This is a genomic window from Paenibacillus sp. BJ-4 (assembly GCF_020404765.1).
Classification (GTDB): domain Bacteria; phylum Bacillota; class Bacilli; order Paenibacillales; family Paenibacillaceae; genus Paenibacillus.
In genome coordinates this window covers 1-57,671 of record NZ_JAIVEM010000170.1, presented here as the reverse complement: position 1 = coordinate 57,671, position 57,671 = coordinate 1, and the positions used below count along the sequence as shown (strand labels likewise).

The 57,671-nt window shown below is 44.8% G+C and carries 48 protein-coding genes, 1 rRNA gene, 1 pseudogene and 1 riboswitch (1 of these 51 running past the window's edge); of the genes and pseudogenes, 12 read left to right on the top strand and 38 right to left on the bottom strand.

Annotation, left to right across the window (positions count from 1 at the left end; all coding sequences use genetic code 11):
- The 4 genes from LCF57_RS28400 to LCF57_RS25930 all read right to left on the bottom strand — a co-directional run.
- Window positions 1-5, bottom strand: partial view of an IS3 family transposase gene (locus tag LCF57_RS28400; protein ID WP_413232232.1) — the 5' end (the start) only. The gene continues 142 nt to the left of window position 1, outside the view; 5 of the gene's 147 nt are visible here — the first part of the coding sequence; the start codon lies at window positions 3-5; its stop codon lies beyond the left edge, outside the window.
- 962 nt (window positions 6-967) lie between these two features.
- Window positions 968-1,234 carry a hypothetical protein gene (locus tag LCF57_RS25940; RefSeq protein ID WP_226003240.1) on the bottom strand — a complete coding sequence of 89 codons (267 nt, stop codon included), beginning with the start codon at window positions 1,232-1,234 and terminating at the stop codon, window positions 968-970.
- Window positions 1,235-1,586: 352 nt separating this feature from the next.
- Window positions 1,587-1,754, bottom strand: a complete 168-nt coding sequence (locus LCF57_RS25935) for a hypothetical protein (protein ID WP_226003239.1) — start codon at window positions 1,752-1,754, stop codon at window positions 1,587-1,589.
- Window positions 1,755-2,107: 353 nt separating this feature from the next.
- Window positions 2,108-2,239, bottom strand: coding sequence for a transposase (locus LCF57_RS25930; protein ID WP_226003238.1), 132 nt, complete (start codon window positions 2,237-2,239; stop codon window positions 2,108-2,110).
- Between the two features lie 755 nt (window positions 2,240-2,994).
- On the opposite strand from LCF57_RS25930, the gene LCF57_RS25925 reads away from it, so the two are divergent.
- Complete coding sequence (locus LCF57_RS25925) at window positions 2,995-3,387, top strand: MerR family transcriptional regulator (RefSeq protein ID WP_226003237.1); 393 nt, start codon at window positions 2,995-2,997, stop codon at window positions 3,385-3,387.
- Between the two features lie 59 nt (window positions 3,388-3,446).
- On the opposite strand, the gene LCF57_RS25920 is transcribed toward LCF57_RS25925, so the two are convergent.
- The 7 genes from LCF57_RS25920 to LCF57_RS25890 form a co-directional block, all read right to left on the bottom strand.
- Window positions 3,447-4,466, bottom strand: a complete 1,020-nt coding sequence (locus LCF57_RS25920) for an aldo/keto reductase (RefSeq protein ID WP_226003236.1) — start codon at window positions 4,464-4,466, stop codon at window positions 3,447-3,449.
- Between the two features lie 196 nt (window positions 4,467-4,662).
- Window positions 4,663-5,181 carry a hypothetical protein gene (locus LCF57_RS25915; RefSeq protein ID WP_226003235.1) on the bottom strand — a complete coding sequence of 173 codons (519 nt, stop codon included), beginning with the start codon at window positions 5,179-5,181 and terminating at the stop codon, window positions 4,663-4,665.
- A 60-nt stretch (window positions 5,182-5,241) separates the two neighbouring features.
- Complete coding sequence (locus LCF57_RS25910; protein ID WP_226003234.1) at window positions 5,242-5,820, bottom strand: hypothetical protein; 579 nt, start codon at window positions 5,818-5,820, stop codon at window positions 5,242-5,244.
- Between the two features lie 168 nt (window positions 5,821-5,988).
- Window positions 5,989-7,470 (bottom strand): glycoside hydrolase family 32 protein, encoded by a 1,482-nt coding sequence (locus tag LCF57_RS25905; RefSeq protein WP_226003233.1) that lies wholly within the window; start codon window positions 7,468-7,470, stop codon window positions 5,989-5,991.
- Window positions 7,471-7,481: 11 nt separating this feature from the next.
- Complete coding sequence (locus LCF57_RS25900) at window positions 7,482-8,717, bottom strand: MFS transporter (RefSeq protein WP_226003232.1); 1,236 nt, start codon at window positions 8,715-8,717, stop codon at window positions 7,482-7,484.
- Window positions 8,718-8,914: 197 nt separating this feature from the next.
- Window positions 8,915-9,898 (bottom strand): LacI family DNA-binding transcriptional regulator, encoded by a 984-nt coding sequence (locus LCF57_RS25895; protein ID WP_226003231.1) that lies wholly within the window; start codon window positions 9,896-9,898, stop codon window positions 8,915-8,917.
- A 212-nt stretch (window positions 9,899-10,110) separates the two neighbouring features.
- The gene (locus LCF57_RS25890) at window positions 10,111-10,332 is read right to left on the bottom strand and encodes a hypothetical protein (RefSeq protein WP_226003230.1); all 222 of its coding nucleotides are present in this window, start codon (window positions 10,330-10,332) and stop codon (window positions 10,111-10,113) included.
- A 372-nt stretch (window positions 10,333-10,704) separates the two neighbouring features.
- Between LCF57_RS25890 and LCF57_RS25885 the strand changes: the two genes are divergently transcribed.
- Window positions 10,705-11,163 (top strand): hypothetical protein, encoded by a 459-nt coding sequence (locus LCF57_RS25885; protein WP_226003229.1) that lies wholly within the window; start codon window positions 10,705-10,707, stop codon window positions 11,161-11,163.
- On the opposite strand, the gene LCF57_RS25880 is transcribed toward LCF57_RS25885, so the two are convergent.
- Both LCF57_RS25880 and LCF57_RS25875 read right to left on the bottom strand, forming a co-directional pair.
- Window positions 11,137-12,015 (bottom strand): carbohydrate ABC transporter permease, encoded by an 879-nt coding sequence (locus tag LCF57_RS25880; protein ID WP_226003228.1) that lies wholly within the window; start codon window positions 12,013-12,015, stop codon window positions 11,137-11,139. The genes LCF57_RS25885 and LCF57_RS25880 overlap by 27 nt on opposite strands.
- A 15-nt stretch (window positions 12,016-12,030) precedes the next feature.
- Window positions 12,031-12,963 carry an ABC transporter permease gene (locus tag LCF57_RS25875; protein WP_226003257.1) on the bottom strand — a complete coding sequence of 311 codons (933 nt, stop codon included), beginning with the start codon at window positions 12,961-12,963 and terminating at the stop codon, window positions 12,031-12,033.
- Window positions 12,964-13,133: 170 nt separating this feature from the next.
- Between LCF57_RS25875 and LCF57_RS25870 the strand changes: the two genes are divergently transcribed.
- Window positions 13,134-14,843, top strand: a complete 1,710-nt coding sequence (locus LCF57_RS25870; protein ID WP_226003227.1) for a histidine kinase — start codon at window positions 13,134-13,136, stop codon at window positions 14,841-14,843.
- Between the two features lie 10 nt (window positions 14,844-14,853).
- The gene (locus LCF57_RS25865) at window positions 14,854-16,494 is read left to right on the top strand and encodes a response regulator (RefSeq protein WP_226003226.1); all 1,641 of its coding nucleotides are present in this window, start codon (window positions 14,854-14,856) and stop codon (window positions 16,492-16,494) included.
- 6 nt (window positions 16,495-16,500) lie between these two features.
- Here the strand turns inward: LCF57_RS25865 and LCF57_RS27770 are convergent, their stop codons facing one another.
- The 8 genes from LCF57_RS27770 to LCF57_RS25830 form a co-directional block, all read right to left on the bottom strand.
- On the bottom strand, window positions 16,501-16,632 hold the full coding sequence (locus LCF57_RS27770; protein ID WP_264083822.1) for a hypothetical protein: 132 nt from the start codon (window positions 16,630-16,632) through the stop codon (window positions 16,501-16,503).
- Window positions 16,629-18,305 (bottom strand): extracellular solute-binding protein, encoded by a 1,677-nt coding sequence (locus LCF57_RS25860; protein WP_226003225.1) that lies wholly within the window; start codon window positions 18,303-18,305, stop codon window positions 16,629-16,631. The genes LCF57_RS27770 and LCF57_RS25860 overlap by 4 nt, the downstream gene beginning before the upstream one ends.
- A gap of 203 nt (window positions 18,306-18,508) precedes the next feature.
- The gene (gene bglS / locus LCF57_RS25855; protein ID WP_226003224.1) at window positions 18,509-19,222 is read right to left on the bottom strand and encodes a beta-glucanase; all 714 of its coding nucleotides are present in this window, start codon (window positions 19,220-19,222) and stop codon (window positions 18,509-18,511) included.
- 353 nt (window positions 19,223-19,575) lie between these two features.
- Entirely contained in the window at window positions 19,576-21,483 is a 1,908-nt protein-coding gene (locus LCF57_RS25850) for a carbohydrate-binding protein (protein ID WP_226003223.1), read from the bottom strand.
- Window positions 21,484-22,150: 667 nt separating this feature from the next.
- Complete coding sequence (locus tag LCF57_RS25845) at window positions 22,151-22,465, bottom strand: DMT family transporter (protein WP_226003222.1); 315 nt, start codon at window positions 22,463-22,465, stop codon at window positions 22,151-22,153.
- A 3-nt stretch (window positions 22,466-22,468) separates the two neighbouring features.
- Window positions 22,469-22,810, bottom strand: a complete 342-nt coding sequence (locus tag LCF57_RS25840; RefSeq protein WP_226003221.1) for a DMT family transporter — start codon at window positions 22,808-22,810, stop codon at window positions 22,469-22,471.
- A 96-nt stretch (window positions 22,811-22,906) separates the two neighbouring features.
- Window positions 22,907-23,005: riboswitch (guanidine-I (ykkC/yxkD leader) on the bottom strand.
- A gap of 135 nt (window positions 23,006-23,140) precedes the next feature.
- Entirely contained in the window at window positions 23,141-23,659 is a 519-nt protein-coding gene (locus tag LCF57_RS25835) for a GNAT family N-acetyltransferase (RefSeq protein ID WP_226003220.1), read from the bottom strand.
- A gap of 30 nt (window positions 23,660-23,689) precedes the next feature.
- Entirely contained in the window at window positions 23,690-24,142 is a 453-nt protein-coding gene (locus tag LCF57_RS25830; RefSeq protein WP_226003219.1) for a MarR family winged helix-turn-helix transcriptional regulator, read from the bottom strand.
- A 119-nt stretch (window positions 24,143-24,261) separates the two neighbouring features.
- On the opposite strand from LCF57_RS25830, the pseudogene LCF57_RS25825 reads away from it, so the two are divergent.
- Window positions 24,262-24,609: pseudogene (locus tag LCF57_RS25825) on the top strand (hypothetical protein); the annotation flags it as partial.
- Window positions 24,610-25,367: 758 nt separating this feature from the next.
- Here the strand turns inward: LCF57_RS25825 and LCF57_RS25820 are convergent.
- The 9 genes from LCF57_RS25820 to LCF57_RS25780 form a co-directional block, all read right to left on the bottom strand.
- On the bottom strand, window positions 25,368-25,862 hold the full coding sequence (locus LCF57_RS25820; RefSeq protein ID WP_226003218.1) for a DinB family protein: 495 nt from the start codon (window positions 25,860-25,862) through the stop codon (window positions 25,368-25,370).
- A gap of 1,009 nt (window positions 25,863-26,871) precedes the next feature.
- Complete coding sequence (locus tag LCF57_RS25815) at window positions 26,872-26,976, bottom strand: DUF6254 family protein (protein ID WP_015735743.1); 105 nt, start codon at window positions 26,974-26,976, stop codon at window positions 26,872-26,874.
- Window positions 26,977-27,262: 286 nt separating this feature from the next.
- On the bottom strand, window positions 27,263-31,264 hold the full coding sequence (locus tag LCF57_RS25810; RefSeq protein ID WP_226003217.1) for a GH32 C-terminal domain-containing protein: 4,002 nt from the start codon (window positions 31,262-31,264) through the stop codon (window positions 27,263-27,265).
- 190 nt (window positions 31,265-31,454) lie between these two features.
- A complete protein-coding gene (locus LCF57_RS25805) occupies window positions 31,455-33,728 on the bottom strand; it encodes a GH32 C-terminal domain-containing protein (RefSeq protein ID WP_226003216.1) in 2,274 nt (757 codons plus the stop codon).
- Complete coding sequence (locus LCF57_RS25800; RefSeq protein ID WP_226003215.1) at window positions 33,725-36,193, bottom strand: PfkB family carbohydrate kinase; 2,469 nt, start codon at window positions 36,191-36,193, stop codon at window positions 33,725-33,727. The genes LCF57_RS25805 and LCF57_RS25800 overlap by 4 nt, the downstream gene beginning before the upstream one ends.
- Before the next feature lie 28 nt (window positions 36,194-36,221).
- On the bottom strand, window positions 36,222-37,841 hold the full coding sequence (locus LCF57_RS25795) for an ABC transporter substrate-binding protein (RefSeq protein WP_226003214.1): 1,620 nt from the start codon (window positions 37,839-37,841) through the stop codon (window positions 36,222-36,224).
- Between the two features lie 124 nt (window positions 37,842-37,965).
- Window positions 37,966-38,862, bottom strand: coding sequence for a carbohydrate ABC transporter permease (locus LCF57_RS25790; protein ID WP_226003213.1), 897 nt, complete (start codon window positions 38,860-38,862; stop codon window positions 37,966-37,968).
- A 13-nt stretch (window positions 38,863-38,875) separates the two neighbouring features.
- Complete coding sequence (locus LCF57_RS25785) at window positions 38,876-39,829, bottom strand: ABC transporter permease (protein ID WP_226003212.1); 954 nt, start codon at window positions 39,827-39,829, stop codon at window positions 38,876-38,878.
- Window positions 39,830-40,139: 310 nt separating this feature from the next.
- Window positions 40,140-41,108, bottom strand: a complete 969-nt coding sequence (locus tag LCF57_RS25780) for a LacI family DNA-binding transcriptional regulator (protein WP_226003211.1) — start codon at window positions 41,106-41,108, stop codon at window positions 40,140-40,142.
- A 270-nt stretch (window positions 41,109-41,378) separates the two neighbouring features.
- Here LCF57_RS25780 and LCF57_RS25775 point away from each other — a divergent pair, with 270 nt between their 5' ends.
- The 5 genes from LCF57_RS25775 to LCF57_RS25755 are packed head-to-tail and all read left to right on the top strand — an operon-like array spanning window position 41,379 to window position 45,224.
- A complete protein-coding gene (locus LCF57_RS25775; RefSeq protein WP_226003210.1) occupies window positions 41,379-42,254 on the top strand; it encodes a carbohydrate ABC transporter permease in 876 nt (291 codons plus the stop codon).
- 1 nt (window position 42,255) lies between these two features.
- Window positions 42,256-43,089, top strand: coding sequence for a carbohydrate ABC transporter permease (locus LCF57_RS25770; RefSeq protein ID WP_226003209.1), 834 nt, complete (start codon window positions 42,256-42,258; stop codon window positions 43,087-43,089).
- A 13-nt stretch (window positions 43,090-43,102) separates the two neighbouring features.
- Window positions 43,103-44,191: a glycoside hydrolase family 172 protein gene (locus tag LCF57_RS25765; RefSeq protein WP_226003208.1), complete on the top strand. Its 1,089-nt coding sequence runs from the start codon at window positions 43,103-43,105 to the stop codon at window positions 44,189-44,191.
- Window positions 44,192-44,231: 40 nt separating this feature from the next.
- The gene (locus LCF57_RS25760) at window positions 44,232-44,948 is read left to right on the top strand and encodes a LacI family DNA-binding transcriptional regulator (protein ID WP_226003207.1); all 717 of its coding nucleotides are present in this window, start codon (window positions 44,232-44,234) and stop codon (window positions 44,946-44,948) included.
- 3 nt (window positions 44,949-44,951) lie between these two features.
- Window positions 44,952-45,224 carry a substrate-binding domain-containing protein gene (locus LCF57_RS25755; RefSeq protein ID WP_226003206.1) on the top strand — a complete coding sequence of 91 codons (273 nt, stop codon included), beginning with the start codon at window positions 44,952-44,954 and terminating at the stop codon, window positions 45,222-45,224.
- Window positions 45,225-45,512: 288 nt separating this feature from the next.
- Here LCF57_RS25755 and LCF57_RS25750 read toward each other — a convergent pair whose 3' ends face one another.
- The 3 genes from LCF57_RS25750 to LCF57_RS25740 form a co-directional block, all read right to left on the bottom strand.
- Entirely contained in the window at window positions 45,513-45,785 is a 273-nt protein-coding gene (locus LCF57_RS25750) for an HAD-IA family hydrolase (protein WP_226003205.1), read from the bottom strand.
- Window positions 45,764-46,117, bottom strand: coding sequence for a hypothetical protein (locus LCF57_RS25745; protein ID WP_226003204.1), 354 nt, complete (start codon window positions 46,115-46,117; stop codon window positions 45,764-45,766). The genes LCF57_RS25750 and LCF57_RS25745 overlap by 22 nt, the downstream gene beginning before the upstream one ends.
- A 586-nt stretch (window positions 46,118-46,703) precedes the next feature.
- Window positions 46,704-50,513, bottom strand: coding sequence for a GH32 C-terminal domain-containing protein (locus LCF57_RS25740; protein ID WP_226003203.1), 3,810 nt, complete (start codon window positions 50,511-50,513; stop codon window positions 46,704-46,706).
- A 477-nt stretch (window positions 50,514-50,990) separates the two neighbouring features.
- Between LCF57_RS25740 and LCF57_RS25735 the strand changes: the two genes are divergently transcribed.
- Window positions 50,991-52,001 (top strand): LacI family DNA-binding transcriptional regulator, encoded by a 1,011-nt coding sequence (locus LCF57_RS25735; RefSeq protein WP_226003202.1) that lies wholly within the window; start codon window positions 50,991-50,993, stop codon window positions 51,999-52,001.
- A 199-nt stretch (window positions 52,002-52,200) separates the two neighbouring features.
- Here the strand turns inward: LCF57_RS25735 and LCF57_RS25730 are convergent, their stop codons facing one another.
- Both LCF57_RS25730 and LCF57_RS25725 read right to left on the bottom strand, forming a co-directional pair.
- Window positions 52,201-52,629 carry a DUF1259 domain-containing protein gene (locus LCF57_RS25730; protein WP_226003201.1) on the bottom strand — a complete coding sequence of 143 codons (429 nt, stop codon included), beginning with the start codon at window positions 52,627-52,629 and terminating at the stop codon, window positions 52,201-52,203.
- 296 nt (window positions 52,630-52,925) lie between these two features.
- Window positions 52,926-53,813, bottom strand: coding sequence for a LysR family transcriptional regulator (locus LCF57_RS25725; protein ID WP_226003200.1), 888 nt, complete (start codon window positions 53,811-53,813; stop codon window positions 52,926-52,928).
- Between the two features lie 115 nt (window positions 53,814-53,928).
- Between LCF57_RS25725 and LCF57_RS25720 the strand changes: the two genes are divergently transcribed.
- Window positions 53,929-55,314 carry an MFS transporter gene (locus tag LCF57_RS25720; RefSeq protein WP_226003199.1) on the top strand — a complete coding sequence of 462 codons (1,386 nt, stop codon included), beginning with the start codon at window positions 53,929-53,931 and terminating at the stop codon, window positions 55,312-55,314.
- A gap of 422 nt (window positions 55,315-55,736) precedes the next feature.
- Here the strand turns inward: LCF57_RS25720 and LCF57_RS25715 are convergent, their stop codons facing one another.
- The 3 genes from LCF57_RS25715 to rrf form a co-directional block, all read right to left on the bottom strand.
- Window positions 55,737-56,471: an SDR family NAD(P)-dependent oxidoreductase gene (locus LCF57_RS25715; protein WP_226003198.1), complete on the bottom strand. Its 735-nt coding sequence runs from the start codon at window positions 56,469-56,471 to the stop codon at window positions 55,737-55,739.
- A 644-nt stretch (window positions 56,472-57,115) separates the two neighbouring features.
- Window positions 57,116-57,283: a hypothetical protein gene (locus LCF57_RS25710; RefSeq protein ID WP_318840808.1), complete on the bottom strand. Its 168-nt coding sequence runs from the start codon at window positions 57,281-57,283 to the stop codon at window positions 57,116-57,118.
- A gap of 285 nt (window positions 57,284-57,568) precedes the next feature.
- Window positions 57,569-57,671: ribosomal RNA gene (rrf, locus tag LCF57_RS25705) — 5S ribosomal RNA — on the bottom strand; the annotation flags it as partial.

Genomic DNA, 57,671 nt, shown 5'->3' with positions numbered 1-57,671 from the left:
TTCATCCGAGGATATCCAAAGTAAGGATGGGCGAGGTGAATCGCGACCATCTGCGCTTTGATTTCGTGATGTCGCGAGAGGCGCTCCTGATGGGTAGACAAGGCTCTTCTCCACTTGTAATAGTTTGCCTTACGGACTCCAGCAAAAGTGGGAAGCAGTGTTACGGGATATTGTTTCCGTAGTTCTTCGATGATCTTATAGTGCCCATGCAGGCTCAGCTTCCCTCCCGGACCAGATGGGTTACCGCTTTTTTAGGTAATTCACCTGTGCTTTCAAGTAATCCCGCTCTTCCTCCACGGAGGATAAATACGTGCGTGAGCGTCCCCAGTGTGGGCTTGAGGAGCCCTTACGAGTGTCGAAGATTTCTCCAGCTTTGTACTTCTTTACCCAGTACATGAGTTGGGTTTTACTTCGAATTCCAAACTGCTTTGAGAGCGTTTCATATCCGCCCCTTCCCCTCTAAATACGCCTGAACAGCCTCGGTTTTGAAGGCTTCGCTGTAAGACTGAAATGACTGCCCCTTTTTTGCCATACAAAAATCCCCTCCAAGTATTTTTCCTACCTCAGGATACCATGAGGTCTTTTTGGAGTGTCTACTTGAAGGGGATAATACCATTTAAGCTGGTCCAGATGGTAATACTCGAATAACGCACTGCTATGCCTTCTAAAAAATTAGAATCAGCCGATGATTCCAGCTAGAGAAATCGTTCCATGACTGAATATTCCCGGCGCTGGCTCGGCTTACTATGAGCAACCGTTCCGGGCTCAGTTTGCCTGAGGTCAATAGGGGTCCCGCCAACATTTTAACGAGAATATATGCTAAGCCTTCCATTGCAGCCGACTTGGCGTTTTTTATACTCTAAGCTGGTCTGGGTTGTCACCCGGACCAGCTTAGCAAGTCGCCTGTATTGAATAAATAAATCGAACTGGCAACCTTTTCAGGACAGAACAATCGCACAACACAGAATTACGGCTTGCGCACGACCCGCCAAACAATACCGATGCATATGAGCAAGCCTACAGTCGCCGGTACGATGATTGACTGCCCGGATTTCCCGCCGTAAGCGACACTCCATGCCATTTTCCCTATAGCAATCAGTACAAGAACAGTCAGTCCTATGCGAACGCTTCTCTTCCAGAAAGCCATCCCCAAAGAGGCGAATGAAAGTGGGATAAGCAAAGCCGCTGCCATTTTGGTGAAATCCCAATTGCCGCTCAGCCATTCTTTTTCCATTTCCAAAAATTCCACAACGCTTTGATTCGACTCTGCTGGCTTCGAAAACCAAAACATGCTGGTAAAAAGAAAAAAAATCGTTGCAGACATACCACTCCAGCTTTTTTTGAACGCAAAGTAGCAAAAAGGGATAAGAAACAACGGTCGAATATACCAGCTTAATTGATTGTGATGCCTTCCAAAAGCCCAGTTAAAAAAATCTTTATTGAAGATTGTCAGCACGAAAAAACCGGTTGTCAGCAGAGCAAATGCTATGCTCAGCGCTTTATCATATTTGCGAAAAAACAAGATCATACCGCTTCATCCCCACATTAGGTCAAACTTCAATTTATCTTGCTGTCCGCCAAGGCCATTACTCAATATATATACTTATGGATATGCTCTGATCAATACGTAATGTTCCCAAGCCGACATCCTTGTCCAGCAGCGTTTCCGAGAGTGTCAGACTCAATGCGGCAATAAAATAGTGCAATGCCTCCGCGTCGATTTTTTCATCAATTTCACCGGCTTGTTTCTCCATGCCTCATGTGGCATTAGCAATTCGACAGCGAGTGCCATAAGCCGTAAGCTTTTCGGTTTTTGTGGAAAATGTCCACGATGACCTCCGATACATGGTCTTCCTTCGTCTGTTCTTTGGCTTCGTCATAAAACATACTTCTTGCAATTTGCAAGACTTCGCACATTGCTGATACCGAGTATTTACACGGTTGTTCTGGATGATAGCTACTTTCATCCCGTGATCAGCGCGGCTTGCTTTAAAATATCTCCATTTTGAGACGCTGATTTTCTTTCCGTAAGGCGATCAGCTCATTCTCTTCTGGAGAGCGATTGCCCTTCTCCGAGAAGGAGCCTGTGGTTTATGCTTGTTTGATCTTAGCGATCCAGCGCCGAGGTTGTGAGGCTATATTTCTCCACAATATCTGCTCTGGATTTCCCGTTTTCATAGAGTTGAACCATTTGCTTCTTGAACTCTGCTGTGAAGGTACGTCGTTGTTGTTTTGGCATTGTAGATGATCAAGCTCCTTATGAAGATATGCTCATTCTACAAGCCCTCATTTTGGTTGTCTAAATGTAGACGATCCCACTTGTGGTGTTAAAGGTATGTAAGTGATTTTGTGTCATTCGACATTTGATTGGTATTTCAATCTCATAAACAATGAGGGAAGGGATTCTCATATCTTAATTTCTGAGATGTAGAAGAGCAAGGTACGGGCGAACCTTTTCTTGAAAGTCCAAATCGAGTTAGAGATAGAATAGTTTTACTCAGAAAGCTGTGCTGTTATACTAACTTTTGAGATCTCTGAGCATGAAGGATTGCTCCTGTGATAGTGGCCGCTCGCTCGTGAAATGATTCCCATAACCCGGATTGATTCGTCGGAAATGAGATAATGTTCTTATCACCCGACACTAATTAATTGTCGGATGAGATCGGTTTGTTCCATTTGACGAGCTGGATGTGAATTTTAACAACTTCACTTCATCATCAAGAGTGGCATTAGTATGTAGCCAGTAAGCATCCAGGATATACGTGCCAATCCGCTAACGCATATATTTCCATACAAACGCCCGAATTATGTTCACTTCCTTACGCGCTAATTCGATCTTTTTACTATGAACATAATATTCCATGGAACTTGATGTGTTGTTCTCTTCTATTTTGTACTTAAAAGCTATTAGTGGAAAACAGAGTTCTAGTTGAATTCCAAAACACCCTATGAAATAATATTACAAAGATAGCGTGTTGAGAGAGGACTAAACTAATGGCTAAAGAACTATTTACTATTGGTCATCTGGCTGAAAAATCGAATTTGTCCATCCATACAATAAGATTCTATGAAAAAGAAGGATTGATTCCGTTCATTGAGCGCAGCCCAACTGGGTTTAGGCTGTATGAAGACGAACACATTGAGTGGCTACGTTTCATTTGCTGTTTACGAGAGACAGGGATGTCCATTTCGAAGTTGAAAAATTTCGTAGAACTGACCGTACAAGGAGAAGAAACGACAGATCAACGGGTAAATATGTTGAAGGACCAGCGGATCTTTATCGAAAAACAAGTGGATACTCTGCTTCAATATATATCCATGATTAATCATAAGATTGATATGTACAGCCAAATGAAAAACATCTCGTTAGAGAGTGATAACCAATAAAAGCAAGAGGTGAAAAAGAGCCTGCTCTTCTCACCTCTTGCTTTTTCTTAAACCTCAAATCAAACAGGATAACGATCAGCCGTATACGCCATAGGATCCCATAATGGATATTCCGGCTGAAGCTTGCTGATCTCGTCTATTCGAAGCAATTGGTCATTCGTTAGTGTGAGCTCAGCTGCCCCAAGATTCTCACGAAGTTGTTCCTCTCTTTTTGCCCCTAATATAACACTGGTTACAGCAGGCTGATGCAGCAGCCAAGCCAGCGCGATTTGCGGTACAGTTGATTGATGGATATCTGCCACTTCTTGAAGAACCTCGAGAATCGCATAACCTTTCTCCAAATGGATAGGTGGGAACTGAAACTTCATACGCCGGCCGTCAGCTCCGCCTTCCGTCCCCTTCGCATATTTACCGGTCAGGAAACCTCCTGCTAACGGACTCCATATAAGCAACCCCATGTTCTGATCTTTGACTACAGGTATGATTTCTCTTTCCGCCTCACGCCCAACAAGTGAATAGTAAGACTGGAAAGACTTGAAGCGTTCTAGGCCAAGACGGCGGGACGTATCATTCGCCTTCATAATCTGCCATCCTTGAAGATTAGAGGCTCCCTTATAGCGTATTTTACCGCTAGTCACGAGATCGTCTAACGCTCGAAGCGTTTCTTCCCATTCTGTCAGCGAATCTGGTCTGTGAATCTGAAGCAGATCAATATAGTCTGTCTGAAGACGGCGCAGGCTTTCCTCAACCTCACGAATGATGTGCTTTCGCGACAATCCAACTTGATTGGGGCCCGAGCCCATACGAAACCCAACCTTTGTAGCGATAACGACATCGTGACGTTTTTGCTTGAGCGTCTCGCCAATTATTTCTTCGGATTCCCCAACCCCATATACATTCGCCGTATCGATAAAATTAATGCCCGCATCTAAAGCTTCCTCGATAATTTTTGACGCCTCTCTTTGATCCAAGGCTCCCATCAATGAACTCATAGGATCATTTTTCCCGCCAAAGGTCATCGTTCCAAGACAGAACTCCGAGACTAGCAGACCTGTACTACCAAGCGGATTATATTTCATTACTTATCTCTCCCTCAAAAGTGTTTGTATGCTTTATACGAGTCTAATGCTAAATGCTTGAGTACACTCTAGATCAAGTGAAATATATTTTGAACAACATGACTTACTCACTCTAACGGACATTGCTGGACAAAAAAGCGCCTGACCGATACCGATGATTACCGTACCCGGAATCATCCCCCAAGCCGATCCGGTCTCAGACAATCCCGTCAGCATCAGGAACCCGACGACCAAGCCACATTCCTGTCGCGATCATACCTGCCACGCCGACCTTTGTGAGCATCTTATTGATCAGCTTGGCGCCGACGAAGGCACTCAGCGTCAACGGCAGGAAGCTAAAGCCTGATTGGATAGCCGAATAATGCAGCACGCCTTGCGTATACAGCGTCAAGAAGTAATACAGCGAACCGAATGAAGCCGAGAACAGAAACGCTGTCAGTGCAGCTCCCGTTAGATTGCGATTGCGGAACATGCTGAAGGAAATCAGCGGCTCCTTCGTTCGTTTCTCAATGGCTACGAAAGCAAGCAGCAGCGGCACGCCGATCAAGGCGAAAGGAAGTGTCGATGCGCTGGCCCAGCCTTCGACCGGTGCTTGAATCAGATAATAAACAACGAGCAGCAGACCTGCTGTTACCGATATCGTACCAGCCGCATCATAATGCTTGGCGCCTGCCGGTACCTTGCTTTCAGTCAGTACGAACGGTGCGAGAATCACGACTGCAAGTGGGATTCGGCACGTTCACCAAGAAAATCGCTTCCCATCCAACGTAGCTCGTTAGCACCCTGCCAAGCAGCAGTGCGACATGCCGACACCACCCATCGACGCCCAGATGCCCGTCGCTCGGTTACGCTCTGGTCCCTCATTGAAGTTCGACATGATCAGCGACAAGGTTGCCGGCGACAGCAGCGCACCACCCAGACCTTGCAGGGCTCGCTCATTGCCCAGTGACGGCATGTCCACGAATATGATTGTATAGTCCAGCGCCATGACCAGCTGCGAGATCGCTAGGATGAATAACGCTAAACCTTTATATTTTGTTGTGTTCATGATAGATTCCCCTTTGCATACCAGACGAAAGTGTCTGCGTTCCATTTTTTTTATTTTGACCAATCGTTCTAATTTAGGTGAAAAGGAATGAAGCACCTTGCGACGCAGAGTAACTGCCGTGATTTGCTCGATGACGAGCGGGTCGTCCGTCAATTTGGCCGCTTGAGTCATCCCGTACCGCGCATGGTACAAATACCGCACCAGCGCCCGCATTTCCCGGCTCGTGCTAAATTCGCCCTGCTCTTGGCCTCGTACCAATGCCTCGTACAGCGCCTGCTCCAGCCGGGTTTTGTCCTTCTCGAACAACCCGGCGATCTCCGGATCGTGCGAGACCTGGTCAATCGCGCTGTTGAGAATAAAGCACTCCTTGCGGTGCTGCTCGTCTCTTAACGTCTCCCCTTTAAGTATAGATCAACAAGAAAAGGTTGCTTTCTGAGTCCTTGTAATGACTCAGAAAGCAACCTTTTCATCGAGTTATTCAGCTTGCCAGATATCTTTCAATTTCCAGTATGTCAGCCCATTTACTAGAGCCTCTCCGCCCTCCGTTACGAGTTCTATGCCTAGCAGTTTTTCACTCGGATAGATACGACTTGTCATCGTAGCTTGCCCTTCATTCGCAAACATTTCAATGGATGAGCGATCCAGATATACATGCAATGTCAGCTGCCCCTCTGCACTTAAGGCTGTTTGACGTACTCCATCCGTCTTCTTACCTGATTTAGAACAATCAAGCACAAGTTTCTGATCCGGGATAGAATAAGTGATAACCGTTTCCTCCTCACCTGTTCCGCGAAGCTTCAAGCCAACCAGGTCTGCACTTGACTTCGTCAGGTCGAACACGACCTTCACTTCAAGCAGATCCGCTTCAACTTCCGTCAAGTAACTTCCAGAAATAGCGCAATATTGATACAAAACATGTTCACTTTGACGAAGCAACTTCATTTCTTCTACTGGATTCATCAGCAATTTATTATTGTCACCCAACGTAATTACACGTGGGATCGTCAGCGCTCCGGACCAGCCGTCTGCTTTCGTCGGCATATCCGATTCCCACATATCCATCCAACCAATCGCAATGCGGTGACCTTGATCATCTAGAAAAGTTTGAACCGCATAGAAGTCATGGCCATTATCCAACTCGATGAACTCTCCATGCTTATATTCATTATTTTCATAATTATATTCGCCAACATAGTATCCCGTCTGGAACAAGTTATTGTACTTATCCCCTTGCGCGTCAATGCCTTGTGGAGAGAACATAAATATATGCTTACCGTTCAGTTCAAAGAAATCAGGGCACTCCCACATGAAGCCCATATCCTTGTCTCCCTGCAGAAGCACACCATGATAGGTCCAAGTTCTAAGATCAGGAGATGTATACAGAATAACACGCGGCACATCTTCTTTCGTGCTGTTACCTAGGATCATGTACCATGTATCCTCATGCTTCCATACCTTCGGATCACGGAAATGCTGGGAGCTGTCTGTCGGAGGCTCAGCGATTACGGGATTCTGTCTTAATTTTGTAAAATGAATGCCATCTGTGCTTACTGCCACATTTTGATTTTGGAAAAAGATATTGTTTGGTTGATCAATATAGTGATGTCCAGTATAGATCAATGTCAGTTCGCCGTTATTATCTACTGCGCTTCCTGAGAAGCAGCCATCAAGGTCACACGCATCTCCAGGCGCTAATGCAATCGGACAATGCTCCCAATGCACAAGATCTTTACTCTTCACGTGACCCCAATGCATTGGACCCCAGTTCTCATCATAAGGATGATGCTGATAGAAGGCGTGATATTCGCCTTTAAATTGAATTAATCCATTTGGATCATTAATCCAGTTCGCAGGTGCCATAATATGATAGCCTAAGCGGTAACGCTTGTTCATTTTCGCTTCTGCCTGTTTCAAAGCTTCCTCAGCTTGCTTCGTATTGTTGTTATATGTGTTCATATGTCTTCCTCCTATGCTTTTTCAATATGCGGAATAGGCTTGGGATCCAGCTTTTTCGGTTCTCTCTTTAAGGTAAAGATTGAGATTGTTGTAAAAACAAATACGAAAACACCCATAACCACGTACGTATTTGCAAAGCCTCTAATATCATAAAACATGCCGGCGATTGGCGAGAAGATCGAAGCTCCTACCTGACTCGTAAACTGGTAGCCCACCAGATACAAGATCGATGACAGACGCGTATCGAAATTAGCAGCCAAGTACTTAAATACGGAGATCAGCATGATTGGCAGTTCCAATGCGTGAATCAATTTCATAGCTGAGATACCGTAAGGTCCAATAACTAAGCCCGAACCCATGATCCGGAACGCCATCAAGAACCCTGCCAATATCAGACCCTTTTTAGCTCCAATTTTGTTGACAATAAACGGCGCTAAGAACATCATGCCTGCTTCCAAGAACACTTGTAAGGAATTTAAGTAACCGTACACTTGATTGCCTAATGCAACTGTTGAGAATGTCGATGAAAAGTAAATCGGGAACTGCTGGTCATACACATTGTAGATACACGTAACACCAAGAACATATAAAATGAAGAACCAAAAATGCTTATCTGAAAACAAATAGCCGATTTGCTTAAAGTTAACAGATTCTGCCCGCTCCATCTCGGATTCTGTCATTTCAACTTTGATTGTCATCATAATGATAAACAGAATGACAGCAGATACTGATGCAATCCAGAAGTTAATGTTAGGATTGATATTAAAGAACTGACCAGCAAAGAATGTTGCTGCTGCCCAACCTAGCGAGCCCCACATACGAGATTTTCCGTATTCAAAGTCATATTTGCGACTGACTTTCTCGACATAAGATTCGATAGCTCCGATCCCCGCCAAGAAAGCAATACCCAAGTATAATCCACCTACAATGGCGCCAAGAAATACATTGTATTGAAGTAACGGTCCATAGATAAAGATATAGAAAGGACCAACAAATAAGAGTAAGGCACTGATTAAAAATAAAATGTGCTTCTTCAATCCGATTTTATCGGAGATATAGCCATAAAGCGGTTGCATACATAACGCAAAGATAGCGTTTACAGTAAAGATAACACCTGTTTCAGCACCATTCAGACTGATTTCTTGCCCCAGCCAGATGGAGAACAATGAATAACTTGCTGACCATGTAAAGAAGAAAAAGAAGAAATAGGCACTTAGTTTCCAGTACATGCTCTTTGACTGTCTCATATCGAACGCTCCTCTAAGTTGAACAATTAATGTGAATGAAAGCACTTACGTACTTACAACTCGATTATATGTCAACCGCTTCCATATGTCAACCGCTTGACATTTTTTCGAAAGAAAAAGAGCTTTCCTCTTCGATTTCAACTACACTAAGGCAAGCCCCGTCTTGTATCACAGTACTGCAAACTATGGAAATTGTATTAAGCTGTACTAGCTTCAATAAGTTTCACTGGTAGATAGGTTTCTCGCGGGACATCACTGAATCCACCTTCAATTTCTTTAATGAGCAACTCTATGGCAGATTTCGCGATCTCCTGTATTGGTTGCTGAATTGTCGTTAATTCAGGGAGTAGATTGCGGGTCGTTTCTGTTCCGTCATATCCAATTACGTGAATATCTTCAGGAATACGTTTTCCGCGTTTTCTTGCTTTAGCAATAAAAGACGCAGCCACCAAATCATTACTCGCAAACAATCCATCTACTTCAGGATGTTCATCGAGCAAGCGTTGAATCGGTTCATCGTGATTCTGTTGATGGAAGGGATCATGTACTTCATAGGTGATCGCCTCTCGACCATACTCCTCCATCACATCTTCATATGCTTTTCTTCTTAAGCTTGCCGGTGTTTCCAATTCAACAGGTCCATTTATGTGCAAGATATGCTTGCACCCCTTTTCAATAAGCAGCTCTGACGCCAGTTTTCCGCCCAAGTAATTATCCGATCCTACAACTGGAATCGAATCGGATAGGAAGCGATCTATTGCAATGACGGCAATATTTTTCTGTTCATAGTTTACAATACCTCGGTTGTGTGTCCCTACGATAATACCGTCAACCTGATTTCGCATAAGCATATCCACATAAGATTCTTCTTTATCCAGCTGATTCAAACTGTTACAAAGCAACAGTTTATAGCCTAATGATGCACAAATATTCTCTATATGAAAAGTCAGCTCTCCGAAGAATGGGTTGCTTGTTGTTGGAATGATTAATCCAATCAGATTTGTTCGTTTACTAAATAATGACCGAGCTACATCATTTGGAAAATAATTCAGCTCCTGCATCGCTTCATGAACTCGATCCTTCGTTTCTTGACTGATATAGCCGCGATTATTAAGTACCCGAGAAACCGTTGTCGGTGAAACTCCAGCTAATTGTGCAACATCGTTAAGTTTTGGTTTCATTGATTCAACCTGCCTTCTCTCCATGCCATGGCTCCAATTATTCTATTATTTTAACATGGTTAAACGTGAAAAAACATGCTCCAGCATTTAAGAGTCTCGTACCCCACTAGACCTTCATTATGAGCTTGTCTCTTATTGATTATTCTTCAGATTTTTCCACTCTGTCTAACTCGCATGCTTGACTCCAGAGTTGTTGTGACCCCCAGTTTTTTTCAATCAATGCCGGAGCGAATTCCTTTTACCGCATGGACTTCATCATCAACAATTAACATTTGATACATAAGCCAATTGTTCCACCTTTCTAACCTTCCTCTACATAAGGAAGCTTGATTTCCACTACAGCTCCCGTCAAGGAGATTGGTGCTAACCATGGGTTCTCCTTCAGAAGTAATAAGCATTACACTACCTGCTTTTCCTAGTTCAATCAAATTCATAGGACCTAGTAGGGTCTTTGAGTTAATCCAAGCACCTATATAGAGATTTCCTGATTTTATCGTACAAAGAATATAGCTGGGGTTTCCGATTTTTTTAACATGCCAATCATGAGATGCCAGTTCGGACGAATTTGCAAGCTGATTTAAATCGAGCCGGAGTTATCAATTGAGACTAAAAAACCATATTGGGTTTAAGAAAAATAGCCTTAGCCTTCCATACACGATCATTCCAGCAATCGATTGATCACTATTTTTCGCATATGATCTGATTCACAATCTTTTACGCTAAAATAGTTGGAACTAATCTCAAAAAAAGTTATATTAGGAATATATATTATGTTGAATATGAGAAACAGAGGAGGCATGTCCTAGATGGATGTACGAAGCTATTTGCAACCAGGATGGAAGTTGGGCTTATGTATGTTGTTGTGGGTATGGATGATGGGGGCTGTAACAGCTGGTCAAGCCGGAGCCCAGCCAGTATTTCCGGGAGCTGTGGGATACGGGACTGACACTCCAGCAGGCCGGGGCGGAAAGGTAATCAAGGTGACCAATCTGAACAATGACGGCCCAGGCTCATTTCGTGCGGCATTGGAAACCAAGGGATCGCGGATTATTGTATTTGAAGTCGGCGGTGTCATAGATTTAGAAAAGGAGCGTCTTGAGCTAAGAGAGCCCTACGTGACCATTGCAGGCCAGACGGCCCCTTCCCCTGGCATTACATTCATCCGGGGAGGTTTGCATATCAGAACACATGATGTGTTGATGCAGCATGTCCGCCTCTGCTATAGTTCCTTGCAAGTCCTACTCCTTCACGGCTCCAATCACTAATCCCTTAACGAAAAAGCGCTGCAAGAACGGATACACGAGCAAAATTGGAAGGGCACCGATAAAGATCTGTGCTGCTCGTATCGTTCGCTGCGAGACGTTTTCCAGCATCGCCGGATCGACATTGATCTTGCTGAGATCCTGCTGAACAATAATCGTCTGTAGCAACGAGGCGAGCGGATAATTTTTAATATCCGACATATAAATCATGCCGTCGAACCACGAGTTCCATTGAAACACCATCGTAAATAAGGATAACGTTGCAATTGCTGGCAGCGACAATGGAATGTAGACCAGAATTAATGTTTTGAAATGGCCTGCGCCGTCCAAGTAAGCGGCTTCTTCCAGCTCTTTCGGCAATCCGCGAAAAAAGTTCATCATAAGAATGACATTCCACACCGACAAGGCTCCTGGTAGAATAAGTGCCCAGATCGTATCCATTAAACCGAGCTTCTGAATGAGAATATAACTTGGTATAAGTCCGCCGCTGAACAAAATGGTAAATACCAGAAACCAGGTGTATATTGAACGGCCCTTGAAGTTGATATCTTCCTTAGATAGTGGAAAGGCTGTCATAAGCACGATGACCATGCCGATAATGGTCGCGAGTACGGTCCGCTTGACAGATACGAGCAGAGAGTTAATAAAATTGGAATTGCCAAAAGTTTTCTCATAGGCGTCCGTCGTAAAATCAACAGGCCAGAAGCTGACCAGACTCGAGGAAGCCGGCGCCGTGCTGCTGAATGAAACGGCTAAGATATGAATGATAGGCAAAACACAGAGCAACGATAAAATTCCAAGAAAAACATAGTTTGCTATACTGAATATTCGGTATCCTCTTGTTTTATAGTACAACCCGGACTCTCCTCCCTAGAACACACGGTAATTGGCCAGTTTATAAGCAAGCCGATATGATATGACAATTAGAATGGTCGCTACAACGGACTTGAATAAGCCCACGGCTGTCGCAAAGCTCATCTTTCCATTCAAAATCCCCAGTCGATAAACGAATGTATCAATAATGTCGCCTTTATCGTAAACAAGCGGATTATACAGGTTGAAGACTTGGTCAAATCCTGCATTCAAGATGTTCCCGATGGAAAGCGTCATCAGAACGATCGTGATTGGCATCAAAGCCGGAAGCGTAATGTGGAGCGTCTGCTTGAAACGATTAGCCCCGTCCACTTCGGCCGCCTCATACAGAGCAGGGTTAACGCCAGCAAGAGATGCCAGAAATACAATGGTCCCAAATCCGAATTCTTTCCAAACATCACTGACGATTAGCATAATTCGGAACCAGGTTCCATCTCCGAGGAAAAAGATTGGATCTCCTCCAAGCGCAACCACAAGCTGGTTTACCATGCCCCCTTGCGGAGAAAGAATGTCCAGCAATATGCCTCCGAGAATAACCCATGACAGAAAATGCGGCAAATATACGAGTGTTTGGCTTATTCTTTTGAACGCCATCAAGCGTACTTCATTCAATAAAATTGCGAATAATAAAGGAGCAATCAGCCCTGCAACAATTTTGAAAGAAGCGATGACGAGCGTGTTCCAGATTACTTGACCTACGTCTGGATATAAAAACAAGTATCGAAAGTTATCCCATCCTACCCATTTGGAACCTGAAAAACCGAGATATGGCTTGAAATCCTGAAAAGCAATGATGATACCGCCCATCGGTATGTACTGAAACACCAAAGCAAGCAACACTGCCGGAACGAGCATCAGATGCAAAGACCAGTTCCGTTGCATGTTCCAGCGCTGTTTAGCCCTGGTGAATCGCTTATGCCTATTCTCCATTTCTAAGATATGTTCCTTCACTCCTACATCCCCCCCATGTTCTCGAAATTTGTATTTTCCAAGTCCTCCTGACCTTGTATAGTAAGATTATAACAACGGTCATTTGCGATCTATATCCTAATATTGCAACAACGATATTAATATTTTAACGAGAATGAGGAGGTTTAGCTTTGCCAACCCGCTTAAATGTGTTCACTAAAATATCGCTGCTATTTGTGATGCTGCTTATTTTGGTGTTATTCCTGTACACCTATTCCAATCGGGAAAGTGTGCGCGTGATTGAGCATGAAATCCAGAACAACACGAGGAATCATTTGTCTACTTTTGCCGAATCTGTGGAGTCGAACATTTATCAGTTGTCGCTCTACGGGATGGCGATCGGACAGGATTCCAGTATTCAGGAATTGCAGCGTCCCGACTACAAGGACATCCCCTATGAGCGTGTCAAGCTGAGCAGCGCCATTCTGGAGAAAATGAATTTGTATAACGCAGCAAGCAAATGGCATTCGACGATCACCTTGTACTTCCCGCGCATGAAACAAGTAATCTCAACCGACTATTATGCTTACATACCTTACAGGGAAAACGAATTTACCAAACCACTCTCGCAGTCGTGGACGTATGATGATAACCGTTTTGTCTGGCATACAACCAACCCGACTACAGCGATGACCAACCCTGTTAATGCCAAATTAATTACTAAAATCAGCTTCCCAATCCATCATATTACTATGCTACTTGATCAGAACAAGCTGAACAACAAAGGAGATCCATTCATGTTTCATCCCAAATTTGGTTTGATCAGCAACAGCTCGCCAGATGATAATTCGAAGTCCATCCTGGCTACACTGCAATCATCGAAACTGCCGCCAAGTGGGGGACTTCGCACCACGCTTGATCAGACCGAATATTACGTTTCCTATATCCAATCCAAAAGTTTGGGCTGGTATTATGTAGACTATGTGCCAATGCAACAAATATTAAGACCTATCACGAGCAGCCGAAATTTGTTCTATGCATCTGTAGCCGTTCTGGTCGTGATGAGCATCATCGTTCTATTCACGCTCTATCGCAGCGTACAAGTCCCGCTTCTTCAACTGGTGAAAGGAACCAATCGCTTATCGAACGGAGATTTTTCCGTTCGCCTGAACTATTCGGCACGCAATGAATTCAGCCTATTATTCGCGCGCTTCAACATTATGGCACAGCGCATTCAAGAGCTGATCGAGAACGTATACGAGGAAAAACTGCGAAGACGCGAAGCGACGCTGAAACAGCTTCAATCCCAGATCAATCCGCATTTTCTCTATAACTGTCTGTTTTATATCAAAAACATGGCCAGGATGAAAAACGAAAAAGCGGTGGTAGCGATGGCTCTCAATTTAGGGGAGTATTATCGGTACATTACAAGATCAGAAAATGATCTGGCCACGATCCGCGAGGAACTGGCGATGGTAAAAAATTATTTGGAGATTCAGTCACTTAGACTGGAGCGCATGCAATTTACAATTGATGTTCCTCATGCTATTTTAGATAAAACTGTTCCGAGACTAACGCTGCAACCCATTATTGAAAACGCCATCATTCATGGTATCGAGCCTAAACCAGCTGATGGCCAAATCAAGATATATGCGAGCTGCAAGGACATTACCTACACCATTACGGTGGAAGACAGCGGACTCGGCATGTCTGATGAGCAGCTTGAGCTCATGAAGAGCGATCTTCTGAAACCGCTGGATGAGAACATGGGTTGTGGAACATGGAATGTCCACCAGCGTTTATCCTTTCTGTATGGTAAGGATGCGGGCCTGCTCTATCATCATTCTTCACTGGGCGGTGTTAAAGTTGACATCGTATGGCAAGACAAAACAAACAAGTAGGTGATCCCCCATGCTCCAGATTTTATTAGTTGACGATGAACGTTCGGTCGTGGAAACACTAGCCGAGACGATTCCGTGGGAAGAATGCGGGATTGGCACTGTACATGAGGCGTTATCAGGGGTGATGGCACTCGAGATTATGGAGAATAACGACATCGACATCGTCATTACCGATATTCGGATGCCCGGAATGTCCGGTACCGCGTTGATTGCGGCCATCCATGAACGATGGCCGCAAGTGCATTCCATTCTGTTATCGGGCCACTCCGATTTTGAGTATGCAAAGCAAGCGATTGTGCAGGAAAGCTTCGATTATCTGCTAAAACCGGTCAGCGATGAGGATTTAATGGATTCGGTCAAACGGCTTGTCAGTCGCATCAAGAAAAAATGGGAGGCGGCGGCATCGTATCAAAGAGCGCTGAATGCCTTTCAGGAGAACCTGCCATTGCTGCAATCCACGATGCTTAATGAATTGCTGACAGGCAAAAGCTATGACCAAAAGACGCTCGCAGACAAGCTTGATCTACTTGGGCTGCCCTATGCCGAGGGTGAAGAGCTTGGCATGCTCATTATTCGGATGGAGGAACATTTATCCGAGATGGCAGACCGTGACCTCGCGCTCATGGAGTATGCCATCTGCAATATTATAAGCGAGGTCATGCATAACCATTTTCATATCTGGCATACGAGAGATGTTCATGATTACATTGTTGTTCTGGTCAGCGTCCGTCAGACAAGCACGGTTCCCACCAGTACAGACGAGAGCCCTAAGACCTTGCTAGAGCACTATGCTGCCAAGATTCAAACCAATGTACAGTTGTATTTGAAGGGAGCTATCTCGATTTTGGTCGGAAACTGGGGAAAGTTCCCGTACCAAATTGGGGAAGTTTATGAGCGAGCCATGATGTCTATGCGGAAGAGAATGGGACAAGTTCAAGGCTTGTTCGTGACATCTTCCGACGAAACGGATGCAGATCCGCTTCATACGATCAGATCGCTTTACAAGCCGCCTACGTTGTTTAGTCTTCTTGAGGCAGGACGCTTTGACCAGGCAGAGCATAAAATCGAGCAAATTTTCGAGGAATTGCTGCATTCGGATGAAAATCACGATATAGCGGAGCCATTGATTGAAGTGTACCATGCTTTAGCTGGAGCATTTGCTTACATCATTCATAAAAACGGCAGGCAATTATCTGCCGTACTTCCAAGCGAGTCCTATCGTTATTTTCAAGCATCCAGCTATTCCACCGCACATCAACTGCTTGACTGGTCAATCCGCACGCTGAGGCACATCCGCGATGACGCGGAACAAGAGCTAAAAGACAATCACAGTACAATTGTGCGCACTGTAAAGAACTTTGTGGATCTTCATCTGGCTGCCGACGTATCTTTGCCTGCGATTGCCGATCACGTACATCTGCACCCCGTATACCTATCCAAAGTCTACAAAACCGAGACTGGAGAAGCGCTTACCGCATATGTATATCGGTTAAGAATGGAAACGGCTGCATTTTACTTACGAACTTCAACGGCCAAAGTCTTTGAAGTCGCAAAGTTTGTCGGCTATAACAACACTGCATATTTCATTCGTGTATTCAAAAAATTTTATGACGTGACACCGCAAGAATACCGGGAGCACTTGCCGAGCTAAGGCATTTCAATAGAAAACGGACGTACGCCCCTCATGTCCCTCTCCAAACGACAACAGGCATTGCAGAAGATAATCTTCCGCAATGCCTGTTTCAACTTTCACTTCATCTCGTAGCTGCAACGTTCTAACTTGTCTCATTTTCCACTCTTAACGGACTGATACCACTCGTTTACTTCTTTCGTAATTTGATCACCGCCTGATGATTTCCACTTCTCAACAAATGAATCAAATGAATCAAGCGGGGTCTTTCCATATATAATTTGGGAGAATGTATCCTTCTCCATTTTAGTCAGAATATCGTTGTTCATCTGCATTGTCATCGTTGGCGCACCAGTGAACATTTGGTTGAATACGATATCCTTTTGGTTCACAACAATTTGGGCTGCTTCAAGCATAGGTTTCGATACGCCTGACTTCATTTTTTTCTCAAATGGGGTTGTCGGCTCTTTACCGCTTGCCAGCGTCGCCATACTCAGACTTGGAATACGTGCTCCGTCAAAGGTTAACGTATATTTCTCAGGAGCGTACCCTCCTGTAAGTCCGGCATCCGTTGTTGGTTTGCCATCGACCATAACCCAATCATATCCTTCAGCAAATCCGTATTCGAACTCGCCACCAGCCTCAGGATTGGCATAATGATCAAAAAGATAATTTTGATACGTGAAGAAAGCTTCCGGGTTCTTCATATCTTTGTTGATGAGGATAACGCCGTTGGCATTGGATGTGCCATGTCTACCAGCTTTGCCATCTGGACCGGCAGGAATCGGATACGCTTTGTACTCTGCCTCCGGGTTATTCTTCTTCACATCTTCCAACGGCCATGACGGCATCCAGTGAGGACCAACCACGATCCCTGCTTTACCAGCAGTGAATTCCTCGGCGGCCTTCGTCTCGTCATATACGCCTACTTCTTCTGGTATATAACCTTTGCTCATCCAGTTCTGGATTCTTCCAAGAGCTTGTTTCGCTCCTAGAGTCACTGAACCGTATTCTAATTTCCCATCCTCCGTCAAATTCCACTGGTTTGGCATCGTGCCATACGCGCCAAATACCCATCCAGCATCAGACATCCATGTATTTAACCAGTTTTTGAAACCAATCGTCAGTCCGTAAGTATCTTTCTTGCCATTCCCATCCGGATCTCGATTCGTAAACGTTTCCATAATTGTCTCAAGGTCATCCAATGTCTTTGGTGCTTTGAGGCTGAATTTTTTCATCCAGTCCTCTCGAATCCACATCACAGGGTCACCATTATAAGCATAATCAAGAATCGGAATACCAATTCGTTTGCCATCTTGCATGTATGGATACCAGACCGACGGATCTTCATTGACGGCTTTCTTCCATGTCTCGCTAGCATATTGATCAAATAATTCGCCGGCTTCCACAAATTTTCCAGATTCAATCAGTTCGCGAACCAAATTAAATTCGCCGCGATATGAAATAATATCGGGCATGTCAGCGTTTGATGCAAGCGACAAACGCAGCTTTGTCTCAAACGCATTGTTCGTGGATGGAGAAACCCACTGATTTTTCAGCTCGATTCCCAGCTTTTCTTTTGCCCATTTGGTATGAACATTGCTGTCCTGGTCTTCTCCTGGTTTGAACTTAACATCCGGACCCCAAGGCCGCAAATACGTAATCGTTACCGTTGGATCGTATTTACCATTCTTAATCTCCAGCTTGGCACGTGTAGTATTCGTGTCAGCCGGCTTGTGACCGCTACTGCTGCACCCGCTCAACACGGCCGACATGGTCAACACACCTACCATCAGCAGACTGCCGATTCGTCTTTTTTTACTTTCGTTCAACTTTGTCTCCCCCAGTCTATGTAATGTAGGATTACAGCCTTAATAATAATGAATGAATCAGGCAACTGCCCATACTAACTTTACAACATTTATTGCACTAATTTAGGATATTGGAAATTGGATATCAGTGTTGGATTAGTGTAATCTTTTCCCTAGACAGGCAAAAGCAGCCCTATAGGGCTGCCTCTTCTGCTGTAACCATACTAATTGCTCGTATATTTTACCCAGTCATATTCGGCGTACAACGGATTGACTCCGTTATATAGACCTAACCAGCTGTCTACTCCGGTTCCATTCCATAAATTCATCATAATTTGGCCTGGCGTGCTCGGTATGTTCGTAGTTGCCGTATGCTTTAGAGCCCCGTCAACATACCACTTAATGTACCCTGGCTGCCAATCGAATGCATAGGTGTGGAAGCCACTTGATGCATCAAAGCCCAGATCGATAACCTTCTCATGACCACCGACCCCGTTTGTATAATAGTTGAATTGCACTTTTGTTGTGTCTTTGCCTAAAAATTCAATATCTATTTCATCCCATTTCGTGCCATTAGCAGGTCCCGTATATGTGAAAAAGGAAGATACGATTCCTGTATTTTTAGCAGGCTTCATGCTGACCTCATATAAGCCGTATCCGTAAGTATTCGTCGATCGATACTCTCCGCCGTCAAATTTATTGTACGCAGAACTCGTTAAGCTAAGCTTCATTTTGCCATCGTTAGTAAAATTGACATTATTGGCACGCCAAGTGCAATTAAACATGCTCCCATTGGAATATCCGTCTGCCTTTTGCCATGTACTCGGATTAAAATAACTTAATGGTTCCCAGAACACACCCGCCGCAAAAGTGCTTACCGAAAAAAACAGAGAAACTACACCCGTGGTCACCAGCGTAAACCAATACTTCTTCTTCATAAATACACCTCCATGTAATTCCAAACATGAACAAATTTGTGGAATGCGGTTTCCAGCAAACGTGATACGGTCTGCCGGGAACCAAATAATAGAGCGCTTACATATTTGGTGTCATCATTATATATGGACATAGTGTAGTTAACTATAGAAAACTTTAAAGAAGCAATATTCATTTCTTAAGATTTGTGTTAGGACAACATGAAATATATCGTCCCATGCTTGCTTGTCTTGCCCCCTTTTGCCTCCGCTCCATGTTGATGGACGCGAACGATGGTGGAGTCGATCATGAAGTATACAGACAGTCTCAATCTAGTCAACAATAAGGCTAAAACAACTACTGTTTATACGTGCGATCATAATGAAAATTCAATGAAATCCACGTAGGCATCCCAGGTTCCGTCATCGCTCATCAAGGTGAGTTTGATCTCCTGATCTCCGGTGGCGTGAGTAATGTTGGACAAGGTTTGGACAGTCGGCGTTTTGCCCGTAAAATAGAAGGAACCTACACTTATCCCTCCAATAACAAAGTCCACTTTGGCCGTACCAGCATTGCTTGAAGCCCCCCGTACTGAGATATTATGCGTAGGGATGGCAAAATACTGTGAGTATGATGCGTAGTCAGCAGTGGCATACAAAGCGACCCCGTCAAACGGTGTACTGATCTTGCCTGCATAAGTGCCGCCAATATTCATATTCTCGGCTTCAACCTTTGTCCCCGTATTGCCCCCCATGTTGGGAGTGAACTGCCAGGCATCCAGATTGAAGAGATTGCCGCTACCTGCCCCAGTAAACACCAGATATAAGTTGTGAACTCCAGTTGCATTGCTAATCGTGGTCTGTACTTCTCTCCAGATTTGCATACCCCCAGTTGAAGATACATTCAAGGTGCCGACCAGAGGGCCTGTCTCACTATCAAGCCGTACTTCAATGTGGCCACCGACATTCGTGGCCACATTAGCTTTGAACGTTTTCGCTCCGTTAGAGCCAAAATCGGCTTTCCCGACAGCGATCCAGTCCCCATTGTGGATGTTGGTCACATTCAGATTGCTAATCGGGCCGCTGCTGGCTTGCGTGGTTTCGGTCGTAACGCCTGCTTGCCACGCAATGGTCTCCGCTTCAACTCTGGTATACGGATTCAGATTGGATAGCTGAGCGATTCCTGTCATATTCCCCTGCACCTCAGAGATGCTTTCGTCCGCATTGTGCACCAGCTTATTAATATGCGGAGAGCGATAGCCTTTTCCAGCTCCAATTTGAGCCTTGCTGACCGTCTGGGCATGATACACGACATACCATTCATTCTTAAAATTAAATACAGCATGGTGGTTGTTACCGCCAACGCCGAAGAACGTATACGGATTTTTCAGGAAATGGCCTTTATAAGTGAAGGGACCCATCGGGTTGTCGCTGACCATATAGCCGATTTCTCCTGCAGGGTACTGCGGCGGGTGTGTTCCGGCAAAGTTGATACAGTACGAATAGTAGTATTTGCCGTTGTGCTTATGAATGCCGGAATCTTCAAACAGGTAAGGAGCATCAATGGTAGTAGCGCTTCCAATAACGCTGATCATATCTGCACCTAATTTGATAACTCTGGCAGTTTTCGGATTTGCAATGGAAGCCGGATCGGATTCATTAGGAATTCCGCCACCACTATACAGGTAGCCTGTGCCATCATCATCCACCAGCACAGCCGGATCAAAAAGCCAAGTCACTCCAGCCATCCCAGGTGTACTATGTGTCACAAGTGCTTTGCCGAGGGGGTCTGTCCAAGGTCCGATAGGCGTGTCCGCAGTCAGGATGCCAATGCCTGCTCCGCCATTAGCGAAATATAAAAAGAACTTATCTCTGCCATTTATTTTTTTATGCGCAATTGCTGGAGCCCAGGAGTTAGAAGCCCATTTGGCAATGCCTCTACCGTTGTTCTTGTTGTTGGCACCTGCGACTGGTATCGTTCCGTGATCCGTCCAGTTCACCATGTCCGCAGAGGATATGACCTGAATACGATCCAGTGCACTGAAGTCATTGTCTTTAATCGATCCATCATTGTTATACACATACGTATCACTTGACATGTAGATATACAACCTACCATCATATTCCAATGAATAGGGGTCAGCTCCCAATTTATGATCCATTAGAGGGTTGGAATTTCCAGGTAGTTTAGCCAGTGGCCGATTGGCAGCATCTACATTTAGCATGGGAAAGACACCGAGCAATAAAGCGAAGGAAAGAAATAAAACTAGACATTTTCTAATCATAACATAACCTCCGTTTTTTTATATGGTCCAAAGCCGAGCTATCCGTAAATTTATTAAACTCAAGAATATGCTCAGACCTCTACCCGTAAGGAGAACTGCTGTGAAGAGTGCGTAAGAAACAAAAATGAAACCGCTTGCAAAATATTAGTTTAAAAGCGAACTACGAGAGGGGAGTCAACTATATACTTGTCTCTGTTCTTCTATTTTTAGTAACTTCAGTTATTTTTTTGAATAAAGTATAGCAATAATAAAACATTTAAGTAATTAAGTGATAATATGTAAATTGATTGAAAATAATGGGTTTTATTTGGCGTAATTATAACATGCTCTATCAAAAATAACAATATCATTTTATTTTAAAAAAGAGCGAACCGAAAGGGATGAAACCCAATGATTTGCTCCGTAAAATACAGACATCAAATCAGGTGATCTTGGCTCCACTCTTGAAGCCTCTGACTCTCAATCAGCATGACCAGTTTGAGTCTAGAGTCATAGCGAGATATTGTGAGATTACATACAGTCTAAAAACAATCAGCACCTACTCCAACACCAGCTTTTTGGTCGGTCTTACGGCGACCATACAGCGAACCATGTCGCTACAATCCATGAGCATTCAGATAGTTCGCTGCTGTTCTAAAACGACCAATTTATCTAATACCATCATTATTCAGCTTACCAGCTTTAGACCAACTGCTGAACTGAGTACCATCGCAATGAACAGAATTCTCGCGGTATTACGCGGTTCACCGTAAAAGATCATACCTAATATGGCCCCGCCCGAAGCTCCAATACCGGTCCAGACAGCATAGGCTGTTCCCATTGGTAGTGTTTCCATGGCCAGGTTTAGAAACAAAAAGCTCAATCCAAAGCCTGCAAGCAAGTAGAAAGTGGACAGGAAATTCCGGTCTTTATGGAGCTTATTAATCATGAGAACTCCAATCATCTCAAATACACCTGCCAAAATTAGAAATACCCAGTTCATACGTCAGTGCACCTCTTTTCCTTGTTTCTTCTCTTTGCTCTGTATTTTGAGTCCTACAACTCCGAGCAGAAGCAGCCCGATCAGCATCAATTTAGATCCCTGTACCTCAGCACCAAACAACAAAATTTCTGCCAATACAGTGCCGGCCGTTCCCAAACCGACAAACACTGCATACACGGTTCCTACCGGAAGCGTACGGGAAGCCATAATCATGAGTATGAAACTTACAAAAATGGCGACTAAAGTACCCCCCCACTCTAACCATCCACTGGCATGTTTCAGGCCGATAACCCATCCAACTTCAAATAATGCCGCAATTACAACAGATAACCATGTCTTGTTCATTCTGTGCTTCCTCCTTTTCGATAACGCTGCAAATGTAGTATGGATTTAAAGCAGCAATAAAAAAAAAGCCTGAGATAATACTGCATACAGCAGTTTTTCTCCCAGGCTTTTATCCCTCCGTGGCACAGTACGACGACCGTGAGTTTTCTCTCGGACCAGCCGATATTACATCGCGGAACCCTAGAAAACATTTTTGAATTCAATTATAATTAATATTATACATATGAGCAAATAAATTACAATATATATCATCAGGTAGATGATTTGGGTGATGCTTTGTTTCGTGTCTTTTCGTTATGGAATATACATAATTACCTGTCTTTACTAAACTTATATCATTGTTTTGGCCATTATGAAATCAATTTGTTCTTCATCACCCATATAAAAAGAGTGTGCGCCAGTTTGAACAAACCCCATTTTCTTATAAAAAGCAATAGCATTTTCATTTTTTCCCCATACGCCTAGCCAGATTTTCTTTTTATTATGTTCCTTCGCAATTTCCCTAGCTTTATTTAGCAGATATTTACCAAGCCCATGTTTTTGAAATTTGTTATTTATATAAATCCTCTCAATTTCGAGTGACTCATCACCCATTTTTTCGGATTGGGCATCATTCATATTTACCTTTAAATATCCAGCAAGTTCTTCATTGAAATAGATGAAAAAGATTTCTGAAGAGACATTGGACAATTCCTTCTCCAACTGTTTAGAGTTAAATGCTCTTTCCAGATAGGCTTTCATATTTTCAGGTGAATTCTGATCTTTAAAAGTATCGTTGAATGTTTCAATACTTATTTCTTGGAGTATTTGTAAATCTTCACGGCTGCACTTTATTATTTTTACAGTCATTTTAATGTACCGCTCCTTCATATAAATCAATCAATAATTTCTCTTGTTCCCTTTTTTTACAAATTCCCAGTCATTCCCTATATTTTCTCTTAATCTTTGAAGAAGATTGAAAATGGTTTCTACTTCTCTTTCCGAAAATCCCTCTAATGCAACGTTATTGGAATGATCATTTTCTCTTTTTATAAAAGGATAAACATTGTTCCCTTTCTCTGTTGGAAAGAGTTTTTTAATTTTTTTGTTATGGTTATCCTCTTTCTTTTCAATAAAGCCATTAATTACAAGTTTTTTTATAGCACGAGATGCTGTTGTTCGATCTACTTTTATCATCTCAGCTAACTTTTCTTGAATGATTCCTGGGTTTTCACATATTCGCACTAGGTACAAATACTGCCCTTTTGTAAGGTCATATTCTTTAAATTCTATATTACTTATCGAATCTAATGCCCTTGCTATCATTCCAATTTCACGAAGTACTTCCTTCATAATAAACTCCTTTGCACTTATTTTGTTGCAAATGCAATAAAAATGGTATATATTAAATTTACCCTAATTTTATTGCATTTGCAACATGTAAATATGATAAAGAGGTCGAGTAAAGTGAAATATGTTTTTTTGTATTAGGAATTTTTATATTATACCTTGGTATTTCGTTCACTATACAATCAGAGCTTGGGACTTCACCTTTTGATGCACTTTTGGTAGGACTGTCCATAAATGTGGGGCTTACTGTGGGAAGTTGGGAAATAATAGCTATAATATTGATAGGTTGTAATTCACTTTTAAAAAGACAAAAACTAGAATTTTTGGGGTTGTTAACAGCATTTATAACGGGTATTGGTATTGATATGTGGCTTTTTTTATTGCACTATTTGATAACACCTGAACTATGGTACAGCAAAGTTGTTTGTTTTGGAATTGGTTTAGTTGTTGTAGGATTAGGAACTGCAACACCACCAAATCATGAGAAAGATAGTAAGCATTCTATATAGAATGCTCAGATTGTCGAGAAACTCCGTCTTTTTGAGACGTGGGCTTCTTTTTCTTTACATCATAATGGTCTGGTTTCTGGAGAAACAGGCCGTTGAAACATAGGAGAATCGCTCGGGGGGATAGAGACGAGCCTTTCCTCGAATTGCCTGTATACTGCCTCAATTAGTTACTTGTTCCTCCTCCGTGTATCTTCTTCTCATACAATTATCCTTGTTTCAACGTATGTTCTTGTCTTCTGACAACGACATGTCGGATGACAAGAACATATATCGCGGACTATCGAGCCAACGGTCTCACCATATTGCTTGGTGCACCGCCAATCAATGCATAGTACACCAATTGAAATATTGGCTCTACAAATCGAAAGAAGGTTCTTCTTCAGTCGGACCAACTCCTACTACTCGTTGGGTGCCGCTTAAAGTTGCCGACCCACTGGGCTACACCCGTTTCGGTATCTCACCTATCTGTTTGAGCAGTTGCCGCAGCTTGCCCACTTGCAAGAGGCAAAGGCGCCAAGATCGTTCGTGCCATGGTCATCGTAATTTCCGGACTTCTGCCGCCTGTGTTAATCTATGTCCATCCTACACTGCCCCCTATCTGAACGCTAGATGGGGTCTATTTGATATTCACGCACAAAAAACAAGCCGCAAGAGCACCAGCGTTCATGCCGATGCCCTGCGACTTTTCGGAACGAACCGAGGGCAAGTCACTTCGTTCGTCAAGCTTCCTCGTCGGCCGAGGGACCGTACAGGCCCGGCACCGGAATGTCGAGAAGCCGTAAATAAACCCCGAGCTGCGCCCGGTGATGGATCATGTGGCTTAATCCGAAGGTGCGAAGCGCGATCGCCCGCGGCTGGCGGAGGATGATGTGGTCGCCGTGGCGCAACGTCCATTCCTCGTCCAGCGTGTTCTCGTCGCATTCGGCGAGCAGCTTTTCCAGCTTGCCGACGTTCGCGTCGAACTCCTCCAGAATGTCCGCGCGCTTTTCCAAAGCGTCACGCCGCAACGGCACGGTCGAAAGATCGAATTCCGGGTACTGAAAAATCGCGACTTGCCAGTTCAGCAGGTTGATCAGGTGCGTCGACAGCCCGCCAAGCGTCATCGATTTCTCGTGTGGCTTCCACGCCATATGCTCCTCGGGCAAGCGCTCCAGGACACGGCGCGTAGTGGCCAGCTCATGCGCAGCGTCGCCGACGATCAGTTGTTTGACCATAGATTCCTCTCCTCCCTTTAGTGTAAACATACTATAAACCCGGTCGCGCGGAAAGGTTTTGCTTCGGTTTTGCTTCGGTCTTGGATCGTTCGGTTCGAGCCGCCGAGGCAGGACGCAGTGCAGGGTATACCATCCCCGACTACCGCATCCGGGGGCTCAGCCGCCCCCCGCAAACGGCCGCCGGCTTCAGCAGCGGCCGGCCGATCGTGTCTACCTTGTAGCCGAAGTCTACTCCTGCCGCTAGGTGGTGGCTATTTGACGCTCATCAAGTAACAGCATCTCACCTTGATTGAGACAGGATACTTCATCCCCCACTTAGAAGGCTATCGACTTATTCATAGTGCTTTTACCGCCGCAAGGCCCCCCACAAATCCAGCTTTAGAGGAACCACGGGATTCTTCTTTCTAATGATGTTTATTAGAAATTGTAGTTTGAACAATTTCATTGCTTTCGTCCTACTACTTAAAAGCTGCATTCATGTCGACATCTTATGTATATCCATTCCACTATTATTACCTGTTTTTATCATAGCTACTTTATGGAGGGCCAGGTTAACCTCGAAACTGGAATGTTGCTGAATGTGCTAACGAATACGGATCGCTGTATGATTGTTTCAGACGGGAAACTAGCAATATGACCGAATTGTTATATACAGGCTTAGGTGAAGGGCAGCTTTACCCTGATACCTAAGAGCGAGTCACTACTTATGGCGGATCTGTTCTAGCTGACTGCTCATGAATGTATTGTTTGTTCGATCAATCGTAAGGTTGTTATCCTGATAAGGACACTTATTAAATATTGATCGAGTAATACCATTTATATATCAATCCGAAAGGCTTATAACCATTGGCTGGATGGGTGTTAACAAATCCAGTTGCAGTAATAATGAGCCATTATGCTCTCACACCATAAAATAGCAGTATCGCCCTTTCCGGCAACCGAAAGAAAAGAAGACTGCCGATAAATTTCGCCGACAGTCCTTCTCTTCCAAGTAGTATACTCCTCAATCCTATTCGCTGGACAATTCCTTGAGCGATTTGATTTTACCATGGGGATGCTGTTCTTGCTTTCGTGACTTCCAGGCAGCTTCTTTCCTTCTCTTCTGGTGAGCCATATAACAGATATCCTCCTTTGGAAATTGTGATGTATACCACTTCCTTAAGTTGTCACTTCTCGGCTCTGTTCATTCATAGAACTAAATTCGTTGTGTTTTTGTTAAACTCAGGGTGATAACTGCCCCTCTTTTGACCCAACCCAGTGTCAGCATTGCCCGCTGCTGGGCGATTGATTAAACCAAGCTCTAGTCTGCGTTATCCCTTGCCATTTCGAATGACAAGCCCACTGACTTTACAGTTTGCTTGGATTGACTATAGGTTACGGAACTATTCGGATTGACAGAGTCAGTTGTTGGTCTTCTTCTTTACTTGAACCGGTACGTTGAAATCATCGACGTTAATATGTCCAAAACCGCCTTTAGATTGGTCAACCACCTTAATGTAAAGCTCCTCGCCAATATAATCCGACGCATCCCAAATCTTTCGTTGATATTCTTCATAATTGGTCGCTGTCTCTTTAAATAACTCTTTGCCGTCCGACGCCCGAACCAGCGCAACATACAGACGGTCTATATCCCGGCCGCCGCTGATAAGGAAGTTGATCTTACCGTTCCCACCAAGGACGAAATTTTGAGATCTTAGCGCTCCTGTCAAGCTATCGCCGCCGGCTTGCTCGTTGAAGCCCCACAAATGGTAGCCGCCCGGAATTTTATGCGACGGGTTGAAGTAAATGGTGTCCCAGAAGAACTGGGTATTGGTCACATGGACATTCTGGAAGGCGTCTCCTTCCGTAATCCATCCTGTTAAGTCGCCCGTAGCAAAATCATGGTTAGGCAGCTCTGTAATATCCTTATACACGGAGTTATCCCAGTTATCGGGTACATAGACCGGAGCAGCCGGTTTACCCGTTAAGGCATTCATATCCCATACTTGCATAGACTTGACAGTGATATCGCCATCGGCCCAGATCTGCAAGCCCAAGGAGTCGTATCTGCCTACATAGACACGAGTTGTCAGCTTCTTCTTGTAATTTGCAAAGGCTTCAATGACCGAGCGATCGAGAAAGATATGGAGTTTCAAGTTCTCTCCGTCAAGATCTACATATCCTCCTTGAATGCCGTCCACACGCACATCCGGATCAATGCTGCTCTTGGTTCGATCCACATTGAATGTCCCGTTCTTCTTGTCGTAGTAAATGAGCGTCTCTTCTTGGCCTTTTTCCGAGCGTCGCACCTTGAGACCGAATTTCTGGGCCTCACGCGGATCAATCTCCATCACAATCTCTAGCATGTCGCCTTTGACATTTTTAATCAATTGATTGGCACTCTCCAAATTTTTGTCCGAAAAATCAACCCATTTTTTTCCTCGAAGGCTCTGCAGTTCTTTAATCGGTTCGATATGCAATCTATCATGCTTATCGAGGCTTAGGGAAACCGGCAAAGATAAATTATGAGCCCATCCGGATTGATATTCGGCTTGCGGTGTTCTTACATTTTGCACCATGGAGAATACGACCGTTCTTCCGTCAGGTGTGACCAGACCGCTCTCTGCGGTTAAATAGCCGTCACCTACATCCATTTTGGAGGGTGCCTCCTGATCAGGAATAAATTTAAAGTTATCCCGGTCCCAGGTCCCGATCCAGTAAAAGACCTCAACATCTCTTTGCACATCATTCGCTGGAGGAACATGCTCCGGCTTTTCATGGGGATTAATCATGAAAATATATTTTTGCTTGCCCGTACTATCCGTGCCTAACGGCAATAACACTGGCAGCTCCCATACCGTACCCAGCTCCGGATAACGGCTTCTGTCACTAACGTATAATGGCCCCTTATATTCCCAATTGTACATATCGTCGGATACATACACCAGAGCTGTGCCACTGCTGAAGTCTGGAAGGCCAGACGTCACTAACTGATACCACTTGTCCACCTCTTTGTCGTACCATACAAACGGATCGCGGAACTCGTTGTGGATGCCTTTTCCGTTCTGCTCCGTTACCGGTTTAGGATATTTCACCCATTTTTCCAAATAGGGATCGGACAAATCCGCCGGAGTTGCCAGCCCTGTTCTTTGGTTCGGCGACAGGGAGTCGTTGCCGGCGGTATAGAACAGAACGGGATTGCCGTTTCGATCATACGCTGCACTGCCTGACCACGTGCCGTCCGGATCTAGGTTGCCCGCTTCGGGCGCAAGAGCAGGTCTTACATTTTCCCAGTTCACCATATCGTCACTCACCCAATGCCCCCAGTGGATTTGATGCCAGTATGGACCTTGCGGGTTATGTTGATAAAATAAATGGTATTTGCCGTTATAATAAATCGGTGCATGAGCTTCATTCATCCAGTTTTGCGGAGGTATCGCGTGGAACTGGGGGCGGTGCTGATCTCCGTCAAACACACTTGGATCCTCATCAATGTCGGCATTCGGAATTTCCGGAATCGAACCTCCATGAAGCGCCTTCACGCTCTCATATCCAGCAAGTATCTCCTGGTTCGTAAGGGCTTTATTATGCAGCTTCACTTCATCTAGGAGTCCGCTGAACATATTGAAGGAGAACAACCCTGCCAACTCTACCGGTTTATTATTTTTCCCGATGATCAGGCTTTCGGTAGATGGTGTGATCGGAACGTTGACGGGGGTTGCTTGGGAAGCCACTTCCTCACCGTTTAGATATAACTTAATCTTTCCATCTTCTTTACTGAAAGTAGCGGCCACATAATTCCACTTGTATTTTTCCAACGGGTGATCCTTTACCCATACCTGAATCCACTGGCCGCCAATGCCTACCTGCATCGACCATGTACCGTGCCGATACATTCCAAGAGAAAAGCCTTCCGCTTTATCCTGATCGGATTGGTTTACGATCGCAGACAGCTTGTTTCCGTCTCCCCATTCATAGCTGCGCGGTGCAACCCAAGCTTCGATGGTTAACGCGTCGCTTACAGGCACAGTATCCTTTGCATTGACCTCAATATAATTCGAGTATCCATCGAACAACAAGGCGCCGCCTTTTATTCCACGCGGAATCCATCTTGGATGCTTCGATGCCATATACCTGGCGTTGTTAAATACATAGTTCACATCGTGCTTAAGATTGTGTACTTTCTCCAACGCTTTCTTTCCTGCGCCTTCATCAAGGTTTAAGTAGAAAATGGTACCCCTACCACTTGCTTGGAAACTATCAACGGCAATGCTGGCTTCATTGGAATGATCGACAACCTTTACATAGAGCTTCTTGTTGTAGTGTTCTTGCACTTTCCATGAGATTTTCTCGTTCGCGCCAACATTCCCGGTTTTCATAAGCAATGTGTTGCTGTTCGCATCGTAAAGTGCGACATAGGTGTTTTCCGGTTTGAGGATATCCAAAATAGTGAAGTTAATTGTTCCGGTTCCCTGAAGCGTGAAAGTATTGGAGGTGATGGAGCCCTTTCCTTGCACGGAGGATTTGGAATAGAAGTTCCCTTCTTTGCTCGCATGAGCTTCATCGGTCACTTCAAAAGCATCTCCCTCAACCGTCCAGCCATCGAGATTTTCGGTTTCAAAGCTTGGATTATCGATTTCATAGCGTTTGAAATCTGGCTTGATATCCGTCGCAACAATTCCTTCAGCTGGCTCCGATTCATGGTACATGGAGAATGCGTCCGCAAAAATTATTCCCCAATCCGAGGTTGCATTATCGACGACCTCCACATACAGTTTCTTGCCCAAATATGTGGAAAGATCCGCCTTGTATTGCACCATATTGGCAAGCCGCATGCCCAGCGCGGGATCCGGGAAGCCAACGTCGGCGAATGCGCTATTTCCGTATCGGGCAATAACTTGTCCCGTATCGACTTCCACAATATTTATAAATACCTTGTCTGGGTTCTTCGCACCGCCAAGCCTGAAGCTGATCCAGCCGCTGCCGCCCAGCTCGAAAGTGCTGGAACGAAGTACACCTGTTGCAGATTCGTCATACTTCCAGCCGTTTAAATGATAAGCGCCTTCCTGGTTATACGGTATTTTTTCCGCCCACCAAGTCGTTTCGTCGGTTACGCTATTCGGACCGAACGCATTGCCTTTGACAACAGTCCATCCCGTCAAATCTCCTGTTTCAAATCCAGAATTCCGGATTTGATAGACCGAATCCGTAACTGACAATCTCACGTCATTCTTAGGAATATTTTTGATTTGATAAACCGCATCCGTAACCGATGATCTCACATCATTCTTAGGAATGGGCGTTTCTCCAGCAACAGTTCTAGATTCGGATGCGGCAGAGATTCCCGGAACAACAAGCTGGAGAACCATAGCCCATATAACCATTCCCGATATCCAAGATTTTCTTCTTTTGGCTTTCCTCATTCTCGAGCCTCCTTCGAAACTTGTTATACTTGCGAACATCGATACCTCATTTCGAAATGCTCTCCTTGTACAAAGTGAATAGTCATGAAGAAGGGAGAATATGAATGAAACGTTTCCAATCGGAGGAATGCAAAGTTACTTGATCATTTGCTGCATGACCCGATTGGTAAGGAGCGCCTAAGCAATCGTCTTACCAAATGGACTGCATATCCCATATATCCAAGGATTTAACAAACGCTTCTCCATCTCCCCAAATCTCGAGTCCCAAAGCATCCATACGGCTCGGGTACACCCGGGTTGTCAGGCTTTTCAATCCGTTTGCATAGGCTTCGACCATGGAGCGGTCCAAATAAATATGAAGCTTCAGATTCTCCCCAAGTAGCTCCAGCTTACCGCCCTGAACCCCTCTGCACTTTTCTCCCGGATGCAGTGTCGTTTTCGACCGGTCGACCATGAGCATCGCTTGATTCCAATCATAATACAGCAGAGTTTCTTCCTCTCCGTCCGGCGTACAACGGACCTTGATTCCAAATTGTTTGGCGCTGCCGGGCTCCAATTCCAATTGAATCTCAAGCATGTCACCATGAACATCCCTGAGCTGTACATTAGTTTCAGCCAATGACTGGTCCCGAAGCGATAGCCGCTTGGCGCCACGCAGCGATTGAAGCTCCTGAATCGGCTCTATTCCCAGACGTCCGTCATCCCTCAAATATACGCTTAACGGCAAGCCTCCGTTATGAGCCCAGCCCGACTTATATTCCATCTCGGACGTCCGGTCGCCTTGGGCTATCGTAAAGACGATATTTCTGCCGGTCTCCGGATCAACCATTCCGCTCGGTCCGGTAAAATGGAAATCCCCGACGTCAATCAATTGAGGCTCTTCTTGATCGGGGATGAACGAAAGATTTTGCTTGTCAAGTTGCCCGATCCAATAGAACACCTCGACATCCGCTCCCTTTCCCACAGGGCTGACAAGCAGGAGATGTTTGTTCACTCCCTGCTTGTCACTGCCAAGGGGAAGAAGCACAGGGAGCTCCCAGATGGGTCCAAGGTAAGGAAACTTCTGAATATCTGCTTTAAAAAACGGCCCTTTATACGTCCAATTCAGCATATCCTGTGACGCAAATGCCAGTGCTGCTCCGCCTTCGATTCCGGACCCGACCAGAGCATACCAGCCGTCATCGTCCTTCCATACGAACGGATCCCGGAAATCCCCAAATGCGCCCATTCCCTTCTTCTGCACGATCAACGGCTCCGGATGTTTGACCCAGTGAACCAGATCCGGGTTTCCGTCAAGGGTATAGGTGCTTCGGGCAAGCGCCACGCTCTGATTCGGCGAAGCGCTGTCATTACCTGCCGTAAAGAACAGGACAGGCAGGCCGTCTGCATCATAGGTTGCGCTTCCCGACCAGATCCCGTCCGGTGCGAGCTGATCCTTTTCGGGCGCCAGGGCCACGGGTAGATCACGCCAATGCACCAAATCCTGACTTACCCAATGTCCCCAATGGATCTGATGAAAGAACGGCCCATGCGGGTTATGCTGATAGAACAAATGATATTGCCCGTCAAAATAGATCGGTGCATGGGGTTCGTTCATCCAATGGGCTGGCGGGCTAACATGATATTGCGGTCTGTGCCGATCAAGCAGCAGTGGCGTCCGGTCCAGCTTGATCTCGTCATAGTTTAATTGCGGCCGGATACCTTCATGAAAGGTATCCAGCACATGCCGATAAGAAGCGGCCACTTCTTCCGCGCTCAGCGCCCGATTATAAATCTTGAGTTCATCAATGATACCGCTAAACATGTGCAGGCTGAACACTTCCGCCAGCAGGCTGCTATGGTTATTCTTGCCGATAAGAAGATCCGTGTCCGCCGCCTCAGCCAGGCGGGAACCACGAGGCAAGGCAGCCGAAGCGATTTCACTGCCGTTCAAATACAGCTTGATTTCCCCTTGTTTCCCATCGAACACAGCATTCACGTATGACCATTCATTCTTGGGCAGTTCATGGCCGTCCGGCGACCAAAGTTCCTTCCAGTCCCCTCCTTCCAGCCCGACTTGAAAGGACCAGGAACCGTGACGGAACATGCCGAGCAGATAACCCTGCTTGCGATCCAGGTTGTAGCGGTTCACAATGGCGGACAATTTGCCATCATCCCCCCATTCATAGGAGCGTGGCGCTATCCATACTCCAATGCTTAGCGCTGATCGATACTCTGGCTCGGTGTTCTGATTTCCCTCATCGAACGAATGCGCAATGTAAGTCGAATAACCATCGAACAGGAGCCCATTTCCAATTACTCCCTGTCTCCACCGTGGAGGGCAAGGTTTAGTAAACTCCGCTTGGTTAAATACGTACTGGATATTATCCTGGACTTGGGATACGCTCTCCAGAGCGCTTGTACCGGTTCCTTCATTGAAGGCCCAATACATGATCAATCCCCGATTATCGGTTGAATGGCTCATACTTCAACCCTCCTTGATGTCTGCTCCGTTGGGCCATTGGGAATATGAATGGAGTTAAGAGCATGCATATGAAACGAGTTCAGTACAACTTCCCCTGATTTTGCACTTATCTCAATACGATCCATCGGAGCATCAGGGAATATTTGATCCGTCAGTGCAACCAAACCCTCATTCGCGTACACTTCAACCGCGTTGCGATCCAGCCAGATATGCAGCTTGATCTTTCCATTCTCCGGAACCATTCTAGCACCGTGCTTGCACGCAAACGACGGGTGGAAGTCAGTCAGGCCCGATTTCGAACGGTCGATGAATAGCCATTGGCGCACAGGGTCATATCCGATAATAGTCTCACTTTGCCCAGAGGACTTCATTTTAATATGAACCTCGTCCCCGGAACGAATGTCGATATCCGCTTCAATCTCAAGCAGAACATCATTCATTTTTTGCGTAAACGGCACCGCTGGCGTAACCTTGACCTCATTCCAGCAGAGCGTTCCTTTCCGCAGCTGCTCTATTTCCCGAACAGGCATTTGGATCAGAACTACGCCCTCGTCTCGGCTGGTCAATGACAAGACGCGAGGCAGAGTCATTGCGCCTCTCCAGGCCCCGGTAGGCGTTTGGTTGGCATATTTCCAGTTGCTCATCCATCCGATGATCACACGCCGTCCGTCTTGCTCAGCTATATCCGACCAAGTGACCCCCGCATAATTGTCCCGGCCATAATCCAGCCACAGGGTATGATCGGCCGGATTGTCATTGATGAACGTATTTCCGTCGAACTCTCCGATAAAGTATTGCGTGCGTGAGCCTTCCGGACAGTTGGGATCATCTCCGATGCTTACGATAAGTACCCATTTGGAACGCTCGCTGTCATCAACCGGCAATTCAAAGAGATCAGGGCATTCCCAAACTCCGTCATGCGAGCCTTCACTCTTTCCGAATTCGCCTGACAACGACCATTCACGCAAATTGTCCGAACGATAAAACCGAACGTGGTCTCCCGCGACAAGAGCCATAATCCACCGCTCACTTTGCGAATGCCAGAACACCTTGGGGTCCCGGAAGTCAACCAGATCATGCTCGGCGAGTATTGGATTCCCCTCATATTTGTGCCAAGTTCGGCCTTTATCGCTGCTGTAAGCCAGGCTTTGCCGCTGGCGAGGTTGTCCGGTTTCCGGACAGATGTCTGCATGAGTGAAGAGCGCGATCAATCCATGGGAACCATCGAACAGTCCGCTGCTATTATTCCAGTCAACCACACAGCAACCGGAAAAAATAGCGCCATGCTCATCCGGGAACAGAGCGATAGGCATATGCTCCCAATGAACCAAGTCTTGGCTTACGGCATGACCCCAGTGCATCGGTCCCCACTGATTGCTATAAGGATGGTGCTGATAAAACAGATGATAGACTCCCTCGTAATAGACTAATCCGTTCGGATCATTCAACCAATGGGAGTGAGGTGAAAAATGAAAACCCGGCCTTAATCTATCATCATCGTGCTGTTTATTTGTCTCGATCATCTGTTTAATCTCATCTGTCGTCGGCATAGATTGAAGAGCTCCTTTCCGTGTAGTTACTAATGCACCGCCGGAATTAGCAAAAGTTAGCATGCTGATGATTTGCTGTTTGGGCAGCTGATTCAAAGAAATACCGGCTTCCAGTATCTTATATAACAAGCAGCCCAGAAAAGCGTCGCCGGCTCCCGTCGTATCGATGGCCTTCACTTGAAAACCCGGCACATATCCGTCATGACCAGCCAACCGGTAATAGCAGCCTTTTTCCGCTAAAGTTACGACGATCCAGGCGATGCCGAATTGTTGTTGCAGCTCTAACGAGCCTTTTTCCACATCAGTTGTACCAGTTATAAAGCAGAGCTCATCTTCCGATATTTTCAGGATGTCGGCATACTTCATGCCCCAAAGGATATTCTGTTTCGCTTCCTCTTTACTCTCCCATAAAGCAAACCGGATATTCGGATCGAATGAAAGCAGGACTCCTGCCTCTTTAGCCTTCACAACTGCCGCTCTTGTTGCCGTACGGGCCGGCTCATGGGTCATCGACACAGAACCAAAGTGCAGTGCATGGCAGTTTTCAATCCTGTCAAACGGGACATCCTGCGTGCGCAAGTATGTATCCGCTCCTGGCTTCCGGTAGAAGCTGAACGATCGGTCTCCGATGTCATCCAGATGGACAAATGCCAGCGTTGTATTGGCTTCATCTGTAAACGAAAGCGCAGACACGTCGATGCCGCCGTTCATCAAGGTATCGTGCAGCAAGGAACCGAATCGATCATCCCCAACTTTGCTAATCAATGTCGCTCTAGCTCCTAAACGGGATAGAGCAGCTGCTACGTTAGCCGGAGCCCCTCCAGGATTGCATTCAAACTGCTCGTTGCCTCCCGCTGTACGACCTGATGGCGTAAAGTCTATCAATACTTCCCCAATGGTTATTACATCAAGCACAGTTTCTCCCCACCTATCGTTTGATTATTTATTTTTTTAAATTTGCATTATAACGGTCCAGCCCTTTTTGATAGATCTCCATTAATTCGTTCAGCCCCATCTTCTCGAGTGTCTTCACATAGCTGTCCCACTTTTCATCTACGTTGCCATCGACGATGAACTTGCCTCTTTGGGTATTTACATATTTAATAAGTTCTGGCTCAATCCGATTGATTTTATCTAGTTCATCCGGCTCAAAGAAGATACTCGGATAGTTTTCCTTTGTCATATATGGAGTGTAATATTTCTCCAAATAATCAGCACGCTTCTGAGCCCGGGGTTCCATATCAACAACTTTTCCGAAGTCATCGAAAGTAATGACGCCCGGATTTCCTGTGCCTGGAGCCACTTTTTGACGGAATTCACCTGCGGAGGCTCCCTCAGGAAGCGGCAGGTTCACCAATTTTCCTTTTTCGTCCTTCTTGAATACGACATCCAACGGACCCCAGTGAATTTGAGCCGCCATGTAAGGGTCATACTGTTGATCGATCCAACGCATCGTCATTGCCGGATAACGGTTCTCCTTTGTAATCACGAAGCCACCTCGTCCCGGACCGCCGCCGTTGCTGCGGCCGATCATTTGATCTCCATTTGGGCCTTTAAGCGGGGGCAGCAGAGCATAATCCTTACTACGCTCCGGTCCGACAACCTCTTCGACTTCCCACCAAACGTAGGAGCCAAGCGTTTCATCTGGTGTTTTGCCTTTTGCTAAATACTGAGCAGCGTCCTGGGTGAACGATTCAGGGTCAATTAGGCCCTGCTTATACCAGTTATCATGAATATATTTTAATGCTTCCTTATATTGAGGTTGCGAAGCGGTAAAGATCACTTTACCTTCGCGGACGATCCGATGTTCCAAATTATCCGGAAGACCGAAAGCTCCGAATATGCCGGCAATGTCACTACACCACTGCATATGCATAAAGCTTAATGGGATTTCATCAGCCTTGCCATTGCCGTTCGGATCCTTCGTTTTAAAGGCAATCAAAGCCTGCGTGTATTCATCCAGCGTCTGAGGCACTTTCAGGCCCAGCTTATCGAGCCAATTTTTATTGATGACGTGAAAGAAGGGGCTGGTATCGAGCTTATTCTCTTCCCACGACGGCAGCCCGTAGATGTGCCCATCCGGCGCTGTGATCGCTGATTTAATGTCGGGTCGACGATCGAGAAGCGCTTTCAAGTTAGGCGCATATTTATCAATTAAATCCTCCAGCGGAATGATGGTTCCGTCTTTACCGTAATTAATTAGATCGTAATCTGTGAATCCGGCTCCGTAAAATGCGTCTGGCAAATCTCCGCTGGCCAACAACAAATTTTTCTTCTCTGCAAAGTCAGTGTCTGGAATGTTCTCCCAGTCAATCTTTATGTTTGTTTGTTTTTCCAGCCGCTTAAAAATTTCCATTTTCGAGTAATCCGGCGCTAAAGCAGCTTTTGGGGATACCATCTTTAATGTCACCGCTTCTTTAACAATCGGAAGACCGGTTTTATTAAAATTCGCATCCTGATCCGGGTTTACCGCCTGATTTTTTGACTCGCCGCCTCCCGAACATCCGCTAAGAGCAAACACTCCAGCCAGCATTAGAATTCCAGCCCTTTTGAATAATTTCATCGTACATAACCTCCTTATGTCATTCCACAAGCTGAGAACTTCCCTTGTCCTTGTTATATATTTGTCTGAATGCTGAATCTATGGATTCTGTTGCACATTTCCCCTTTCAGGCACCATGATAATGTTAGCCTTTGATCGAGCCGATCATCACGCCTTTAACAAAGTATTTTTGCAGGAAAGGATACAAAATCAGCAACGGTAGACTGGATACCATGATGACACCATATTTGATAAGCTCTGTAACGCGCATCTTCGCTGCGTAGGATTCCACGTCTATCATCATGCTCGAGTTGGCCTGATTCTGGACAAGAATGTTGCGAAGGACCAGTTGTAATGGATACTTGCTTTCATCGTTCAAGTAAATCAAAGCGTCAAAGAAACCATTCCAGAACCCGACAACGTGATACAGTACCATTACAGCTATAACGGACTTAGACAAAGGCAATACGATGCTCAAAAAAAATCTGGTATTGGAACAACCATCAATCGAAGCTGCCTCCCACATTTCATCCGGGATGGTCGACTGAAAAAAAGTCCTTACGATAATGACATTGAACACACCTCCCGCTCCAGGAATAACAAGTGCCCAGATCGTATTCAGCATGTGAAGATCTTTGATCAGCAAATAGGTTGGGATCAGCCCCCCACTAAAAAACATGGAGATCAATAAAAACCACATAATCGCCGACTTTCCCGCCAGTCCTTTACGAGCTAACGGGTAAGCTGCACATACGGTCACGGCTACTCCGATTAATGTTCCTAGACCCGCATATAAAATTGAATTGGCATACCCAATCCATATAGATGAATCGCTGAATATTCGGCCGTATCCATCCAGCGTAAAACCCTTTGGAAAAAACCATACTTCTCCTGAGTAGATGAGATTGGGATCACTCAATGAAGCAATCAATACAAAATACAACGGGAATAATACAAGCAGCATAACTATGGTCAACATGACGTAGTTGACGATGTCAAACCATATGTCTCCCTTGCTTTTTCTCTTTAATAATTGTTTCAAAATGATCTCCCCCTTACCACAGGCTGGTTTCCGTCAACTTTTTGGCGATCCGGTTGACGGTGACTATCAGGATAATATTTACAACTGAATTAAACAGGCCAACTGCCGTAGAAAAGCTGTATTGTGCCTTTTGAATCCCAATTTCGTAAACATAGGTCGGAATAATATTGGAGGTGGCATAATTCAAATCGTTCTGCATAAGGAAAGCCTTTTCAAAACCGATGCCCATAATGTTGCCGAGTGCGAGAATCAATAAGATGACGATCGTCGGCAAAATGCTTGGAATATCCACATGCATTACGCGCTTCCATTTGCTTGCTCCATCCATGATCGCGGCTTCATGCAATTCCGGATTGACCCCTGCCAGAGCAGCAAGGTAAATAATGGTGGCAAAACCTGTCTCTTGCCAAACCCCTGATAATATATACAAAGGACGGAACCAACCTTCGTCGGCCAAAAACATAATGGGGTCTCCTCCGAACCAGGTGATGATGTGATTCACAATTCCGCTGTTTGGAGACAGAAAAACATTAAGCATACCGACAAGCACTACGGTAGAAATAAAGTGTGGTGCATAAATTACAGTCTGTACAATTTTCTTGTATCTCTTGGCCAGCATCTGATTCAGCATAATCGCTATAATAATCGGAGCTGGGAAGCTAAACACAAGCGATAAAACACTGAGTGTAAGCGTATTGGTCATGATCGTCCAGAAGTTATAGGAATCGAAAAAATCAATAAAGTGCTTAAAGCCTACCCACTCGCTTCCCCAGATTCCCCGAATGGGTGAAAAATCCTTAAAAGCAATTTGTATTCCATACATCGGATAGTACTTAAATACGAGATAAATAATAATGATTGGCAGCAAAAACAGATACAGTTCATAGTCGCGTTTGATCTGGTTCCATATTTTGCGATTTGGCTTGATCGTGGAATGATCTAACTCGCTAATTCTTGAATTCACCATTACACTCCCTTTCTTGTAAAAGGATATTTTCATTTTTGAAACGTTTCCAATTTGCTATAAGAAAAACGTCAGTCGGTGACCCATACCATAAATCGACCGAATGAGCTGAAGTTTTTCCAAAATCAAAGAAACAATCTTGCCTAAAATAACGGGAAGACGATGCATTTGCTGATCCAAGCTTATACCTTGGCTCTTTTAACAGAGTAGTCTGATTGTCATATGAAACGCTTCCAATTTGTTTTAATAAAAAGTCAGTTTGCAGATCCATACTGTGATCCGAGTGAATGAGCTAATATTTTTACAATAAAAATCATGTCGTTTCGCCTTGCCTGAAGATAACGGGGAGACGATACACTTGCTGATCTAAAGTTTTACCTTCGATCTTTTGATACAGCAGTCTGATTGTCGTACGTGCCATCTCCTCCACTGGCTGCCTGATTGTAGACAATACCGGATGAAAATAAGAATGATCCTGAATGCCGTCGTAACCAATGACCTTTACATCCTCTGGAACGCGAATACCCTGCCTACCTACTCTTTCTATATATTTGGCGGCTAACATATCGGTAATAGCGAAAATGCCGTCCACATCCTGATGCTTATACAGAAATTCGCCAAAATAGGCATCGTCGTCCACAATCGGGTCTGGCTTCTCGTATACAACATAGTCGACACCTAATTTTTCCGCTTCATCAATAAAACCTTTTCTTCGATTCATGGTTTCACTAAAAACGGAAGTTATGCTTCCCATAAAAGCCGGTCTCTCGGCTCCTGCTTTAACAAGTTCCCTTAAAGCCAGACGCCCTCCCTCATAATTATCCGAGGTCACACAGGTAATTTTTTTGTTGAAGTGCCTGTCAATACTTAGAATCGGAATATCATTGCTTACGCTATTCTCTATATCATTGTAAGTAATGCCGACGATACCAGCCACTTTGTTTTGCCGTAGCATATCCAGATAATACAGTTCCTTTTCAGGCTTACCGCCGCTATTACATAGCATAAGCTTAAAACCTTCCCGATCCAACTCATCCTCAATGTAATAAGCCAGTTCAGAGAAAAAAGGATGCCAGATACTTGGAAGCAGCAAGGCTACCATCTTGGATTTCCTCATCTTGAAATTTCGAGCGACTTCATTGGGAAAATAATTCAGTTCTTGTATAGCTTTCTCCACTTTTTTGCGTGTATCTGGTTTTACAGAGCCCGAGTTGTTAATAACGCGGGACACAGTTCCCACAGCTACGCCAGCTAAGTTAGCTACATCTTTAATACTTGGCATCTAACCCCCCCATCTCTCTTATGGAAATTATAATAACACTAAGTTGGAAACGTTTCAATTATTTTTTGAAGCGCTTTTTTCGCTGGCCCTTCTCATGCTTCCTAAAGAATGTCGCCGCTTTAATGAAGCTCTATTGTCAGGTTGCAAGCGCACCTATTCGTATTTTGGGATCTTCCTGAATGGCAAGTGTTGCCATCCACCCGGCCATTCAGGGTCCGGGTGGGTACCTTTCACTAAATCTGTCAATACAAACAAATGGGGAGATTCAACATGAATGTACTCAAGGACAAAAAGGCATGGTTCATTTTTATCACGCCAGCCTTGCTATTTTATTTAGGAACCGTCTTTGTCCCAATTATTCAGTCGCTGAATTACGGCTTTCAAGATTGGAACGGAATAAAGGATGCCAGGTACATTGGTCTGGGCAACTATATCAAAATGTTTAAAGACCCCTACTTCTGGAATTCCGTGCAAAATAACTTGGTGTATGTCGTGATCGTGGTACTCATGCAGGTGTTTATCGGTTTGTTTTTCGCATTACTGCTCTCTTACATCAAAAAAGGAGCCGGCATTTTCAGAACGTTGTATTATTTGCCAGCCGTAGTGGTCACCGTCGCTATCGCGCAGATGTTCCGTAACTTCTATTCCCTGCAGCCGCTGGGCTTGCTGAATATGTTCCTGGATTGGATTGGACTGGGTCATTTGCAAAGTGCCTGGTTATCCAATCACCACACCGCATTGATCGCAGTATCCATTCCCGAAGGCTGGCGCTTTACGGGCATGTACATGGTTATTTTTTATGCGGCCCTGATCGCGATTCCGAAAGAGATCGAGGAGGCTGCAACCATAGACGGTGTAAATGGATGGCAGCTGATCCGATATATCAAATTGCCGAGTATCAAGCATGTGCTGAGTTTGGCCCTTATCATGTGCACCACCGGTGCACTAAGAGGTTTCGATATCCCTTATATCATTGGTGTTCCGGGTTCGACGACCGAGTTGGTCACGACTTATATGTACAAAAGAGCGTTCTCGACCAATCAATACGGATATGGAAGCTCGATTGCCGTATTTATCGTGATTGAAAGCCTGCTTGCCGTTCTTCTTATCCGAGCCATATTCAATTCCAGGAAAGGAGAAGCATAACATGCGATCCAAAAAAACAGCTTGGTCCTTTCTGCTCTATTTTATTGTCATCATGATCCTGATCGTGCAGATCTACCCGGTCGTTTGGCTGATGTTGTCCAGCTTCAAATCAAGCATCGAACTGACGACAAAACCCTTTTCGCTACCGACGTTATGGTCGTTCGACAACTATGTGAGTGTATTTAGGGAAAGCGATCTGCTGCTATATATCAAAAATACAGCCATCGTAACGTTCAGCTGCCTGCTACTTATCATCTTCTTAAGCTCAACGGCAGGCTTTGCCCTCGTCAAAATGAATTTCAAGTTAAATTCGAAACTACTGCTGTTCTTTACGGTCGGTATCATGATTCCGATTCAAGTCACCTTAATCCCGTTGTTTATTATGTATAAAGACTTCGGGCTACTGAACTCGTATCTGGCGCTAATCCTTCCACAAGTCGGATTTGCCTTGCCTTTATCGATTTTGATCTTCACCAGCTTTTACAGTTACGTGCCCAATGAATTGATTGAAGCTGCGGTCATCGACGGGTGCAATATTTATCAGGTGTTCTATAAAATCATTTCTCCGCTTACCATCAACACGACGATCACGGTCGCATCGATCAATTTCGTTCTCATTTGGAATGATTTTATTTTTTCCAACACCTTTACGAACGACAAGCAATATAAAACGATCGCGGTGGGGCTTCAGGAGTTCATCGGGGCCTTCGGGGCGACGGATTGGGGGCAGACATTTGCGGCCATCAGCATCAGCATCATCCCAATCATTATCATCTATTTATTTCTAAACAAATACTTGATGTCCGGCGTTTCTGACGGAGCAGTTAAAGGATAAGGAGAGATCAACTATGCAATCCATGAATCACCTTTTTGGCAAAATGAGAGGAAAAAGCAGAGCGATCACAGCAGAAAATCCGCGAGGCCTGAAAGGAGAAGGCGGAAAAGCCACGGGTCCCTTGGGAATTGCCCGGAAAGGCAAAGCCTTTATCTCGCTGGCCCAAGGTGAAACTGCTACGCTCGTCGATATCGAAGGACCGGGTATCATCCAGCACATCTGGATGACCGTGACCGACCAAACCGAGACCGGCTGGTTCGTGTTGCGTGACCTGGTATTGCGGATGTATTGGGATGATGAACAGACCCCTTCCGTGGAAGTTCCCCTGGGCGATTTCTTCTGCAACGGCTTCGGTGCCAGAGCGATCGTCAATTCCTTGCCGATCGTGGTGGATCCGGTCGGCGGCATGAACAGTTACTTTGCAATGCCTTTCAAAAAAGCCGCCAAAGTAACCATAACGAATGAGCATCCCCAGGAGATCGAAGCGTTCTTCTACCAGTTTGATTACGTACTGGTCGATGAACTCCCTGAGGATACGGAATATTTTCACGCCCAATTCCGCAGAGAAAATCCTACTAGGCTCAAGCAGGATTATACGATTATTGATGGAATTAAAGGAAGAGGCAAATATGTCGGCACCTATATGGCATGGACTTCTTTATCGCGTTACTGGTACGGCGAAGGCGAAGTGAAATTTTATCTCGACGGCGACCGGGATTGGCCGACCATCTGCGGAACGGGGACGGAGGATTATTTCGGCGGCGCTTGGGGCTTCGTGAATTACGACAACGGGAACCCGGTGCAGGAACAGACATACTCGACTCCCTTTATGGGTTTTCCGCATTTCCAGGTGAAAGACAACACCAGATCGCATATTTATGATGGAGCTGCTTGTCCGATGCGCGGCTTCTATCGTTGGCATATACTTGACCCCATTTTGTTTGAAGAGGATTTACGTGTCACCGTTCAACAGATCGGGCATGATGGAAAAGCGTTATTTGAAAGAAGTGACGACGTGAGCTCCGTATGCTATTGGTACCAGTCCGAACCGCATCAAGTGTTTCCCGCACTGCCTGGCGTACTGGAAAGACGTCCTCGCTAATCAGAGGAAACCGAAATACAAATTAAGTAGAGGTATAAAAATGGCTAAGAAAAGGGTTACCTTAGTTCAAGTCGCAAAAGACACGGGTGTATCGCCCGCGACGGTCTCCCATTTTCTGAACGGCAACTTTCAGAAAATGAGCTTGGAGACGAAGGAAAGAATCAATCTCTCAATAACGAAGTTGGGTTACCAAGTGAATCCTGTTGCCAAAAGCCTCATTACTGGCAGAATGCACACAATTGGGCTGGTTTTATCCGACAGTACCTACGACGGTTATTTTGAGGACTTATACTTCCTCCATTTTGCCAAAGTTATTAAGCAGCAGTTAAAGACACTGGGATATAAGATCATCCTGTTGGACTTTGAAGAAATCTTCATGAATATCCAGATGGTCGACGGGATCATCGTTAAAGCGACCTTGGATACGGAAAAATTCATGCCAAAGTTAATGGATCTCAACGTGCCGGTCATTACCATAGGACGCCACAATTTATCCTATGGAGCGCACGTGCTGCGTGTTAACGACTATCAAAGCGGCCAGATCGGGGTGAATCACTTATTATCGCGCGGGTATCACAATCTGGTGATGTTGACTTATCCCCACGGACACGTTCCGGGATTCGACGACCGGCTAAACGGTGCCAGCGAGATCTTGCAGCAAAACGGAAAACTCACGACGGTGATCACAGGAGATATGTCGGAGAAGTTCGGTTACGATACCTTGATAAACCTGGCCCACACCAACCAGCTGCCGTAAGCGTTGTTTTGTTTAAGCGACATTTCCGCCATCGGGGTCTTAAAGGCATGCAAAGATTTGGGCCTGTCCGTTCCGCAAGACCTTGCCCTTTTGGGTGTCGACGATATGCCGACCGTCTCCGAGCTGCTGAGCTTATCGACCATTCGGCACCCCATCAACGAATTGGCCGAGGCTGCATCCAAGTTGATGATACAATCCATCGAGTCCGACGGGCAGCGCATCGAGCCTGTCGAAGAAGTGTTTTCTACGGAATTAATGGTTCGGCGCACCAGCTAATATTGTAATGCGCTTTTAGTAAGGGCATAAAATAGTCGAGCGCAGGGACAAATTGGTTCGTCACTCGACTATTTTATGACTTATTGTAATTTCACTTCCGTCCCGGTCCTGGTCCCTCAGTATCTTAAGTAAATCGACTTAAAGGATGTGAATATAAAGGCGTGATGAAAAAGAGGTGCAACGCTATTGAGAAAAACGACTCCATAGCAGTCCTGTTTGTGTATTAAGAAAAAGACCATTGTTTAAAGGTCTTAAAAAATACATGGCGGAAAATCCTGTAAGTAATTCTTAAATGTTTAAATCATATCTTCTTAATTTCTCTCTCAAATCCTTAGGGTTTGTTAGATGTATTGTATTAAAACCAAGTTTATTTGCAGCTTCAATATTGTGCTGTAAGTCATCGATAAAAATTGATTCCTCAGGATTAATTTTATATCTGTCGATTAATTTCTTATAGATTCCTTCCTCAGGTTTTACCTGATTTGCTTCATATGAAGCAACTCCGCCATCGAACAATTCAAAAAAATTATATTTCTCAGTTACATTTTCAAATGCAAGCAAATGAAATTAGATAAATAGTAAATCTTATAACCATCATTTTTTAGCTCTTTGAGTACATCAACTGATTCCTCAATTAGAGTAAAAAGTTCGTACCAATTCTCAAAAGCCAGTTCTATCAAATGTCCATTTTTACTGCTCCTGTTAATTAAAATGCTTTTTGCTTCTTCTTCTGTGATTGCCCCAATATCAAGCATTCGCCATTCTTTGCTTAGGAATATTTCCTCATGAACTTCTAAAATTTTATCAGCATCAATATTTCTTAATTTTAAATATTCCTCTGGGTTATAATTCAGCAGTACATTCCCTAAATCAAATATAATGTTTTTAATCATCATTGGCTCTCCCACTATGTGTAGCATTTTATTTCTCAATAGTATCACTACTTGCCTAAGCCATCTAGATGCTATTAGCTTTTAGACCTTACACTTAGTAAAATATCGAGAGCATTAATTCCTCAGCTATTTGAAAATTAACGGTAGCATCTACTGTCTTGGATACCGTTTCTGTGCTTAACTTTACAGTTCCCTCCGAAGGTAGCGTGGTAGCCTAACGCCAATTGTTCATCCAGAGTATGTTACCTTGCATTTTTCGACTTTACCAGCTTCACCTCTGATTCCTTCATTGAAAAAAGAAGCCTGGCTGTTGTTTAGGATTTTGGCATATCCCGTGACTGTCCAGTCGGATGATGTAATGACCAGCCCTTTGGTAATTAGTTAGCATTTCGTCGCGTAGGGTGAATCAAGGTTTGAAGCGATAGAACAGCAAAAGCAGCTCCACGCTTTCTTGGCCAGCAAGAAATAGTTTTTTTCCTAACCTGACAGAAGCAGACTGTAACTTAAGCTGCATAAAGACAAATCCGTCTTTTGCCAAGCCCCTCCACGTCAAACACGGCGGAAGGGGCTTTTCTGAAGGATAGAACTAAAAACCAAAGCTTACTTTCCACTTATTACGCATTTCATCCGTTGGAGCAGTCTCTAAAGTAAGCTTTGAACCATCCTCGGATATGGCCAGAGCCCTATTATGATGAACTGAGATAATGGTAACCGAACCATCCCCATTTTTGTGGACAATCCACCGCTGATTATGGTAGCCCAGATAAGGATAGAGCTGAATTTTATTATGCTCCGCGTCCAGATCCAGCGCCTGTCCGGAGGTCGTTCGGATGGAATAGGAGCCTGCATCATCTCCGGTCGGCACAAACACCCATTTTTGATCCAAGGCTTCATTTGCATCCTGCACACTAACTGCTTCGCCATTTGCCAGGCGGGCTGTATATATGGATTTTTGGAATGCTGCGTTCACGAGGCTTGATGTCTTCAACTTGGCCGGTTCTCCTTCTGTCACATTTACATTCTGATAAGAGACAGAGCCGCCAAAGACATGAAGTCCGAAATGACCTTCGGCAAAGGTTCCATCCTTCAGATCCATTATTTTCAGCCCTCCCGCATACACCACGATATGCGTGCCTTCCGCTTGAATCTTTATTTTATAGGTTTGGCCTGGCTGGATGAAGGCCGGGACCTTCGCCAGAACCTGCCGTTCTTCGAATCGTCCATCTATTTTGTAGAACAGGCGAATAGACTTCATGTTAGGATCCAGATTCAGGTAGTAGCCGCTGTGCCCATCCTCGCTTGCACGGAACAGAAGTGAACCAGCCCCGCCGGATGTGCCAAGCTTCAGTTCAGCTTCATAAGTAAAATCCCCCGCCTGCTCCTGGGCCATATAATTCGCGTCGCTGGAGTATCTCCCACGAATTCCATCCTCGCTGACTACCCATGAAGCCATTGACAGATCTTGGGTCCAGCCGCTGAGACTGGTATGAAACTCGCCGCCGGAGACTTTTACAAGAAGGCTGGCGAATGCCTTTCCATTTGGGGTGGATACAGTAATGACGGACTCGCCTTCTTTTTTGGCCATAAGGGTTGCCTGAGAAGCGCCGGAGACTTTTATGCCTACCACCTTGGTATTGCTGGATTTCCACTTCAGCGGGTGAACACCGTTGCCGGGCCCATTCTCCACTGCCGCCCGCAGCATTTCGCTTTGCCCTATCCCCAGTTCACGGTCACCGGTATCCATAGCAATCCGTGGTGCCGAATCCCTATCCGAATTCCACACCGATCCAAGCTTGTTTACCGTCAGAGAAACAACCTTCACATTACCGCTCTGGGTATAGAAGCTCATGGCCCTGCTGGCCGGATCAGGAAATATGACCTCGGAGAAAACCACCTTGCCTCCATTAGCGAAAACCTCAACAGAGGATTCATCCACCAAAATCCGCATCTGGATCCGCTTGTTCTCCGCTATCATCCCCGTTTCATGTCTCGTGCTAAACAGATTGGAGAAATCCGTAGCTCCGGAAGCAGAGCGGTCCACAAACAATTTGCTTTCGCCCGGCTTATAACCCACCACAGTCTTCTGATTCGCACCTTCACGTACATTAAAACCAAACTCTGTTACGGTACTTCCAGCCGGAATCTCCAGTTCGGCTTCAATCTCGTATGCTCCAGAAACAAGACCCTTCAGCAGGTTTGGAGAAGTTGGACTGATCATCTTGTCAGTCGCGGAGAGCAGCCTGCTGCCCAGATGCTCCATCTCCTTGACCGGACTCTGCGCGAGACGGAGCCCGTCGGGGGTCATGACCAGGGTAACCTCTCTTGGGATAGTCAGTTCCCCCTTCCAGCCCGAAGTCGGGAAAGCGAACGGATAATCCCAGTTGGACATCCACGCCAACATTACTCTACGCCCATCCGTCATGTCCGAGAAAGACATGGATGCATAATAATCCTTGCCAAAATCCGTTCTCAGCACCTTTCCTGCCGGGTTGTCATTTACGAATTTCCCCTCTGCAGTCAGACTTCCCACAAAATACTCTGAATCTGAACCTCCTGTTGCTGGATTCGCGCCTGTACTGATCATGAGAACCCACTTCTTCTCTGACGTTCCCTGCACGACCAGCGGGAACAAATCAGGGCATTCCCACACACCGCCACGAATATAATCTCCATAACCCCAATTATCGGTTAATGTCCAGTCCAGCAAATTAGCCGATGTAAAGAACCGGATATGATCTCCACCGGACACTACCATGACCCAGCGGCTATGCTCGTCATCGCGAATCACCTTGGGGTCGCGGAAATCCCATCCCCCCGAATCCTCCCCGTTCTTGCCGGGGTTCTCAATCACAATCGGACGATCCTTGGCATATTCCCACGTACGCCCCTGATCCTTGCTGTAAGCAAGGCCAATGCGCTGGTTGCCATTTGGACCATCCGGGTTATAGGAGGTATAATAGGCGATCAGACCTTTGCCGCCCGAATTCGTGAACAAGCCTGATGTATTCGTTACATCGGCCACAGCAGATCCGGACCAGATATGCCCGTAATCATTCCACGGAAGTGCAATCGGCAGACGTTTCCAGTTCAGCATATCCTTGCTGACGGCATGAGCCCATGTGCCTCCATCCTGATGGAAAAGATGGTACTCACCTTCGAAATAGACCAGCCCGTTCGGGTCACTGGCGTAACCACGGATCGGTGTATAATGATACTGAGGACGGTAGGTTTCAGTATAATAGCTGTTAGCCTCCGTGACATAAGTATTCTGGAAGTAAGCGCTTCCCTTTTTCACAACAAGACCGACGTTTCCTGTTGAATACGAATGATCGGTTACATCGATTGCTGGCGGAGTATAACCGTCCACGAAAATTTGAATCCGGTTACCCATCGCCTTTACTTCCACATAATGCTTCGCCCCCGCTAAGCTCGGGTAAGATCGCTCTGAGCTTGTAATTGCAGTTCCATCCGCTTTCGTCAGGGATACGCGGACCTGCTCTCCTTCCTTCACCAGAGTGGCTTCATATCCACGGGCTCCATCGGTAGAGGAGCGGAAAGCAAGAGCGGCAGCAGCATCGGAGCGGAAAGCGATTGTTCCTTCATATACAAAGTCAGCAGCTTGCCTGCTATAGATTTGCTGGGCCTTGCTCTGGTCTACAGACGTTCCTTTTTGGCCGCTGAGGTCAGGCTGCCACTGTCCTTTTTTTACAAGCACCATACCCAAATTTCCTTTGAGATCGCTAACGGTTATGTTCTGGAACAAGGCAGACCCATCCCAGACGTGGACCCCAAGGCGGCCGGAGCGGTATGAACTGTCTTGAATATCAATCACAGGCTTGTATTGAGTTCCCCAATAAACTTTCAGCGAGGTCCCTTCAGCCTTTACCTTGAGATGATAGATCTCCCCTGCCTTGAGAGAAACCTGATGCGCTTCATTTAATTTACCTGTCCCACCGACCGCATCTTTTAAACGGATAATACCGGACTGCGGTGAAATTTGAAGCATATACGAGTTCAACCCGTCTTCATTAGAACGGAAGAGCAAAGAAGCATCCGCTTGCATATCCTTGATCATAACATCGGCTTCATACAGGAAATCATCTGCTATCGTTTCAGAGATGGCCATTACGTTCTCCTGCGGATCAGATGTCAGCAGGAGCCCTTCTGCGGTATCTCCCCACTTGCCTTTTCCCTTTACCTGCCATCCTGTCAAATTTGTATTTACATTGATAGCGTTTTCAAAAATAGAAAGACCCTCCTTTTCCGATTTTCCTGTGCCACCTTCCGCCAGTACAGCCCAGCCGATATCAGGACTAGCGGCGTAAACTCCAGATAAAGTCATAATGATAGCCATCATCATGAGGATGTATAGTCCAGCTTTGAATTTCTTTTTCATCAATTACCCTCCATTTCTACTTAGCGAATAATCATCTTCTACCAGAAAAACTCAACAAAATCACAGCTGGCTATACCAAGCTCATTTTGGATTACCTCCAGCCTTATTTTTAAAATATTTGTTCATTTAATTGTTCGCTATATTTACATTTATAATTATATGTTATAAACAATAATTTATATAATGTAAAGTGTAGCGCTTTCAAAAACAAAAATCAATGAAAATTTAACCTCATTAGAAGGTATCTAGCTCTCTTCCTTTTCTTAAGAGAGCACCGCTTTATCCTATATATTATAGAATTCTTTGCTTATGTAACCCTTACTACAAAAAAGGCAGAGAGTAGTGTAGTATAAGAGGGAAATGTTTGTTCTCTGAATCGAATATATTTTCAAACTAAAATTACATGTATGTTTACAGTTGAACAAATTCTTGTTTATCATTTAAGATTTCATGAAAAAGGATAAAAAGGAGCTTATTATGGCTGAGAAAGTAACGGTTCAAGACATCGCGGATGCAATGGGGCTGTCTCGAAATACCATATCCAAAGCCCTCAATAACCACCCGCAAATTCCAGAGGGCACAAAGAAGAAAGTAATCCAAAAAGCAGCGGAGATGAAATACAAAAACTATAGTTTCATGAATGGAGGCAATATTGCTCTTCTTACACGAGGAGACATTAACGCCATCAGCTTCTACTCTGAAACGATTAAAGGGATGGAAATCTCCCTGCGCGCTGAAGGCTTTAATCTGATCTTATCTCTTGTCAATCCTGAGGATATCCATTCATGCACACTTCCTGCCAACATTAACCAGGCCAATGTGAACGGAATTGTATGCATTGAGATCTTCCAAGAAGCCTATATCGAAACTATTCTAAACACAGGCATTCCAACGGTGTTTATCGATTTCTTGCCAGAGTCGTTGAACTCTACACACAAATTCGACATCCTCTTGATGGAGAATGACCGCACGACATACAATCTTACTCGTTCTCTCATTGAACGCGGCCATTCGGAGATCGGATTTATCGGAGACCACAATCACTGTCGAAGCTTCTATGAGCGTTGGCTTGGTTACGATCGAGCCCTCCGGATGCATCGCGCTTCATCTGGAGAGACGTTCAGCATCACGCTTGAGGACAGCAATCCTTATCTATCCGTTGCGTGGATGCTTGAACAGTTGAAGCAGCTGCCAAAGCTTCCGACAGCGTTTGTTTGTGCCAACGATGATATTGGAATTGCGGTTATTCGTGCCCTAAAGGAGCTGCACATCGATGTTCCTGGACAAATTGAAGTAACAGGTTTTGACGATATTGCCAATGCCGAGATTATCGATCCTCCGCTCACGACCGTACATACTTATCCGTACGGACTCGGTACACGCGTTGTTGAGTCCTTGTTGGCTCGATTGGAGCAGCCGGATCGACGGAATGAGACCGTTCATCTCGAGACATGCATTGTTCATAGAGGCTCCACGAAGTCTTCCTAATTGAGTTGTCTCTAGCAAAGAAAGGGAAACAATTTTATTCAGAGCATATAAAAGGATTTAATACGATAGGAGAGAATCGTTATGACACGGATTGGCTATCAAAGACGGTGGAATGTAGAATATTACTCTGTTTTGTCCCATGTGCCGCCCATAACAAAAAAAGATCCGCCAAAGCGGATCTCTCACATTTATTGATTGCTTATTTTTTTACAATGACCGGCCGTACGGGCTTTGTTGTCAAGACATTAAGTGCGTCACGCACTCCTGTGGCGAAAACAAGCGGCTTTTCTACTTTTTCGAAATGAATGTACCAAAGATTGGGGTTAGCGAATAGCCAGTGATTGTGCAGTGCCGTCACTTTGACGCCATGTTTACGGAGTCGAGAGATAAACGGATTAATTTCTGCAGTCAAAATCACGGTTTCGCCAAGACATAATCCTTTTCCGTTACGGCCAATACTTTCGAAAGAAAAAGCTTGGGGGATTGCAAGAAAGGATCTGGTCTTTTTCCCCAAAATAGTCGGCTTGATGTTATTTCTGACCGTAGATGCCGTGCAAACTCCATTAATGATTTGAGGTGTTGCCTTTAATATAGCGGCAAACTGTTTACAAAGCGGACTAATTGCCATTCCTATTCACTCCATTCCTTTAGAGTTCACTAGCATCATATGAAAAAATAGGAGAATGGTAAGGGCAAATAACCGTTATCATTAATCTAATTTGCTATATTATCGATGGCCTAACGATGTATTATTGCGGCCAGTCTCTGAAATTGACTTAACGACAGATATAGATATTTATGACAAGTTTTTGCGTTGGTGTATCGGCTTGAAATTGACGCTTTAATAGATGCTCTGCTTTACATGCAGACTTTCCTATTGGTTTACGTTTCTTCACTTTGACACAACATTGCAGCCCCTCACGATTAAATTGTCTGTTTGGATATCGCCCCGAAATATTCTACAACTACCTCACGGAATTCCAGAGCAGCCCGCGAAATGTACCGACTCTTGTGCCATAATAAAGCGATTTCCCTTACCAATTCGCGATTCTCCACTGGGATATATTGGATATATTCTCGCGAATTCCTTGCCGTGCTTGGTATGAAAGCTATGCCAATTTCTGCTTCCACAAGAGCGCTTAGCCTTGCAGGTTCATCTCCCTCATACACATATTGGGGTGCAAATCCAACCGATTTGCATACAGAGTCCACTAAATCGCGAGTACCGTAGCCTCTTTTTACACCGACAAACCATTCATCCCTTAGTTCTATCAAGGATATGCTTTTTCGGTTTGCCAGGCGATGCCCCTTTGGAACAGCGACAAGAATCGGGTCGATGCACACGATTTGACATTCAATATCATCCCCTTCTATCGGAGGTGAGGACAAGCAGAAATCGACCTCTCCTCTATGAAGAAGCGTAACCATTTCCTGCGTGGTAAGCATTTGTACATGAAAATGGATATTAGGCATCTTTTTCCGAAACTCTCGAAGGATATTAGGCAACGTGCTTGCAGTGGTCACCGCCAATTCGAGTGTGCTATGTTCCAGAATAGATAGATCCCTAATCTCCTGCTTCCCCTGTTCCAATTCAAACAAAGCTCTTTCCGCACGGCGAAGGAATCTGCTTCCGAACTCATTCAATCGCAGTTTCCTCCCTGTTCGATCGAATAGAGGGACCCCCAGATCCTCCTCCAGGCGTTGAATCGTTTTGCTCAGTGACGATTGAGTAACATGCAGACTTCGTGCAGCTTCGGTCACATGTTCCAATCGAGCTACCGCGATAAAATATTGCAATTGAAGAAGTTCCATTTCCTATCCTCCCATCCATTCCCTCAAGTCAATGAAATCATAACATGAAATGCGTTGGAGTAAATACCTTATTTCAAGTACGATATCATTAAAACACTTTGGGGGGAACTCAAAAATGAATGCCCGTAGCTGGTGGTTGATGATTTCCGTTGGACTGGGGATACTCTTGAACCCATTAAATTCTTCGATGGTTTCTGTTGCTATTCCAAGGTTGCAAAATGTGTTCCAACTCGACTTTACAGTAGTTTCTTGGATTATTTTTTCTTTCTACATTGCGAGTGCTATCGCTCAACCAGTCATGGGAAAGGCCAGTGATTTATTCGGTCGCAAGAAGTTATTTATCACCGGGCTTTTGGTAGCCTTCTTTGCCTCATTATTAGCTCCACTATCACCCAACTTTGGGTGGCTCATCGTGTTCCGTATTGTGCAATCCATCGGAACAAGCATGATAGTTGCGGTTGGAATGGCCATTGTACGAATTCATATTACGGAGAAGCAAGCGACTGCGCTATCTGTTTTGTCCATATTCCTGTCTGGAGCAGCAGCAATTGGACCCTTTATTGGCGGGGTCTTGATTCATTGGTGGGGTTGGCATGCTATCTTTTTCGTCAATATTCCATTTGTGGTGGTGAGCATTCTATTAGCTTGGAGGACGATCCCTAAGGACGAACCGCCAATATCCGTTTCAAGCAACATGTCCTTTCGTAAATGGATTAATATGATTGACGCGTCAGGCATCCTGCTTTTCACAGTGGGTCTGGTTGCCCTGCTCGTTGGATTACTGTCAGCAAAATCATCCGGGCATGTCTCATTATTAAGTATCATTGTCGGACTGATAGGCCTCATGCTACTTTTAGCTTTCGTACGACATGAGTTAAAAATGACGTCACCCTTTATTCCTTTACGCACATTCGCCAAATATCCTGCGATGACTTGGGTCAATGTCGAATTCATGCTCGTAAACGTTCTTTTTTACTCGCTCTTTTTCGGGCTTCCTTCCTACTTGCAAATGGTGCGTCATGTCAGCGAATTCCATACAGGGATTCTTATGTTAAGTTTAGGCTTGTGCTCACTCGTTGCTTCTCCATTGGCAGGACGATGGATCGATAAATCGGGACCCAGGCCGGCACTGTTAGTGTCCGCAATGTTAATGACATTGGGGTCAGTGTGGATCGTGACATTGAATCAAACTTCGCCGGTGATTAGTGTGTGCTTGGCTTTAGCTGCCTTCGGAATTAGTAACGGGTTGAACAATGTCGGTATGCAAGCGGCCTTGTTCAAAAGTTCACCGAAAGAAATAATCGGTGTAGCATCCGGATTATTTAATACATCAAGATACTTGGGAACCATTCTCTCCTCATTGTTGATAGGCATCGTTATGGGAGGTAAGTTCAGCTTCGAGGGATTTCGGATGCTTGGGATTATCCTCACGGTAATTGCTTTGTCCTTGGTGTTCATGAGCCGGCGTCGCCGGGAGTCAGGGCAATTGCAAGAATCGTAGGTTCACCAAGTTCAAATCTGCAAACTATTTTTTAGTATTCCAATTTCATGTGCAGAGCAACTAAAACTGAACATAAAGCTTTGCTATCGTCTGATTTATACGGGTCTTAAGTTTCCTTTGCCCGAAACTGTTGCACTCAGCGTCCCATTCTTAAGCACGATGATGGAGAGCAGCGGAATCATCGTGCCGCTCTTTGCTCTTTGCAGGCATACATGATGATTAGCGCAGCGTCAGCGTAGCGTTCATGATGTATGTATGTATGTCTTCTTTGATTTGGCCCACAGCCCTTACGCTCCGTGGGTTGAGTTAAGCGAGCGCCAGGATGTAGAGCCCCTTGGCCGGGACGCTTTCCCCCGGCGTAGGCGCTCTGTTAACGGAGTGAGTAGCATGGAGCCTCCCGCTAGTTGAACACGAACTAGAAGCTACCTTAGATATCCTCCATTATTAATATCGAATGTTGCACCTGTATAATGCTTCGATTTATCAGATAATAAGAAGGTAACCGTATCAGCGACATCTTCAGGTAATACAGGTGTATTGATCAGATGGTGACTTAAATACTCCTTTTTTCTCCAATCAGGAATTGCATCCATCATTGGAGTTTTAACCATCGTAGGAGCAACAGCGTTCACTCGAATGTATGGTGAGAAATTTATTGCACAGCTTTTACTTAAGCCCAGTATGGCAGCTTTTGATAACCCATAAATAGCATCCGAACTACCTTCTATACCTGACACTGAAGACATATTCACGATCACTCCCTTACGTTGGCTTTCCAACAATATCTTACTGAACATTTGGGAGAAATAAATATACCCCTTTACATTTATATCTAGGACTTTATCAATTTCATCTGCTTCATAGTCCAGTATATTTTTCGCCAAATAAATCCCTGCATTATTAACTAAACCATCTACGTCGGAATGTTCAGTTTCTATATATCCGAAAAATTTAGCGACCTGTTCATATTTACTTACATCTAACTGATATGTATGTAGAAAATGGTGGTGATCCATTGACCGTTTTAAATCGTGTATGGAATCTTTATTAATATCGCACGCAATTACTGAAGCGCCTTTATGTAAGCATTGTTTGACAATTTCTTTTCCGATTCCAGAAGCCGCACCCGTTACGATAACTTTTCCGTTTTTTAGCATTTATGAAGCTCCTCTCGTAATTAACTGCTTCTCTAATTAACTAAATCGTATCATGAACATATCCATTAACCTTGTTTTAACTATCCTGCCCGTGAGGCATTGAAACCCCGTCAGCTAAACTGTTCACCCCCTACTTGTAGAACCATTGTTTGAGGCTGGTTGGGACGAGATCCCGTATAACAAGTAAAGTTATGATACTGTAAGCAGGACTAAAAGCCTTCCATCACTGCGTTGGATGGTCATTTGCCGTGCTCAATTTCAGTATAACATTATTTTCAAAGTACACCTGTAAGTGTTTTTTCTCCATATGAAGCTTCTTTTTGACAATCGTAAGTACAAGCTTTTCTTTCACCCCAGGAGCATTGACAGTCACCGTCTTCTTGTCAGCGTTCCAGACTAAATTAAGCTTTAGCGGCTTCAAAGAAGCCAAAATCCACAGGCAAATAAAGAGACGTCCCTACTGCCCAGGGCGTCCTTAAACAGATCAATCAGAATAAGCTATTGTTTTCTTTTCTCATTAAGAATAGGTTGGATAATATCTTTATAGGATTGAGCTTTTACAGTGAAATCTTTCCGTTGACCTTTCTCATCTTTATATAAAGTCTTGATATTCTCATCCCTGTCATTACCCATCGTAATATCAGTTACCCATTCGACGTAATTATAACTTGGTTTTTGGCCAACACTGGATGCATTATCAGCCAGACCATTACTGGCAACGATATAGCTGCCCGAAGCTTTTCATAGTTTGCCTTGTAGCCAAAGTTCTCCGAAACAAAACGAATAGGTACCAATATTCTTCTCTGGGTCACTTGAACGGGCACATCTACCTGCACTGTTGTCAATTTTGAAAAACTTTATATTGAAATTGATCCTTACATTTTTAACGGGACTCTTCGCTATATATTTACTTATTGGAAAAGTAGAAGTAAGTGGTTTAGTTGTTAGCTTTATAAGCACAGGATTATTAGCACTAGCATATCTGGCTGTGTATTTAATAAAGAAAGTGCGTAAATGAAACCGCATTTCTAACACCGCCTCGATTCCGAAAAAGACAAAAAAAGCACAACCCATTAAGGATGTGCTTTTTTTGTCGTGCTTGGCAACGTCCTACTCTCCCAGGACCCTGCGGTCCAAGTACCATCGGCGCTGGAGGGCTTAACGGTCGTGTTCGGGATGGGTACGTGTGGAACCCCTCCG

Coding starts and splice junctions, on each gene's coding strand:
- LCF57_RS25900 (WP_226003232.1), bottom strand. CDS start 8,717: ATGAGACAGTCAAAGAGCATGTACTGGAAACTAAGTGCCTATTTCTTC.
- LCF57_RS25940 (WP_226003240.1), bottom strand. CDS start 1,234: ATGGAAAAAGAATGGCTGAGCGGCAATTGGGATTTCACCAAAATGGCA.
- LCF57_RS25815 (WP_015735743.1), bottom strand. CDS start 26,976: ATGGCTCACCAGAAGAGAAGGAAAGAAGCTGCCTGGAAGTCACGAAAG.
- LCF57_RS25765 (WP_226003208.1), top strand. CDS start 43,103: ATGCAATCCATGAATCACCTTTTTGGCAAAATGAGAGGAAAAAGCAGA.
- LCF57_RS25770 (WP_226003209.1), top strand. CDS start 42,256: ATGCGATCCAAAAAAACAGCTTGGTCCTTTCTGCTCTATTTTATTGTC.
- LCF57_RS25805 (WP_226003216.1), bottom strand. CDS start 33,728: ATGAGCCATTCAACCGATAATCGGGGATTGATCATGTATTGGGCCTTC.
- LCF57_RS25925 (WP_226003237.1), top strand. CDS start 2,995: ATGGCTAAAGAACTATTTACTATTGGTCATCTGGCTGAAAAATCGAAT.
- LCF57_RS25785 (WP_226003212.1), bottom strand. CDS start 39,829: ATGGTGAATTCAAGAATTAGCGAGTTAGATCATTCCACGATCAAGCCA.
- LCF57_RS25795 (WP_226003214.1), bottom strand. CDS start 37,841: ATGAAATTATTCAAAAGGGCTGGAATTCTAATGCTGGCTGGAGTGTTT.
- LCF57_RS25885 (WP_226003229.1), top strand. CDS start 10,705: ATGGATGTACGAAGCTATTTGCAACCAGGATGGAAGTTGGGCTTATGT.
- LCF57_RS25895 (WP_226003231.1), bottom strand. CDS start 9,898: ATGAAACCAAAACTTAACGATGTTGCACAATTAGCTGGAGTTTCACCG.
- LCF57_RS25840 (WP_226003221.1), bottom strand. CDS start 22,810: ATGAACAAGACATGGTTATCTGTTGTAATTGCGGCATTATTTGAAGTT.
- LCF57_RS25780 (WP_226003211.1), bottom strand. CDS start 41,108: ATGCCAAGTATTAAAGATGTAGCTAACTTAGCTGGCGTAGCTGTGGGA.
- LCF57_RS25760 (WP_226003207.1), top strand. CDS start 44,232: ATGGCTAAGAAAAGGGTTACCTTAGTTCAAGTCGCAAAAGACACGGGT.
- LCF57_RS25845 (WP_226003222.1), bottom strand. CDS start 22,465: ATGAACTGGGTATTTCTAATTTTGGCAGGTGTATTTGAGATGATTGGA.
- LCF57_RS25875 (WP_226003257.1), bottom strand. CDS start 12,963: ATGGAGAATAGGCATAAGCGATTCACCAGGGCTAAACAGCGCTGGAAC.
- LCF57_RS25930 (WP_226003238.1), bottom strand. CDS start 2,239: ATGCCAAAACAACAACGACGTACCTTCACAGCAGAGTTCAAGAAGCAA.
- LCF57_RS25720 (WP_226003199.1), top strand. CDS start 53,929: ATGAATGCCCGTAGCTGGTGGTTGATGATTTCCGTTGGACTGGGGATA.
- LCF57_RS27770 (WP_264083822.1), bottom strand. CDS start 16,632: ATGAGACAAGTTAGAACGTTGCAGCTACGAGATGAAGTGAAAGTTGAA.
- LCF57_RS25820 (WP_226003218.1), bottom strand. CDS start 25,862: ATGGTCAAACAACTGATCGTCGGCGACGCTGCGCATGAGCTGGCCACT.
- LCF57_RS25890 (WP_226003230.1), bottom strand. CDS start 10,332: ATGAATTTGATTGAACTAGGAAAAGCAGGTAGTGTAATGCTTATTACT.
- LCF57_RS25715 (WP_226003198.1), bottom strand. CDS start 56,471: ATGCTAAAAAACGGAAAAGTTATCGTAACGGGTGCGGCTTCTGGAATC.
- LCF57_RS25745 (WP_226003204.1), bottom strand. CDS start 46,117: ATGATTAAAAACATTATATTTGATTTAGGGAATGTACTGCTGAATTAT.
- LCF57_RS25740 (WP_226003203.1), bottom strand. CDS start 50,513: ATGAAAAAGAAATTCAAAGCTGGACTATACATCCTCATGATGATGGCT.
- LCF57_RS25935 (WP_226003239.1), bottom strand. CDS start 1,754: ATGGAGAAACAAGCCGGTGAAATTGATGAAAAAATCGACGCGGAGGCA.
- bglS (WP_226003224.1), bottom strand. CDS start 19,222: ATGAAGAAGAAGTATTGGTTTACGCTGGTGACCACGGGTGTAGTTTCT.
- LCF57_RS25810 (WP_226003217.1), bottom strand. CDS start 31,264: ATGAGGAAAGCCAAAAGAAGAAAATCTTGGATATCGGGAATGGTTATA.
- LCF57_RS25725 (WP_226003200.1), bottom strand. CDS start 53,813: ATGGAACTTCTTCAATTGCAATATTTTATCGCGGTAGCTCGATTGGAA.
- LCF57_RS25735 (WP_226003202.1), top strand. CDS start 50,991: ATGGCTGAGAAAGTAACGGTTCAAGACATCGCGGATGCAATGGGGCTG.
- LCF57_RS25920 (WP_226003236.1), bottom strand. CDS start 4,466: ATGAAATATAATCCGCTTGGTAGTACAGGTCTGCTAGTCTCGGAGTTC.
- LCF57_RS25830 (WP_226003219.1), bottom strand. CDS start 24,142: ATGAAGGAAGTACTTCGTGAAATTGGAATGATAGCAAGGGCATTAGAT.
- LCF57_RS25775 (WP_226003210.1), top strand. CDS start 41,379: ATGAATGTACTCAAGGACAAAAAGGCATGGTTCATTTTTATCACGCCA.
- LCF57_RS25850 (WP_226003223.1), bottom strand. CDS start 21,483: ATGATTAGAAAATGTCTAGTTTTATTTCTTTCCTTCGCTTTATTGCTC.
- LCF57_RS25730 (WP_226003201.1), bottom strand. CDS start 52,629: ATGGCAATTAGTCCGCTTTGTAAACAGTTTGCCGCTATATTAAAGGCA.
- LCF57_RS25835 (WP_226003220.1), bottom strand. CDS start 23,659: ATGACTGTAAAAATAATAAAGTGCAGCCGTGAAGATTTACAAATACTC.
- LCF57_RS25905 (WP_226003233.1), bottom strand. CDS start 7,470: ATGAACACATATAACAACAATACGAAGCAAGCTGAGGAAGCTTTGAAA.
- LCF57_RS25865 (WP_226003226.1), top strand. CDS start 14,854: ATGCTCCAGATTTTATTAGTTGACGATGAACGTTCGGTCGTGGAAACA.